The organism is Thermoanaerobacter ethanolicus JW 200 (genome assembly GCF_003722315.1).
Classification (GTDB): domain Bacteria; phylum Bacillota; class Thermoanaerobacteria; order Thermoanaerobacterales; family Thermoanaerobacteraceae; genus Thermoanaerobacter; species Thermoanaerobacter ethanolicus.
This window is the reverse complement of the sequence record NZ_CP033580.1, coordinates 2,358,529-2,416,199: the sequence shown is the minus strand read 5'-3', so window position 1 is coordinate 2,416,199 and position 57,671 is coordinate 2,358,529. Positions and strand designations below refer to the sequence as shown.

Here is a 57,671-nt window from a genome sequence, read left to right as displayed (position 1 = left end):
GTTATAGCTTTAGGTGAGTTGCTGATTGATTTTACTCCTGCAGGGTTTTCTGATAATGGAAATACACTATTTGAAATGAATCCTGGGGGAGCACCTGCAAATGTGTTAACTGCTGTTACAAAATTAGGAGGAAAAGGTGCTTTTATAGGTAAAGTAGGTGATGACCAATTTGGATATTTTTTAAAAAAAGTGCTTGAAAATAATCAAATTAACACAGATGGTTTAAAATTTACTACAAAAGCAAATACAACTCTTGCTTTTGTACATCTTGATGACAAAGGAGACAGAAGCTTTACTTTTTATCGAAATCCGGGAGCTGACACAATGTTGGAAGAAGAGGATATTGAACTGGATTTAATAGAAAAAGGAAAAATATTTCATTTTGGGTCTTTATCTATGACAGATGAACCTTCGAGAAGTGCCACATTAAAAGCTATTGAATATGCAAAACAAAATAAAAAAATTATTTCATATGACCCAAATTGGAGACCACCTTTATGGGAAAATGAAACTGTTGCGAAAAAAGAAATGGTTTTGGGATTACAATATGCAGATATAGTGAAATTATCTGAAGACGAACTACAATTTCTGACGGGAGAATCAAACTTGGAATATGGCAGTAAAACATTATTTGATATGGGGATAAAACTAGTTTTAGTAACTTTAGGAGCAAAAGGTTGCTATTATAGACATACATCGGGCACAGGACATATACCTGCATATCGTGTAAATGTGGTAGATACAACAGGAGCTGGAGATGCTTTTTTAGGAGGAGTTCTTTATAATATATCAAAAATAGATTATCCCCTAGATAAATTAAAAACTCAAGAACTCGAAAAAATTATTGACTTTGCTAATGCTACCGGTGGACTATGCACAACTAAAAGAGGAGCAATTCCTGCAATGCCAACATTAGAAGAGGTAAAATATTTACTAGTACATGGTGTAAAATCGTTGTAAAATATGCCATTATGAAGACTTTAATTGTAATTACGATAAAGGTATAATAGAAGAGGAGACAAAAAGTAGTAATAGAAGGTGATAGACATGCCAACTATAAAAGACGTAGCGAAAAAAGCAGGAGTTACAGTTACGACTGTATCGAGGGTTTTAAATAACAGAGGCTATATAAGCGAGGTAACGAGAAAAAAAGTTTATGAGGCGATGAAAGAGTTAAATTACCAGCCTAACGAGTTAGCAAGGTCCTTATACAGAAAAAAATCCTATTTAATAGGTTTATTAATTCCCAATGTAGCGCACCCTTTTTTTGCAGAATTGACCGGTTATATAGAATATTATGCTTATCAAGAAGGTTATAAAATTTTGTTGTGCAATTCTGGGCAAGATAGTAGCAAGGAAAAAGAGTATATAGATATGCTGAAAAGGCATCAAGTTGATGGTATAATTATTGGCAGTCATACCTTAGAAGCAGAGCAATATTTAAATGTGAAACTTCCTATTGTGGCAATTGATAGATATTATTCCAATATACCTTATGTAGCTTCAGACAATTATAAAGGTGGAATTTTGGCTACAAAACTTTTAATACAAAAGGGATGTAAAAAAATTGCTCACATAAGCGGCCCATTGATTTTGAATACACCGGCAAATAATCGTTATAAAGCGTTCAAAGAGGTAGCAACACAAGAGAATGTTGAGTATTTTGTTGTAGAAACAAAGTTAAACAGGTTTGAGATAGAAGAATATAAAAAAATAGTAAGAGGCCTTTTTAAAGAACATCCAGACATTGACGGTATATTTGCCAGTGGCGATTTAATCGCTGCTTCTGTAATAAGTGTGGCTAAAGAGTTAAATAAAAAAATACCTCAAGATTTGAAAATTGTAGGTTATGATGATATAAATGTCGCTAATTTGGTAGTTCCATCTTTAACAACCGTAAGACAACCAATTAAAGAAATAGCAAGAAAAGCTATTGAACTGATATTACGCCAAATAGATGGTGAAAAGGTGGAAAAAGAAAATATTTTGCCTATAACTCTGATAGAGAGGGAGACTACGTAATTTTGACCTCTCTTGACTTTTTTATTCAATTAAATGTATAATTTTATGTGCTGGCCTAAATATTGGCTTAAATGGAATATACCCCTGTATGGTATTTTGAAGGTGTAAAAAGCTTGTAGAAATACTATTATGGGGGTGAGAAGATGGAAAGTCTACAAGATATAGCGCACCAAATCTACCAAAAAACAGGGGTTATGACTTCCTCTAAGGATGTGGAAAAAATATTGTCAGCTGCTGCAGCAACTCCGCATTTTTGGGAGATTATAACTCTTTCACAAAAACCTTTTTCAGTTGTAGCAGAAATAATTGAGTTACTACGTCAAAAAAATTTGTTGAAAGTTGAGAAAAATGGAGATATAAAATTTAATTCTAAAGGTTTAGAATATCTTGTGAGTCTTAAAATAGCTCCAAAAAGAACATATACTTGTCACGCGTGTGAAGGACGAGGGATAAACTTTTCTAAATTAGAAGACTTGATCAAAAAATTTGACCAAGTGACAGTAAATCGCCCAAAAGCTATTAGCGATTATGACCAAGGTTTTGTTACGACACAAACAGTGGTGGGCAGAATAGCTCTCCTGGCTGAAAGAGGAGATTTAGAGGGGAAAAAGCTTTTAGTTTTAGGTGATGATGACCTTGTAAGTATAGCAGCAGGACTTTCAGGTATGCCAACGGAAATTGTTGTGATGGAAATAGACGATAGACTAGTGGAATACATCAATGAGGTGGCAAATAAATATAATCTGCCTATAAAAGCCATGAAATACGATTTTAGAGACAAACTACCAGAGGAATATGTAGGGTATTTTGATACTTTTATTACTGACCCGCCAGAGACTATAGAAGCTTTGGAAATTTGCATAGGAAGAGGGATTTCTGCTCTTTCCAAAGAAGGGTGTGCGGGGTATTTTGGACTGACGTCGATAGAGGCCTCATTGGAAAAGTGGAATGTTTTCCAGCAAATTTTAGCAAGTAAATTTAAAGTGGTAGTGACAGATATTATCCATAACTTTAATCATTATGTAAATTGGGACTATCTTTTAAATACAGTAGGTAAACAATATGAATTTGTGCAAGTAGAGCCAAAACTTAATTGGTACCGGTCTTCTATGTATCGTATAGAGACCTTAAAAGATTCAAAAGGAATTGAAAATGAATATAAACCTTGTGAATTATACGTAGACGAAGAAGCTTTAATATACAGAGGAGACAAAGCATAGGCTTCCATACTAATGTGGAGGCCTATATTTATTATTCAGTACAAGCACAAGACAAACTATAAAATCATATGTAAAAATGAGTATATAAAATTTTATGAAAAGAGTGATCGCTATGAAAGAAGAAAAAGAAGGATTAAATGCTTATTTGCTTGTAATTGTACTTTCGTTGATTCTCTATTTCGGTTTGGGTTATGCAAAACCTGAAGAGCCAGCGATAATAATTTTTCCACTGCCAATAAGATGACATAAAAGTTATAGGGGGAGAAAATACATGTTTTCATCGGATAATTTAGAATCCCAATTGAAAGATTTGCTATTAAAGCTAGGATTAAGGGAAAATAGCGAAGAGAATGGTCAAAAAGAAAATAAGGAGGAGGATAAAGATGAAGAAGGTGGAGAACATCCTGATGTAGATGGAGGGAATGGTGATAAAGGGAATGGGGAAAATGGTGAAAAAGATAATACAGGTGGAAAAGGAGGAGATGAAAAAAAGAAGGGAGTCTTAACCCCTTCACAGATAATGGTTATTTTAGGTATACTTAGCGGAGCTTTGGAACCTATCTCAATAATTGTGGATAGAAATCAAAATGTGCAAATTGTTTTATCAGGTACATTGATAGAAAAAATAGAATCAAAAGAGGATACGCAACCCAAAGAAGGGGATTTTTTAGACAACGTAATAAAAGCTTTGTTTTAAAAAGTGTAGTTCAAATATCATTTTTTAGCGCTTATTACTATGAAGGAGCCTTTGCCAAAGCCATATCTTACAGGTTCTTTTTCTTTTATTTCATCAAGTTTTTTAAAAATGGTCTGTGAGAAATTGAAATTTTTAAATCCTGCTTCGTAAAGCAATTCAACTATTTCACTTGTAGAATAAAACGTTGCTTCTTTGTAAAATAGACTTTTTTCTTTATTTGCTTGATATATTTTGCCAATTGTGCTCTCTCTATCTACAAAGCCTATTAAAATTGTACCGCTATTTTTAAGTACTCTAAAACATTCTTTGAAGGATTTTAGCACATCGTCTACAAAACATACAGTCGTCACCATTAAAACAAGGTCAAAAGAGTTGTCTTCAAACGGAAGATTTTCTGCTACTCCATCTACCACATTAAGACCCCGTTCTAAAGCTATTTTTCTCATTTGATAAGAAGGTTCTACTCCGCTTTTTATACCTAGAGGTACTGCAAACTTTCCAGTTCCGATTCCTACTTCCAACCCTTTTTCAAATTTCGGCATAAGCAATTTTACAGCATCTAATTCCGATTGATAGGCGTATTCATTTTTTTCAAACCATTCTTCATATCTGTCAAAATGTTTTTCAAAAGCAGATATTTTAGGCATAATTTCTCATCCTTTCTAAAACTTAAATTTTTATCCACTTTTCTATGCTTATTCTTTGAAAGTCACAGTTTAATAAACCTCCCCTTGCTTTCATTATATCATATAACAAAAAATATAATGCACGCATATCTTTAGCTTTTACTATCTTGCAAAGTTTTTACATTTTGGGTATAATGATATTGACAATTGTATAAAAAGTGATGGAACTCACTTCAACCGCCGAAAGGCTGATAGTTCCTACTTGGTGTAAAAGCCAGTAGGAACTATTTTGCTTTTTAGGGGGTGATAGTAAAGTAAAAATGTCACTCCATATCTGAATTTCGATTATACTGTGGCTAGGAGGTGAGATTATGAAGAAACAATATGACCAGATTAAAAAAAGTTTAGATGTGATATTTGAAAAAATAGAAAGAATATCAAAAGATATCAATATTAAAGCAGTAGGAGAAGCTGTTTCAGAAGTTAAAAATAAATTTTGCAATAATATTTTTTATCTTGTGATATTAGGACAATTTAAAAGAGGAAAATCAACATTTACTAATTATATGTTAGGAGCTGATATACTTCCAACAGGTGTTGTTCCTTTAACATCTGTTATAACAAAAATCCAATATAGCCCTGATATATGGGCAAAAGTTCTATATGATGATGGCAGAAGTGAAAATATTGACATTAAAGAATTGGATTTGTATTGCACAGAAAAAAACAACCCTAAAAACATAAAAGGAGTCAAGGAAATACATATAGGATATCCTTTTGAGTTTATAAGTAATGACGTAGTAATCATAGATACACCGGGAATTGGTTCAGTCTATAAACATAATACAGATGTTGCATATAGTTATATAAATAAAGCTGATGCTGTGATTTTTTTGCTTTCAGTAGACCCTCCTATAAGTGAACTGGAAAGGGAGTTTTTGTCTAAAATATCTGAAAATGTTAATAAAATATTTTTTGTTTTAAATAAAATTGACTATGTAAATGAAATGGAGCTAAAGGAAATAATCAATTTTAATGAAAATATTGTAAGAGAAATTACAAAGAATAATAACATTTCTATTTATCCAATTTCTGCTAAATTGGCATTAGAAGGCAAAATATCAAAAGATAATAAAGCAATTGAAAAGAGTGGAACTCAAAAGCTGGAAAATGATTTGCAGAATTTTTTAATAAAAGAAAAAGAAAAAGTGTTGCTTGAAAGCTATGCCAAAAATATTGAAAGAATTATTTCGATGTGCCAAACTTTTTTTGAAAGCAGTATAAAATTGAAACAAATTCCATTAGAGCGTCTTGAATCTAATATAAAATCTTTTGAGAACTTTATTAAAGAAGTTGAAAAAAGCAAAAAAGAAATATCCTTATTGTTTCAAGGTGATATGAAAAATATTTTACAGAATTTTGATAAAAAGATGGAAGAATATAAACAGTTTATCAGTATAAGAGTATCAGAAAAGATAAAAGGATATTACCACGGTATTCGTGACTTTAGTCGAATTAATCAGAAAAAAGAGCTTGAAAAGTACCTCGAAAGAGCTATTATAGAAGAATTTGAAAAATTAAAAGGTCATATTGAAAGGGATATTGAAGAACAATATAGTAAAGCTTTGTCTATTTATCTTTTAAGGCTCAATGCAGTCATTGATGAAGTAAAAACAGTAGCAAACGAATTGTTCGGCATAAATCTGGAATATTTTAAAAGCGTAGGTGGTATTACGGCAGAGAGTAAATTTACATACAAGATAGGATATGATGTTGGTGCATTGGAAATAGACCCTGTGTATTTTACCTATTTTTTGCCTAAAAAATTTGCTGGAAAAATTATTTTAAAAAGGATTTTAGATAGAGTAGACATTGATGTTGACAGAAACATAGGTCGCATTCGTTATGATTTATTAACAAGGATTGAAGAAAGTTTTAGTGAATTTGAAAAAGATATGAATTTTAAATTACAAACGATGTATGATACTGTAAAAGAACTACTTGCTAAGTCAATAAAGGATTATAAATTTGATAGAGATAGCTTCGAAAGAGAAAAAGCTTGTTATCAGACATTGCTAAAAGATATTGAAAAAATACGTGAAGAATTAGAGCATGTTTTAAATATGTTGAAATAATATAGTGAAGTATATAAGTGAAAGAATTTAAAAATTCAACAATAAAAAATATTTTTTTGGGTAAAATATTATTGACATAAGTCCATAACAGTGATATTATATAACTAGGTAATGGTCATATGACCAAAATAAAAGAGGAGGGATTGATATGCCAAGAGGAGATGGAACAGGTCCAATGGGTTTAGGCCCAAGAACAGGAAGAGGCTTAGGATATTGTTCAGGATATAATGTACCTGGTTATTTAAATCCTGTAGGAGCATACTGGGGATTTGGCAGAGGCTTCGGTTGGTTCGGCAGAGGAAGAGGATTTAGACATATGTACTATTTAACAGGACTTCCTGGTTGGGCAAGAGGATGGTATGGTTATGGGTATCCTCAATATCCTGGCTACAATATAAATGAAAAAGATGTTTTAAGTGCTGAAGCAAAATATTTGGAAGACCAATTAAAATATATAAAAGAAAGATTGGACCAATTAGAGAAAAAAGACGATAAAAAAGAGGAATAATTAGTTTTAAAAGTCGCAGTCACGCAAGTGGCTGCTTATTTTTATGCTTTAATTTGATATAATTTGGCTAAAGTGTTATAGTAAAACAGATTAAGTGCGCTTTTTGTTTAATAAATTTATTGACATATGACAAAAATAATAATATATTAATAAATGTAAGTAACATATGTCAATAATGAAATGGAGGATGCAATATGAAAATAGCTATTTCCTCAGAAGGAAAAACTCTTGAAGCTAAGGTGGATTCAAGATTTGGACGAGCTCAATATTTTATTATAGTTGATAGTGAGACGATGGATTATAAAGTTATTGACAACGCTGCAGTAGCCCAAAGCAGTGGTGCGGGCACTAAAGCGGCACAGACTCTTATAGATGAAGGCGTACAAGTTCTCATCTCAAGCAGTGTAGGACCAAACGCTATGGAAGTATTTAAAGCAGCAGAAATTCCAGTTTATAAAGCAATAGAAGGAGATGTAAAAACAAACATAGAGCTTTTTAAAAATGGAAGCCTTGAAAAGATAACAGAAGCGACAAATCAAGGACATCACCATCATTAAAAGGAGCATTGAAGATGAGAAGAGTCAAGATTTCTGTATTGAGTGGTAAAGGTGGGACAGGAAAAACAACTGTTTCTGTTAACCTTGCCAAAACTTTTAATAATAGCCTGTATGTTGATTGCGATGTAGAAGAGCCTAATGGCTATTTATTTTTAAATCCTCAAATAGAAGATGAAAAAACGGTTGAAGTCATAATACCTGAAATAAACTCCGACAAATGCACATTATGTGGTGAGTGTGTAAAAGCGTGTAGATTTGGAGCTTTAACAAAATTAATCAAAAAAATTCTCGTGTTTGACCACTTATGTCATTCCTGCGGAGCTTGTTTTGAGATGTGTCCTTATGATGCCATAGTAGAAAAATACAAACCTATTGGTACGATAAGGAAGGGCAAAGCCCAAAGCGTGGATTTTATAGACGGAAAATTAAATTATGGAGAAGCGACTGGAGTGCCTATTTTAAAAGAGATTAATAAATTGATTGAGAATGTAGATAAACCTGTAATAGTGGATAGCCCGCCAGGGACTTCTTGCCCAGTTATACATTCTATTGAAGGAAGTGATTTGTGCATTCTGGTTACAGAACCTACTCCTTATGGTTTGCACGACTTTGATTTAGCGGTACAGCTTGTAAAACAGATGGGCATTCCTATGGCCGCTGTCATTAATAAAGCTGGGGAAGGGGACAATATTATCGAGGAATACTGCGAAAAAGAAGGCATAAAAGTTTTAGCGAAGATTCCTTTTAAAAAAGAGTTTGCAGAGGCTTATTCAAAAGGGAAATTGTTGATTGAGGTTAATGAAGAGGTAAAAGGAATATTTGAGAAGTTGACGATTGATGCATTGGAGTTGATAAAAAAATGAAGCAGTTAGCAATTTTAAGCGGGAAAGGTGGTACAGGGAAGACAACAGTTGCCACTACTTTGAGCACCATTATTAAAAATAAGATTATGGCGGATTGTGACGTAGAAGCTCCTAACCTAAATATAGTTTTGCAAGGAGAAATAATAGAAAAGCAAGACTTTTACGGCAAAGAGACAGCAGTAATTGACAAAGACAAGTGTATTGAATGCGGACTTTGTGAAAGACTTTGCAGGTTTGATGCTATTTCAAATTTTGAGGTAAATCCTTATTATTGTGAAGGTTGTGGCCTTTGCATGTATAAATGCCCTGTTGAAGCGATTAAATTGGTAGAGGAAAAAACAGGCCATGTAGTATATGCCAAGACAAAGTCTGGAGAAAAAGTAGTATATGCAGAGCTTTTTCCTGGAGCAGATGGTTCAGGGAAATTGGTGACAGAGGTGAGAAAGAAGGCGAAGGAAGTAAGTGACGATAACGATGAGTATTTGATAATTGATGGCACTCCAGGAATAGGATGTCCTGTCCTTGCTTCTGCTACGGGTGCTGATTTGGTATTAATTGTTACAGAACCTACACTTTCTGGTTTTGCTGACATGAAGAGAGTGTTGTCAGCGATAGAAAGCTTTAAAGTTCCTTCCGTGGTGTGTGTCAATAAATGGGATTTAAATAAAGAAGTATCACAACAAATAGAAAAATATTGTGAGGAAAACAACATTGTGGTTGTTGGGAAAATAGATTTTGATGAAACAGTTGTAAAAGCTCTAAAAAATTTACAAAGCTTAAGTAGTTATCCTGACAGCACTGCTTACCAGCAAATTTATAAAATGTGGCTTAGGATTAAAGAAATTTTAGATGAAGGGGTGGAAAGTAAATGAAAATTGCTGTTGCTTCAGAAGGCGAAGAAGTTTCAATGCATTTTGGACATTGTGAAGGTTTTTGGATTTTTGATGTGGAGAATGGTAAAATAAAAGACTCTACTTTTTTACCTAATCCCGGTCATAGGCCAGGATTTCTCCCAGGGTTTTTAAAAGACAAAGGAGTTGATTGTATAATTTCTGGAGGTATGGGTACCAGTGCTATTGAGCTTTTTAATAGTTACGGAATAGATATAATAACTGGTGCTGAAGGAGATGCAAAAGAAGCAGTAGAGAAGTACATCAATGGTACTTTGACATCTTCTAACAGCCCTTGTGAAAAACACGAACATCATCACTAAAGAGGGGAGGAGAGAGTAATTGGAAATACAGGTGCTTATAGAAAATGTGGTGTTTAATAAAAATTTTGTAGCAGAACATGGATTATCAATTTTAGTAAAAAAAGATGATAAAGAAGTTTTGGTGGATACCGGCCAGAGTGAAAACTTTATGAAAAACTGTGGTTTAATGGGGATAGAAGTGGAAAGATTACAAAAAGTAGTGCTTACTCATGGACATTATGACCACATCGGAGGACTAAAAGGGTTACTTGAAAAGAATCCCAATGTAAAAATATATGCTCATAAGCGGATTTTAGATAAAAAATATGCATTGAGGGAAAATGGAAATATAGATGAGATAGGTTTTAACTTAGCAATTTACAATAAATACAAAAATAATTTTGTGCTAATAGAGGAAGATACAGAAGTAGAAAAAGATTTTTTTGTGATCACAAGCACTGACATAGTTTATGACAATGAATTCACTACTAAGAATTTTTTAATTGAAGAAAAAGGAGAAAAAATAAAGGATAATTTTTTAGATGAGGTTTTTGTGGTAGTAAAAGAGGAAGATGGAATTAATGTAATTACGGGATGTTCCCATGCAGGTATATTAAATATTTTGGGAACGGCAAAAAGGCGTTTTGAAGGAAGTTCTCTCAAGTCATTAATTGGAGGTTTTCATTTAAGAGGTATGCCAGAAGAAGAAATCATAGAAATAGCCAAAAAAATAGATAGCTATGGAATAGAGAAAATATATACAGGTCATTACACGGGAATAGACGAATATGGAATCCTAAAATCTGTTTTAAAAGACAAACTATCTTATTTGACTACCAGTTCATCAATTATTGTTTAACAGATGAGGAGGACTTTTTGTGATAAAAGTAGCAATAGGCTCTAACGACAAGATACATTTATCAGATAAGCATTTTGGCATGAGCAAGTATTTTATAATCTTTGAAGTAGATGAAAATAATAGCTACAAAAAAGTTGAAGGAAGGGAAAATCCCTATGGGGGAGATAAACATAAACATGCTGAGACAGATGAGATAATGGAAGTTTTAAAGGACTGTCAAGTTTTTATTGGCAAGGCAATGGGTAAAGAGAGCCAAAGGAGAATAAAAGAAGAATGGAATAAAACTCCTATAGTAGCGAAAGATGTAGACACTGTTGAGGAAGCTATAGAACTTTATTCTAAAAAATTTTTGTAAAGAAAGGAACGATTGTTATTTAATATTTTTTTACGATAGCCTTTATCTTTTCCAATTGTCCTATTTTGGGATAAAATAAGCTTTTTGATATTTTCAAGGCTATTTACAGCTTCAGAGGGATTGTCAGGTACTTTTCCAGGATAAAGTTTATATAAATTTTTATACTCATCTATACCTATATTTGGCATTATTACATTAGCTCCACACTTTAGTCCTTTAATATAACCTGCTTTGTCTTTAACAGCCAAAGCAGTAGTAGCAGGTATGTTAATGTCAGGCAATAGTAGTCTTGATAAAGCCAACATTTTTAATACAATTTCCACATTGCCGCCTTTTTCCCTTTCTAAAGGTGTGTTTTCGCAAGGTATAAAAGGACCTATTCCTAGCATATCTGCATCTATTTTTTTAAAGAATATGAGGTCTTGTGCCAGCATTTCTAACGTATAAAACAATTGTTAATAAAAAATCAATAAAATTGTTAAACTATTTTCTTAACAAATTTTTGATATTTTATTGACATAAGTTTATTATAATCCTATAATTTACGTAGAGGTACCCTACAGGGTAGGGGGTAGTTTCTAGCAAAATGCAAAATATAGGAGGTAATAGAAGTGATGGAAACTGATGTTTTGGTCATTGGAGGAAGCGCAGGTGGAATTTTAGCAGCTTTATCTGCTAAAAAAACTTACAAAGATAAGAAAGTTACTGTTGTAAGAATGGGAGAACGGGTAATGGTTCCTTGCGGTATTCCGTACATTTTTGGAACATTAAAAGACACATCTAAAAATGTTATACCCGATGCAATGCTTACCAATGCTGGTATTGATTTAATAATAGATGAAGTTCTTTCAATTGATAGGGAAAACAAAAAAGTTAATGCTAAAAAGAGTGGAGAAATTTCCTACAAAAAACTAATTTTAGCGACAGGTTCTTTGCCAATAGTTCCTACTTTTATACCAGGGCATGACTTAGAAAATGTATTTACAATAAAAAAAGACGAAGAATACTTAAAATTTGTTCAGCAAAAGATTAACGAGGCTCAGGATGTTGTAGTAATTGGCGGTGGATTTATTGGTGTTGAAATGGCAGAGCAGGTGCAACTTCTTGGCAAAAATGTAACAATAATTGAGGTTGCTGACAAGCTTTTGTGGCAAGCCTTTGACCCTGAATATAGTGATATGGCAGAAGCTACATTAAAAGAACATGGTATAACAATAAAAACAAATACAAAAGTTACAAAACTTATAGGGGATACAAAAGTAAAAGAAGTAGAACTGCATACAGGTGAAAGAATAAAAGCTGACGTTGTCATATTAGCTATGGGAGTGAAACCAAATACTAAGTTAGCTGAAGCTGCAGGTATAAAACTCAATGAAAGAGGAGCAATAACAGTTGATGAATACATGAGAACTAACGATCCAGATATATTTGCTGTTGGTGACTGTGCAGAAAAGAAGTGTTTCTTTACAAGAAAGAATGTTCCTATACTTCTTGCCTCTACTGCGGCTAATGAGGCAAAAATTGCAGGTGTAAATGTATTTCAATTAAGATTGGTTAGGGAAAATAAAGGTACAATAAGTGCTTTTTCTACAAAGATATACAATACTGCTTTTGCTGCTGCAGGTCTTACAGAAACGCAAGCAAAAGCTGAAGGCTTTGATATAGTAATCGGAGAATTTAGCACAATGGACAAACATCCTGGAACTTTGCCTAATGCAAAGAGTGTGAAGATAAAATTGATTTTCTCAAGATATTCTGGAGTCATGTTAGGAGCTCAAATAGCAGGAGGAGAAAATGTTGGTGAAATGATTAATATTTTAAGTCTTGCAATACAAAAAGGAACAACAGCGTCAGAATTAAATACCTTCCAAGTGGCGACACATCCACTACTCACATCTTCTCCTGTGTCATACCCAATAAATTCAGCTGCTTTAGATGCTATGTCAAAGATATGAGAATTTTAAGAATTAAAAAAACAGGCCAAATTTGGTCTGTTTTTTTAATGCCTATTGTTTTCGCTATTTTTTCGTGTTATAATTTTTAAAAAAGTAACACCGTATTATACTACTCGTATACATTATACATGGACCGATAATAGTAAAAATTTATTAATGGAGCATTCCTGTAATGAATAAAAAATAAGGAAGAATGAACTTTGAAAAAATAAGTACCTCCTGATAAAATACAGAGTGTAAGTTCTAGAACTTACCTCGAATTATCAAAATAAACAGGAGGTACCTAAAATGAAGTATACACAAAATGAAAAGATTTTGCAAGTAACAGAAGACACATTAATTGCGGGAGTAGACATAGCAAAAGAAAGCCATTATGCCAGAGCATTTGACTACAGAGGAGTAGAATATGGGAAATACCTAAGATTTGAAAACAATAGAGAAGGTATGACAAAATTTTTTAGATGGGCAAAAGAGTTGATGGAGAGACATAAGAAAAACAAACTAATAGTAGGGATAGAACCGACAGGGCAATATTGGCTATGTTTTGCCCAATACCTTAAAGACAATAACATAAAGGTAGTATTGGTTAATCCATTTCATGTAAAGAGGAGCAAAGAATTAGATGACAATTCTCCCACAAAAAGCGATAAAAAAGACCCAAAAACAATAGCAATGCTAGTAAAAGATGGGAGATATGTAGAGCCGACAATACCTGAAGGAGTATATGCAGAATTAAGGGTAGCGATGGACATAAAAGACAGGTTGAACAAACAAATAGGGATGACAAAAAATCAAATAACAAGATGGATGGACATATACTTTCCGGAGTTTAACACCGTATTTTCAGACTGGGAAGGGAAAGCAGCACTTATCACATTAAGAGAATTTCCAACGCCTGAGAAGATAGCAAAAAAGAGTGCTGAAGAAATAATATCGATATGGAAGAAAGAAGTACAAAGAGGGGTAGGAGAAAAAAGGGCTATAAAGCTGATAGAAACTGCTAAGGAGAGCATAGGGAAGAAGCAGGGCATAAAGATGGCGGAATACGAGATAAAGACTCTCATTGAACAATACGAATTTCTCAAAAAACAAATTGAAGAAATAGAGAAGAAGATAGAAGAATTAATAGTTGAGATACCAGGGGTTAAAGAACTACTAGAAATCAAAGGGATAGGAGTAAATACAGTAGCAGGTTTTATTGCAGAAGTAGGAGATATTGAGAAATATGAACATCCAAAACAGATACAAAAACTAGGAGGATTAAACCTAGTAGAGAATAGCTCTGGTAAACATAAAGGAGAAACGACAATAAGTAAAAGAGGGAGGAAGCGATTGAGGAGAGTACTATTTAATGCAGTAATGGCCTTGGTTGCAAAAAACGAAGAGTTTCGTGAACTACACAAATATTACACTACCAGAGCGCAAAACCCGCTAAAAAAGAAGCAATCACTAATAGTATTGTGCAACAAACTGATAAGGGTATTTTATGTCATATTAAAAAAAGGAGTAAAATATGACCCAATCAAGATGATGAAGGACATAAAGAGGCCAGCCTTACAGGAAGCTGCATAAAAAGTGCTAACATACTATCAAATCAATTAAGGGTTAATCATCTTCTCTTCAGCTTTAAATTACTCACATCTAAAAAGCTGACCCTTAAGAAGAATTAATTTTTAGGGAAAACGAAAGTGTGAACGACGTGACATAAAAGGTAAAGTAAGGAATAAAACAAAAACAACTAGTCAAGATGGTATATTGACAACAAGAGCGGGAATTGTCATACAAGAATAATCACCATACGGGCAAAGACCCTGCAATGGAGCAGAAATGACATCCACCTCATGGCAGGTAGAACGAAGGAATTAAGGACTAAGATCCAGTGAGACATGGGAGGGTAAACCCCATGAGATAAGTGGAGCTATCCCGCCATAATATGGAAATAGGATATGAGGTTTATTAAACTTACCTATTTAATGGTTAGATAAGTAAGAAATGATAATATAAGCCATGAGATGCTCTTGTTGTGATGAGAAAATTAAAGAAAAACTAAGATATTAAGAGAAAATAAAAGATAATAGAGGGAGGGGTAATTAGTGTCAAAACAATTAAAAAAATTTAATGGAATAGTTGTTATTTTGTTAGTGATTGTCATTTCTTTGACAGCTTGTAGTAAAGCTTCACAAAATCAATCTCAAACTTCTCAAACTTCCAAGGAAACAGTTCAAACAGTTACAGATTTAGTTGGAAGACAGGTAGAGATAAAGACCCCAGTACATAAAGTTGTAGGGATAGGTCCAGGAGCTTTAAGACTTATAACCTATATAGATGGGATTGATAGAGTCGCAGGAGTAGAAAATATAGACAAAAAACTTGTAGATGGTAGAACCTACAATATGATTTTTCAAGAGAAATTAGCTCAACTTCCTACTATTGGACAAGGTGGTCCTGATTCTACAGCAGATGCAGAGAAATTAGTTGAAGTAAATCCTGACGTTATTTTTGTGATATCTTTGCTCGACAAAGCCAAAGCTGATGACTTGCAGGCCAAAACAGGAATTCCTGTGGTAGTTTTAAGCTATGGCAAACTCGGTACTTTTGAAGAGGATGTATATACCTAATTAGAGATTATAGGAAAGATTATGGGAAAAGAGGATAGAGCTAAAGAAGTAGTTGACTACATCAAAGGAATTCAAAAAGATTTACAGGACAGGACAAAGGATATATCAGAGGATAAAAAGCCAACTGTTTATATAGGTGCACTAGGATTTAAAGGTGCACACGGTATAGAGAGTACACAAGGGAATTATCCGCCTTTTATGGCTGTAAATGCAAAAAATGTAGCTGATACTTTAGGACAAAAAGGAAGTATCATGATAGAAAGAGAAAAATTATTAGATTGGAATCCTGATATAATATTCATTGATGAAGGGAACTTTGATTTAGTTAAACAAGATTATCAAAAAAATACTGATTTTTATAAAAGTTTGAAGGCTGTTAAAAATGACAATGTATATGGAATTTTACCTTACAACAATTACACTACAAATATTGACACAGCTTTGGTAGATTCCTATTGGGTTGGAAAAGTTCTTTATCCAGAAGCATTTAAAGATATCGATCCTGTAGAAAAGGCAAAAGAAATTTATAGTTTGTTTTTTGGAGATTACGGAAAAAATGTGTATGACAAAATGGAAGAAGTGTATGGGGGTTTTGAAAAAATTAAGTTTTAGAGTATAACATAATTCCTCCGCTTTTCGAGTGGGGGAATTACAAAGATAAGGGGATGAAGCTTTGAGACAGTCATTTATATATACTGTACCGGATAGCTATAATAAATATATCAAAAGAAAAATATTGATTATATTTTTAACAGCTTTGGCTACATTTGTACTTGCAGTATATGCTATAAATGCAGGTTCGGCTGGCATTAGTACCTATGATGTCATAAAAACGTTGTTAGGTAAGGGAGAAGAGAGATTTCGTATCATAGTTTGGAACATTAGGATGCCAAGGGTTTTAACAGCAATTGTAGCAGGAATTGGTCTTTCAGTTGCAGGATGTGTAACCCAAAGCATTTTAAGAAATCCCTTAGCCTCTCCTTTCACTTTAGGTATTTCTCAAGGAGCAGCTTTTGGAGCAGCAGTAGCTATAATTGTGTTTGGTGCAGGTAGTACTGCAAATTCTGATTCTGTGATTATAAACAATCCTTATTTGGTAGTTTTTTTTGCTTTTTTGGGTTCAATGGGTTCGACAATAGTCGTATTGATGTTGGCAAAAAGCTTTAGAGTAACTCCTGAAGCGATGGTTTTGGCAGGAGTAGCTTTAGGGTCTTTGTTTTCAGCTGTTACTATGATTTTGCAGTATTTTGCTGATGATGTAAAAGTGGCTTATGTAGTTTTTTGGACATTTGGAGATATAGGAAGGGCATCATGGAAGGATTTGGGCATAATGTCTGTAGTTGTAGGTATTTCTCTGATACATTTTATGTTTAACAGATGGAACTATAATGCTTTAGACAGTGGAGAAGAAACGGCAAAAGGTCTTGGAGTTGACGTGGAAAGAGTAAGATTATTAGGCATGTTTGTCTCTTCTTTAATTGCTGCCGTTATTACCTCTTTTGTAGGAATTATAGGCTTTATTGGACTTGTTGGACCTCACATAATGAGGAGATTAATTGGAGGAGACCATAGATTTTTGATTCCTGCTTCTTCTGTAATGGGAGGTTTAATACTTTTAGCATCAGACACTTTAGGCAGAACTATTATTTCACCGGTAGTATTACCTGTGGGCGCTATAACCTCCTTTTTGGGAGCACCGGTTTTCCTCTATGTGCTTTCAAGGGGGTATAAGAGATGATTTTAGATATAGATGGTATTGAATTCAGTTATACCAGTGTACCCGTTTTAAAAGATGTTAAATTTACTCTTCAAAGAGGAGAGTTACTTTCTATTTTAGGAAACAATGGGGCGGGGAAATCTACTCTTTTGAAGTGTATAAATAAAATTCTAAAACCTCACAAAGGAGCAATATATATCGAAAAAGATGAAATTTCAAAATTAAGTAGAATAGAGGTAGCTAAAAGAATAGGATATGTGGCGCAAAGGAATGAGAATGGTCGATTTACTGTATTTGATGCGGTACTTTTAGGAAGAAAACCTCATATAAAGTGGGATGTGACTGAAAGGGATATAAAGATTGTAAATGAGGTGTTAAAAAAATTTGATTTAGAAAAATTATCACTGTGCTATTTAAATGAGTTAAGTGGAGGAGAATTGCAAAAGGTAGTCATAGCGAGGGCTTTAGCACAGCAACCTATTGTAATGCTTTTGGATGAGCCGACGAATAATTTGGATTTGAAAAACCAAATCGAGGTTTTAAGAATTGTGAAAGAGACAGTGAAAGAGCAAAATATAGCAGCAATTGTTATAAGCCACGATTTAAATTTGGCACTTAGATTTTCTGATAAATTTTTACTTTTAAAAGATAATACCATTTTTGCTTATGGTGGAATGGAAGTCATGACTGAGGAAAATATAGAAGCTGTTTATGGTATACCTGTTGCAGTAGAAAAATGCCGTAATATACCAATAGTTATACCACTCTAAATTGTAGAAAGGGGTAGTTTAGCTTGAATTTAATACCAATAGGAATTATTCACAGTCCTTATACAGACAAGGGGGACGGTTCCTTCCGTCTGAGTTTTCGGACATGGGGAACCGTCCCTTCCGTCTGAACTTTCATTCCACTTTAACGGAAAGGAAGGGATAATTGCCGTGGAATTGATACATATAGGTGTGATACACAGTCCCTATAAAAAGAGAGGGGAAGCGCCTCATCAAGGAAGGGTGAGCGATAAGGAAGCAGTGTTGGAAATATATCCTGAGTTTCAAGAAGGGCTTCAGGATATAGAGAGTAAAAAGCACATAATAGTTCTTTACTGGTGCCATTTAGGGAAAAGAGATGTCATAAAAACTGCCACTCCATGGGGGCCAGAGATAAAAGGAGTATTTGCCACTCGTTCTCCTTCAAGGCCAAACCCTATAGCTTTTTGTGTGGCTGACCTTGTAAAAATTGAAGGAAATAAACTTTATGTAAAAGGTGTGGATGCCTTAGATGGAAGTCCTATACTGGATATAAAGCCTTATGTTTATGAACTTGACAGCATAAAAGGTCCAGAGGATACATTGTAATATACCCTTCAATACAGTTAAAATATGTGGCAATACGCTGCGGAGAATGAGATAAGATTTAAAGGCGGGAAAAAGGTCTGTATAGATTGCTTTGAAGAATAATCCCCTTGCACAGGGGAGAGGGATATGCTATAATTTTTTTAGCGAATATTGTATACAGTATACAAGAGGTGAATAAAATGAAGTCAATTTATACCTGTGGAGTATGTCCAAAAAAGCCTTGTGCTAAAGGGGAGGGGAATTTTCCTAAAAATTGTCCTACTATTGAAAAAAGAGATATTGTAGAACAGTCAGTTGCGATATACAAACAAGATGAAATGGTTCATAAGATAATGAACTTCGCCAATACTCTTCCTAAGAAGGAAAATGGAGAATTGAGAAGTAGGGCAGAAGAAATAATAGAGTTTATTAAGCAGATGGGATTTAAAACTATTGGCGTTGCATTTTGTTATTCTACGAGTAAAGAAGCGAAACAATTTGTAAAATTATTAGAACAATATGATTTAAAAATTGTTCCTGTTTGCTGTAAAGTCGGTTCTATTGATATAGAAGATATAGACATTCAAAATAGGGATGTGCAAAATTAATTAAAATAATCATAATCAAAAACCAAAATATGTATTACATACAATATATAGTAATCAACACTGACAATCAAACATAAAGGAAGTGGTAAGGGAAAAGAAAAGACAAAAAGAGGAGCTAAAAAAGGGCATAAATATCCTGTAGAAGTCAAATGTTAAAAAATGGCATGAAATAGATTCAATAAAAATTAGGCCGATTGCATCAAAGCAACAAGAGATCTAAACTCATCAAATTTACCCAGTTTAATAGCTACAATAGCGACAGTAAGCAAAGTAATATGGCCAAAAGTATTAAGGTTGCTGACAGAATTAATATTTCTAACATAAGCTTTTTCAAAATCTAGAGCTTTAAAGCGGGAATTATATCTTTCTGATTCAATCCTCAATTTATAGACAGCCTTAAAATATAGGGAGTCTCTATTAATAGAGGACCTATAATCAGAAGATATAATAGCATACTTAGTACAGCCTCTATGCTTTTTGCCATTAAAATATTTAGGATGCTGAATAGGGCAGGCAGAGTCATCTTTAGAATTACAGAACTTGCAAACAAATTTTTGCTTAATAAAACCATCAAAATATTGCTTGCCATCTTTGAGCATTTTAATACCTGCTTCACAAACCATATAACCATCATCAGTCAGTGGGGGATTTTTAGAATTACGCTTGTTAAGAGGAATAAAACAATGACCATGGAGAGTATCTCTAACAAAATTATAAACTCTCTTAACATCATACCCCTTATCGGCAATAAAATTAACATACTTAAGGTTAAACCACTTATTAGTCTTCTCAAGCAAAGATAAAGCGGCTTCAAAATCAGGGGCATCAGCGGGGGTAGTAGTTTCAGCGATGGGTAAACCAGAGATAGCATCAACAATAATGTGATTTTTATAGCCCCAATAAAACTTATAGCGTTTATTAGAAGAATCGTTAGAAGCAGAATAAACGCCTAATTTACAATCCTTATCTGACTTAGGCTGATTATCTTTAGAGAATTTATTTTTAGAAAAAGACTTAGGGTTATTTAACTTAGTGTTAGCTTTAATAGGGGTAGAATCCATGGAAATAAACTCACCGGAGATAATACCCATATTTTTGAGGATATTGACCTGATTTTGAAAAATAGAGGTCAAATAATCATGAGAGAAGTCATTAATAAAACGGCGAAAAGTCCAATAAGAAGGAAGAGGTTTAGAAATGTCGAAGCCACAAAGATGAGCAATGATAAGATTATTGCGGAGATAATCTAAAAGGTCAGAAATTGTGCCGAATCTTTCAGCTTTCATGACAATAAAAGCTCTAAAAAGTGCATGGTGAGAATAACCCTTACGGCCAGGACTAGAGGAAGGGAATTCAGGTATTGAAGACAGGTCAAGATTTTCAAACATAGAAGAATAGAAATCAATTTTAGACTGAGAGGTAAAGAGTTCAGGTATATTTAAAAGCAATTGAAGCTGGTACATGTAGAATTTCCTCCTTCTTAAAAAATTTTTTATAGTGTATATATAATAATTCGACAAATGGGAGGGGAAATCCTACATAAAAGATAAAAAATTCAAGAGTGATAGGAAAAAAGTATGTCTGTAGAATGGCTTAAATTAAGGCTTCTGAATTTTGCACAAGTCTACATTCAAAAAGATAAAGAGGGATTTGTTGCTACTTGCAATCCTATAACACAGGCAGAGATAATGAACCAAGAAAATACAGAACTCAATGTAGTAATAGGTCTTTGCGTAGGCCATGACATACTTTTTAATAAATATTCTAAAGGGTTAGTCACAACACTGGTGGCAAAGGACAGAAAATACGCTCACTGTCCTGTAAAAGGATTAGAACTTGTTAATGTGTAATTTAGTATAAAGAGGCATTATACTTTTTGTATGAAGCCTCTTTTTTTATTAACATATGAATTAGAAAAAATAAAAAATAGGTAATTTTCAATAAAGGAATGCAATTTAACTCGGTATTGGTGGATGAGATAAACAATGCCTTGTGGAATAAATGGGAAAAAATGTACTAATAATTATTGACATATGTCAATAAAATGTGTATATTTAAATTGAACATATGTTAAAAATATGGTGGTCTATGATGTATAAAAACAAAAACGATTTGATGTCATTAATAATAAAAACATTGAAAGCAAATGGCTTAAAGATAACTGAGAAACGCCAAATTTTAATAGAGGTATTTTTGAAGAGCCCTAATATTCACTTTGATTTTGATACACTCCTTGAGGAAGTTAGGAAAGAATGGTCCCATTATGGTGTAGCAACTCTTTATAGGAATTTAGGAATTTTTGTAGATAAGGGAATATTATCAGAAAATATAATAGGAAACAAAAAATACTATGAACTTAAAATGTTTAACAAAAAAAGATTCACGCTCATTTAATTTGCAAATATTGTGGTAGTATAGACGAATATTACAGCCCAAATTTGGTAAAGTATATAAAAATGATAGATAAAAAATATGACTTTGATGTGTATTATGGAGAATTGAATTTTTATGGAATATGCAGTAATTGTAAAAGGGCTATAAAAAATGATTTAAAATAGGCAAAAATAATGGCCTATTTTAAATCATTTTTTGTATTGACAATGAAAGAAAGCAGTGGTATACTACATGTTGGGGATATTAATAAATAATATACTAGATTTTGTGCAAAAGAGAATATACACAGATACAGGTGCCCAATTTCAAAGGGGAATTGGGTTAAAAGGGAAGCAGGTGAGAATCCTGCACGGTCCCGCCACTGTGATGGTGAGCTCTTTACAAAAAGCCACTGTCTGTTCAAACAAAAGGAACCGTCCCCGATGTTTGAAAGGTGGGAAGGCGTAAAGAGCGATGAACCTAAGTCAGGAGACCTGCCTGTATTTGGATTACACTTGCTCTACGGTCGATAGAGGAGGTGAGGTACTTTGCACACCTCTTAACTTGCCGTAGAAGTTAAGGGGTTTAATTATTTTTACAAAAGAATGGAGGTTTAAAATCATGAGAATTGCTATGAAGGTTATAAAAAGAGATGGAAGGGAAGTTGAGTTTGATAAGATAAAGATTGCAAATGCTATATACAAAGCTTTTAAGGCAGTGGAAGAAGGGGAATACAAAGATGCCCTTGAAATAGCAGATGAAGTGACAGAGTACGTAGAAAATAATTTAGAAGGAATAGCCAGTGTAGAGCAGATTCAAGATATTGTAGAGCAATACTTAATAAAGCATGGTCATGCTAAAGCGGCAAAGGCCTATATTTTGTACAGAAAACAGCATCAAGAGATAAGAGAATTTAAAAAAATGTTTATGGACATTGAAAAAATGGTGGATGAATACATAGGGAAACAAGATTGGAGAGTAAATGAAAATAGCAATATGAGTTATTCACTTCAAGGTTTAAATAATCATATCTCCAGTACGATAACAGCTCATTACTGGTTAAACAAAATATATCCTCCAGAAGTTAGAGATGCCCATGTAAATGGAGATTTGCACATTCATGACTTAGGCCTTTTATCTGTGTATTGCTGTGGATGGGATTTAAGGGATTTACTGCTTTCTGGATTTACAGGGGTAGAGGGGAAAGTTCAAAGCAAACCTCCAAAGCACTTTAGGTCCGCTCTTGGACAGATTGTCAATTTTTTCTATACACTTCAAGGGGAAGCAGCCGGTGCACAAGCTTTTTCTAATTTTGATACCTATTTGGCACCTTTTATATATTACGATAATCTTTCTTACAAAGAGGTTAAGCAAGCTTTACAGGAGTTTATATTTAACATAAATGTTCCAACTAGAGTGGGATTTCAAACTCCTTTTACAAACATAACTATGGATCTTGTGGTACCGGAGATTATGGCAGATGAACCTGTTATAATTGGTGGTCAATTGATGGATAAAACATATAAAGAATTTCAAAAAGAAATGGACATGTTAAATATAGCATTTGCAGAAGTTATGATGGAAGGAGATGCCAGCGGGAGGATATTTACTTTTCCAATACCTACTTATAATATAACTAAAAATTTTGACTGGAATAGTCCTGTCATAAATAAAATAATGGAAATGACTGCGAAGTATGGTTTACCCTATTTTAGCAATTTTGTAAATAGTGATTTAGATCCCAATGATGTGCGTAGTATGTGCTGTCGGCTAAGGTTGGACAACAGAGAATTAAGAAAGCGTGGAGGAGGGCTTTTTGGAGCGAATCCTCTTACAGGTTCAATAGGAGTTGTAACAATAAATATTCCAAGAATTGGATATTTATCTAAATCAAAAGAAGAGTTTTTCCAAAGGTTAGAAAGGCTTATGGATATTGCAAAAACAAGCCTTGAAATAAAGAGAGAAGTTTTAGAGAAAATGACTGAAATGGGATTGTATCCTTATTCAAAATTTTACTTAAGAGATATAAAAAAGAGATTTGGATTTTACTGGAAAAATCATTTTAACACGATAGGACTCATTGGAATGAATGAAGCACTATTAAATTTCATGGGAGTAAGCATAGCCAGTGAAGAGGGAAGGAAATTTGCACTTGAAGTATTAGATTTTATGAGGCATAAATTAGAACAATATCAATTAGAATCTAATTTCATGTACAATTTAGAAGCCTCCCCTGCAGAAGGAGCTTCCTATAGATTGGCTAAAAAAGATAAAGAATTATTCCCCGACATAATAACTGCAGGTAGCGATGTGCCTTACTATACTAATTCAACACAGCTTCCTGTAGACTTTACGGAAGATATATTTACTGCTTTAGACTTACAAGAAGAGTTACAAACAAAATACACAGGAGGTACAGTATTTCACGGATTTATTGGAGAGAGTATAAACGATGTGAACACCTGCAAAGCTCTAGTCAAAAAAATAGCTTATAATTATAGAATTCCTTATTACACTATAACTCCAACTTTTTCAATCTGTGAAGACCATGGGTATATTTCTGGGGAACATTTTGAATGTCCTTACTGTGGGAAAGAATGTGAGGTTTACAGCCGCGTAGTTGGATATTATAGGCCAGTAAAGAATTGGAATGAAGGGAAGAAAAAAGAGTTTAAGGACAGAAAGGAATTTGTTGTATGATGTACGATTTTATGCCTGTTTCTTTTGCTGATTTCCCAGGAAAAATTGCAGCCACTGTTTTTGTAAGTGGCTGCAATTTTAAGTGTCCTTACTGCCATAACTCTTATTTAATTCAAATAAGGGAAGGTATACGGAGTGAAAAGGAGTTTTTTGATTACCTTAAAAAGAGAGCAAATTTAATAGAAGGAGTGTGTATTACAGGCGGAGAACCTACTCTTTGGAAAGGATTACAAGATTTTATAAAAAATATAAAGGATTTAAATTTTAGTGTTAAGCTTGACACTAATGGATCAAGGCCACAAGTGTTAGAAGATCTATTAGATGAAGGATTGCTCGATTATATAGCTATGGATATAAAAGCGCCAATAGAAAAATATGGCATATTTTTAAAAAACAAAAAAGATATAGATAATATTCAAAAAAGTGTAGAGATAGTTAAAAATTCTAATATAGATTACGAATTTAGAACTACTGTAAATGACAAACTACTTACTTTAGAAGATTTTGAGGCTTTAGCTGATTGGATTTCTCCTGCAAAAAGGTATGTTTTACAAAGGTACAAGTATGCTGAAGGAGTATTAGATAAGGAGAAAAGTGAAATTCAAGATTATGATATTAGCTTTTTAAAAAAAATAAAAGAAAAACTGAATGGAAATTTTGGCGAAATATTAATAAGAGAATGAGAGAGGCACCTCTCTCTTTTTATTTTTCGGAAAAATGAACTTGATAATGGACATAAATTAAAAATGGATTTATAATGTATTTAGAAACATTTGTTTTTCTAGGGAGAGAGGGAATAGGATGGCTAGCAATATACATATTTCAATAAATTACCAGATATTAATTTTGTTGATTTTAGCAATATTTTATTTATTAGTGCATAATGCAGGAAAGGAAAAATATATTCTATTTTGGGGAAGTGCATGGGGACTTGATTTAATAAGATACGCCATGGAATATGCAATAGAATATGGGGATATGCCTAATACATTTTTGATACAGGTGATAGTATATGGTTTGCTTGTAATAAGTTCTATATTGTTTACTTATGGTTTTCAATCTTTTTTTGAAGTAAATTTTTTGCAAAAGGGTTTATGGATTATTTCACTAAGTTTAGGGTGGTATGCAGTAAATAAAATTTTAGAAAGTAGTAATTATATAGCTGTGATTCCAATGTATATTTTTTTAGGGGTTATGAGTATATTTTCTGGTACATTGATATTTAAAAATTTCAAATCCTCAAAAGTGATTTCTAGTTTAGTCATAGGAATATTACTTATTTTAATGGGCATTCGTGAGATTACATTTCCCGTTATAAAACACTTTAATTTGATAAATTATTTAGTTGATTTTGACCTTTTGTATTCCTTAAAAGTTATATTAGCGATTGCTTTACTGATGCATTTCTATGAAATTGCAAGCAATATATTAGCTATTATTTTTCACAAACAAGAAGAACTTATGAAATCTTTGAATAAAGAAAAAGAATGGCTTCGTGTTACATTAAAGAGCATTGGAGACGGAGTTATTGCTACGGATGCAAACGGCAATATAGAGTTTATGAATCCTACTGCAGAAAAGCTTACAGGGTATAAAGAAGGAGAGGTATTAGGAAAGAGAATTGATGAGGTTTTTAATATAATCAATGAAGATACAAAAGAGAAGGTAGAAATTCCAATAGAAAAAGTTTTAAAAACTGGTGAAATTACAGGGCTTGCAAATCATACTGCTTTGATATCAAAAGATGCTCGTGTGATATCCATTGCCGATTCTGCTGCTCCCATAAAAGACTCAGAGGGAAATGTAATTGGGACAGTTATGGTTTTTAGAGACATAAGCGATAAAAGAGAGTATGAAAAGCTATTGAAACAGTATGAATTTATTGTAGAATCTTCTAATGAAGGAATTGGGAGTTTTGACCTTGAAGGCATTATTCAAACTTGGAATAAAGGATGTGAAAAAATATACGGCTATAAAGCTGATGAAATGATAGGCAAGAGCATATACACTTTGATGCCAGATTTTGAAAAAGAAAAAGTCAAAAATATTTTACAAAGATTGTTAAAAGGAGAAGAAATAAAAAGTTATGAAGGAATGCGGATTACAAAAGAGGGAAAAACTATACATGTGCTTGTTTCACTTGCTGGTTTAAAAGATGAGTTAGGTAGATATATTGGTATATCTTTTATTTCCCGTGATATTACAAAAAACAAAAAAACCGAACAAATTTTAAGAAGATATAAACTGCTTTTTGACAATATAAATGACATAATTTTATTTGCAAGATATGAAGATGGCAAGATTATAGAGGTGAATAAAGCTGCAATAAAGGCTTATGGCTATGAAATGGAAGAACTTTTAAAGATGGATATTTTTGAGCTTTGTAATTGTGAGAAAGAGGAGTTGACTCAATTGTTAGATGTTGAAGCTGAAAGGGGTGTTTTGCTGAACTTACAACATAAGAGAAAAGACGGTAGCGAGTTTTATGTGGAGGCCAATGTAGTAAGTGTTGATTTTGAAAATGAAAAGCTTATTATGACGATAATAAGAGATATAACAGAAAGGAAGTTAGCGCAAGAGAAGCTTGAGCACTTGGGCACCCATGATATACTTACTGGCCTTTACAATAGAAACTTCTTTGAAGAAAAATTAGCTTTTGTTGATAAACAGAATATAGTGCCGACTGGTTTGATAATTTGTGATGTAGACGGATTAAAACTTATCAATGATACAATAGTACATAAGGCAGGAGACATGCTTTTAAAAACAGCGGCGGATGTGCTGAGAAAATGTTTTAGAGGACAGGACATTATCGCCCGAATAGGAGGAGATGAATTTGCTGTAATACTGCCTAACGCTAGCATTGAGATTGTAGAAGAAGCGGTTGATAGAATAAGAAAAATGGTTGAAAATAGTAAATTTACTTTTGAAAAAGAAAACATACCTTTAAGTATGTCAATAGGCTATGCAGTGAAGAATAATAGTTTTAAAAAAATTGAGGAAGTTTTTAAAGAAGCAGATAATAACATGTATAGAGAGAAGCTATTTCATAAAAGAAGCAGTTATAGAAAAGTATTAGATTCTATCTTAAAGATGTTTGAAATACGACAGCCTAAGCTACAAAAGCATCTAAATGCAGTCAAAGAAATTTTAGCAAACTTTGCCGAATATTTAAAACTTTCTCAAGTGCGGATAAAAAATTTAGAGCTTCTGGCTGAGTTTCATGATATTGGAATGATAGGAATTTCAGATAAAATACTAGATAAGGTAGATAACTTAAATGAAGAAGAAAAATTGGAATTTCAAAAACATTGTGAAATAGGTTATAGAATCGCCATGTCTTCCCCTGATTTAGCTCACCTTGCGGATATGATTTTAATGCATCATGAATGGTGGAATGGACAAGGTTATCCACTTGCTGTAAAAGGAGAGGATATTCCTTACGAATGTAGAATTTTGGCTATAGTAGATGCTTATGTGCAGATGATAGATGAAGAAGGGAAGGGGCTTTCTAAAGAGCAAGCGCTAAAAGAGATTAGAAAGATGGCGGGGATACAATTTGACCCTATTCTTGTTGAAAAATTTTTAGCCTTTATGAAGGATTGATATTTTTCTTTAAAAAGTATAAAATATTAAAGTAATCGTCATTTATTAAACAATAGGGTGTGATAAAATGCCAAGACCTCCAAAATGCAGATGGGTTAGAAGTGAACCAAATGTAACTCATTTTAAACCAGTAGGTGTGCCTATGTCTATGTTAGATGAAGTTATACTAACAGTAGAGGAATTAGAGGCTATAAGGCTTAAGGATTTGGAAGGTTTAGAGCAAGAAGAATGTGCTGATATGATGAAGGTGTCGAGACCCACCTTTTTTAGAATAATCAATTCAGCTAGACAAAAAGTAGCGGATGCTTTAGTTAATGGTAAAGCGATAAGAGTGGAAGGTGGAAATTACAGAGTTTATGAAGAAGAACAAAGAGGTCATAGAGGTATGCGCCATAGGCATGGCCACTGGGGTGGAGAAGATTAAAATTCTATTAAATTTTCATATATTTTTACAAAACCTTTCATATATATAGTATAATTAATGCTGTGAATTAGAATTACTATATATATGAAAGGATGGAGTAAATGGACCTTATAAAAAACTTCATTGATATTGTATTGCATCTTGATAAGTATTTAGGCAGTGTTATTCAAACTTATGGCACATATACTTACAGCATTTTGTTTTTTATTATTTTCCTTGAGACTGGCTTTGTGGTGACGCCTTTTTTGCCTGGAGATTCTCTTCTCTTTGCAGCAGGGACTTTTGCAGCAATTGGCAGTTTAAATATATTTTATGTCGTTATACTTTTGGCCTTTGCTGCCATATTAGGAGATACAATAAACTATCATATAGGGAAATTTGTGGGGGGAAAAATTTATGAAAGAGAAAACCTACGGTTAATAAAAAGAGAGCATTTGCTGGAAGCTCGTGACTTTTATGAAAAGTATGGTTCTATTACTATTGTTGTAGGAAGATTTATACCAATTATTAGAACTTTTGTCCCTTTTGTAGCGGGTATTGGACAAATGAGATATTTTAAGTTTTTATTTTACAATGCATTAGGAGGAACGCTGTGGGTTTTACTTTTTACTTTAGGTGGGTACTATTTTGGGAATTTGCAAATAGTGAGAGACCATTTTGGATTGGTGACAATTGCGATAATTGTCATATCGTTAATACCCGCAATTATAAGCTTTTTAAAAAGGAAAAAACGTTGATGCAGGAAGTTTTTGATAAAATGTGTGCTGCTTCGATATAATATTTATTTAATATATTTTAAATTTTATGAAAGGGGAAGATGGATTATGGGCCTGTTTGGAACTAAAGGTGAGACTATCGTTATAAATGTTAAAGGAATGTCATGCAATCATTGCAAAATGTCTGTCGAAACTGCACTAAAGAAATTAAATGGGGTATCGAAAGCTATTGTTGACCTTGACAAAGGTAATGTTACGGTAACATATGATCCTGCTAAAGTTTCTGTAGATGATATGAAAAAAGCAATTATTGATACCGGATATGAAGTATAATACCTATTAAAAAATTTAAATGAAAGAAAAGCATTGAATGAAATATCAATGCTTCAGTTTGTTGACAAAGTCAAAAAATTTTAAAATAGGATATTTTGCATCGTCACTCCGATGTTCCAAAGCGACAAAACTAAACTCGACCTTCGGGTTCCGGCAGGGTACCGGGCACATTCGACATCCCTGTCTTAGTGCCCGCCTCCGCCATCCGTGGCTACGGCCCTGCCTCCACCCTCGGTCTTGTTAAGTTTTGTTGACGCTTTGTCACAAGTCGCACCGATTGCAAAATATCCTATTTTCGAAAGTTTGTCTACAGTCTGAAGCATTGAATGAAATATCAATGCTTTTCTTTGCGTTATCTTGGTTTAAATGTTGTGCATTCTGTTTCTGCACTAGTTTTTGCAGACATTACTTTTGAATTTATTTCAATCGATGGAGCATGACATTTCATATCTTTCCAGTAACTACAAGTATTTACTGAACATTTAACTACATTTTCTGCTGACATGTGACACACCTCGCTTTTTATTATCAAAAATAGTATTTGCATATATTATTTTATTATACCTTTCTGAAAACAAAATAACAGGGTGTTTTGCGCAGCTTAATGGCAATTCTTAAGAAAGAAAAAACATTAAAAATTAATGGTAATATTTATAAGAGTATTAAAACAAAAATAGCAAAAAGTTTATAAGCTTTTAAAAAATACATGAAAGTGCATAAAAAGACCCCGCATCAAATGGGGTCTTTATAAATATTAGAAATAATGATAATGCTAAACTAATTTTAAAAGGTTTGTTTAGCAGTATCAATGGTTATTTCTAGAATAGTTCTAAACCATGGAAATTTCTCTTTCCTCATGTCAAATGGGAACGTTCTTTTATGAATTTTGTAGTTCCAGTGTTCAAAAAACTTATTCCTTTGTATATTTTTCGCTGAACTATTCGATTCCAAATTGTCGATTTAACCCGATTGCTCATTTCTATCTTTTTTTCCGCCTTGTTCATTTACCGACAGGAATTAACGCCCAAGTGTAACATTGACATAGCTATTCCATGCATTAACAACATGAGGTTCATCTTCGCATTGGGTTACGATAAAATATCTATCTGGCCTTTCTAAATTACTCATGGAAGACTTTTGTATTAAAATGTTTTAGCAACTTCCTGAGCTCGTTTGGTTGCCTCTGACACTATTTTTTCTACATCTTCTCCTATTATATCCAGTCTTTCTGCTACTATAGTTTCTACTACTTCAATTCCCATAAAGGTAAGTATTGCCTTTATATATCTGTTTGCCATTTCAAATCCTGAAAAAGGTCCATGAGTGTATTCCCCGCCAGTGGCCATGATGTGGACAGCTTTTTTGCCCTTCATCAGCCCCACGGCCCCTTGCTCTGTATATTTGAATGTTATACCTGATACTGTTATATAGTCGATGTAGGCTTTTAAAATGGAGGGAATACCTAAGTTCCACATAGGAGCAGCTATGACGTACTTGTCAGCTTCTGCAAATTGATAAGCATATTTTAATATTGGATGATCCTTTGAGCTATCAGTTTTGGGTCCAAAAATGCTGTTGATGTCATCCAGTGTCAAAAAATGTATTTTTTCTTTGTATAGATCCAAAGTGATTATCTCATCTTGAGGATTATATTCTTTATAGGTCTTTATAAATTGTTCAGATATCCTGAAAGTCCTTGATGCATCATCATTTTTGGGATTTGCTTTAATATACAATAATTTGCTCATATTTAGTCTCCTTTCGTGCGAAAAATTTTTGGTTAAAAAATTGACTTTTGAGCACTTGAATATGTATGCTGAATAAAAATCTTTTGCTATGCTCTATATAAAATACCTCAGAAAATGAATTGTCTACTGATTTATAATTATGTCGCTGGGCGTCTTTGAAATTATGCATGGAGTTTTATACATTTTTAGTATTGAATGTTCACAAACAAAATATGTCTCCTTGTTCAGATGGAAGCTACTGTGGCTTTATCCAGTGCTTTCTATTAAGAAATTAAATATGTTTCTTATATTCCACCTCCAGGCATTGATGTTTTTTTGACGTTCGGGTAAAATAATATCAAATAAAATTACTTTTCGCAAGTACAACAATTTTTCATACGTAGTATAAAAAAACGTACTAAAGGGGTGTAAAGATGGAATTAAGAAAAGGATTGTTAAATGTAAAATGTCCTATAGCTGTTACTCAATACGTGGTAGCTGGCAAATGGAAGCTGGTCATAATATGGCAGCTACGAGAAGGGCCTAAGCGTTTTAATGAGCTGAAAAGGCTTTTGCCTGATATAAGGCAGGGATACTTGACGCAGCAGCTAAGGGAATTAGAGAGGGATGGCCTTGTACACAGAGAAGTGTATAATGTGGTACCACCCAAAGTGGAATATTCACTGACTGAAATAGGTATTAAATTTCTAGAAGTCATGGATAAAATGCATGAATGGGGTAGTGAATACATTAAATTTTTAGAAGGGAAGATCGACTCGCAGCAAAATGCTACAGAATAACAGCATAACGTGAATATATCCATTGACATTAATTTAAGATTGTGATACCTTAAAAAGAGAAAATTTATAATTCTTATCGTAATACTCGGAATTAAAAGGAGGCAAAAAGTTATGCCTAAAAGACAAAACGAAATTTATGAGGATATAACCCAGCTTATAGGCAATACACCTATGATTAGGTTAAATAAAATTGTTCCTGAAAATACAGCGGAGGTCATAGTAAAATTAGAGTCTTTTAACCCAGGTGGAAGTGTTAAGGACAGAATTGCATTAAATATGATAAAAAGAGCTGAGGAAGAAGGAAGATTAAAACCTGGTGGGACAATTGTTGAACCTACCAGTGGAAATACAGGTATTGGTCTTGCGATGGTTAGTGCTGTAAAAGGGTATAAGTTGATTCTTGTAATGCCTGATACGATGAGTATAGAACGACGAAATTTACTTTTGTCATATGGAGCAGAGCTTGTTTTAACACCCGGTGCAGAGGGCATGAAAGGAGCCATAAAAAAGGCACAAGAAATTTTGGAATTAAATCCTGATTATATAATGTTAGATCAGTTTAAAAATCCTGCGAATCCAGAAATACATGAACTTACAACGGCAAAAGAAATATTAAAAGATACAAATGGAGAAATAGATGCATTTGTAGCAGGTGTAGGTACAGGTGGAACAATATCCGGGGTAGGAAAAGTTTTAAAGCAATATAACAAAAATATAAAGATTTTTGCAGTTGAACCGGAAGAATCTCCTGTATTGTCAGGCGGCAAACCTGGACCTCATAAGATACAAGGAATAGGAGCTGGATTTATTCCTGACACATTAAATCTTGACATTATCGATGGAATTATAAAGGTAAAAGAGAGAGATGCTTTTGAGATGTCAATGATACTTGCAAAACAAGAAGGGATTCTTTGTGGTATTTCTTCAGGCGCAAATGTTTTTGCGGCAATTGAAGTTGCAAATCGCCTCGGGAAAGGAAAACGGGTTGTAACTGTGTTGCCTGATACTGGGGAAAGATATTTAAGTATGCACAAAGTTTTTGAATAAAAAAAGCAGAATATGAACAGATACTAAGAAATAGAAAATAATAGAGAGAGGCGATTTTTGTGGATAGAATTTATTTAGACAATGCAGCGACTACTCCAGTTGATAAAAGGGTATTAGAGGCGATGTTACCATATTATAGTGATGTTTTTGGTAATCCATCTTCCACGTATTCATATGGTCAAGAAGCGAAAAAAGCTATGGAAGAAGCGAGGGAAAAAGTGGCAAAAGCGCTGGGTGCAGATGCAGACGAAATATATTTTACCAGTGGTGGGTCTGAGTCTGATAATTGGGCATTAAAAGGTGTAGCATATGCGTTAAAAGATAAGGGAAATCACATTATTACAACGGAAATTGAACATCATGCAGTACTTAATACTTGTCGATATCTTGAAAAAGAAGGATTCAAAGTAACATATCTTCCAGTTGACGAATATGGACTTGTAAAACCTGAAGATTTAAAAAAGGCAATTACAGATAAAACAATCCTTGTTTCTATAATGTTTGCCAATAATGAGATAGGTACGATAGAGCCAGTTGATGAGCTTGTCAAAATAGCTCATGAGAAAAATGTATATTTTCATACTGATGCTGTGCAAGCAGTTGGTAATATACCAATAGATGTAAAAAAATTAGATGTTGATTTGTTATCTCTATCTGCCCATAAAATATATGGACCTAAAGGCGTGGGAGCATTATATATAAAAAAGGGTGTAAAGATTCATTCGCTTATACAAGGTGGAACACAGGAAAGGAATAGAAGAGCGGGCACAGAAAATGTTGCAGGAATAGTAGGACTGGGGGAAGCGATAGAGCTTATCACGAAAAATTTGGATTCTCATATAAATAAACTTACATTTTTAAGAGATAAACTTATAAATGGAATATTAGAAAAAATACCATATGCGAGGTTAAACGGGCATCCAACAAAAAGGCTTCCAGGCAATGTTAATGTATCATTTGAATTTGTAGATGGCGAATCCCTTATTTTAAACTTAGATATGGCAGGAATATGTGCTTCAAGTGGTTCAGCATGCACTTCTGGTTCACTTGAGCCATCTCATGTGCTTCTGGCAATTGGGCTCTCAAAAGAATTAGCTCGAGGGTCTTTGAGACTTACAATAGGTAAAGATAACACAGAAGAAGATATAGATAAGGTTTTAGAAGTACTTCCACAAATTGTTAAAAGATTAAGGTCAATATCACAGATTGTATGAGAGAATCTACAAGGAGGTTAAAAAATTTTTTTATGAAAAAGAATAACAGAGTAGTTGTGGGAATGAGCGGAGGTGTTGATAGCTCTGTTTCAGCGTATCTTTTAAAAGAGCAGGGATTTGATGTTATAGGTGTTACGATGCAAATATGGCAGGACAAAGATGAGGAAGCCGTAAGAGTTGAAGGCGGCTGTTGTTCATTAAGTGCTGTTAATGACGCCAGAAGAGTAGCAAATAAGATTGGTATTAAATATTATGTAATGAATTTTAAGGATGTTTTTAAAGAAAAAGTAATAGATTATTTTGTAGATGAATATTTAAAAGGTAGGACTCCCAATCCCTGTATTGCTTGCAATAAATATATAAAATTTGAAGAACTTTTAAAAAGAGCCTGGATGATAGATGCATATTATGTAGCAACAGGCCATTATGCGATTAAAGAGTACGATGAAGAAAGAAGAAGGTATTTATTAAAGAAATCTGTAGATACTTCCAAAGACCAGACTTATGTACTATATAATCTTACTCAAACTCAGCTTGAGCATATTTTGTTTCCACTGGGTAAATATAAAAAAGATGAGGTCAGAGAGTTAGCTAAAAATTTAGGCCTGCCTGTTGCATCAAAGCCAGACAGTCAAGAAATTTGTTTTGTAACTGATAATGATTATGGAAAATTTATTAGAGAAAATGCCAAAGAAGAGATAAAACCAGGAGAATTCCGCGATACGAGAGGTAGATTTTTAGGTTATCATAAAGGGATTATACATTATACAATAGGACAACGGAAAGGTTTAGGAATTTCTGTTGGCAAACCCCTCTATGTTGTCGATATTGATGCAGAAAATAATGTGGTAGTATTAGGATACGGTGACGAAGTATTTGGGGATGAACTCATTTCCTATAATAACAACTTTATTTCAATTGACAAACTTGAAGGAGAGATGAGAGTAAAAGCAAAGATACGGTACACTGCAAAAGAGCAGGATGCAGTAATACGACCACTTGAAGATGGGAGGGTTTTTGTGAAATTTGACAATCCACAAAGGGCTATTACACCAGGGCAGTCAGTAGTTTTTTATGATGGAGATATTGTTGTAGGAGGGGGAACAATAGAAAGAAAAGTTAGATAAAATTTCTGAATCTCCTTTTATGTGGAAGAATTTCCTATAAGAATACTGAGAGATGAAGAGGAGATGAAAATATGGCCGAAAAAGCTAATTTAAAAATAACAGGGATGTCTTGTGCAGCCTGTGCAACAAAAATAGAAAAAGGGCTTAAAAGCTTAGATGGAGTTTTAGATGCAAATGTAAATCTTGCGATTGAAAAAGCAACGGTTATATATGATCCAGATAAAATTAACATATGCGATATTGAGAAAAAAATAGAAGATATAGGATATGGTGTAATAAAAGATAAAGCAGAGCTTGCACTTGTGGGTATGTCCTGCGCATCATGCGCTGCCAAAATCGAAAAAACCTTAAAAAACCTGCCTGGTGTAAGCAATGCATCAGTTAATTTTGCGACTGAGACAGCAATTGTCGAATATGATTCAAATGAAGTTGATACAGAAAAAATGATTAAAGCGATAAAAGATATAGGATATGATGCAAAGGAAAAAACTGGAGTAGGTATTGATACAGGAAAAGAGATAAAGGAGAGAGAAATAAATACATTAAGGAAACTTGTAATATATTCAGCGATTTTAACTGTGCCGTTAGTAATATCAATGGTTTTTAGAATGTTTAAAATTTCAGGAGGAATACTTGATAATCCGTGGTTACAGGTATTTTTATCTTCACCTGTTCAGTTTATCGTAGGTTTTAGATATTATAAGGGTGCGTGGAACAATTTAAAAAATATGACGGCAAATATGGATACTTTGGTAGCTATGGGAACATCTGCAGCGTATTTTTATAGTTTGTACAATGTATTTACCAAACCCTCTCATGAGATACACAATTACTTGTATTTTGAGGCATCAGCAGTTATTATAACGCTTGTAACATTAGGTAAGCTGCTTGAAGCTACAGCCAAGGGAAAAACATCTGAAGCAATAAAAAACCTCATGGGACTACAAGCAAAGACCGCAAGAGTGATAAGGGATGGGCAAGAATTAGATATACCTATTGAAGAAGTCAAAGTCGGGGATATCGTTGTTGTAAGGCCGGGCGAAAAAATACCAGTTGACGGTAAAATAGTTGAGGGTAGTTCCACAATAGATGAATCTATGATAACTGGTGAATCTATTCCTGTAGAAAAAGGCGTTGGTGATGAAGTAATTGGCGCTACGATAAATAAAACAGGAACGTTTAAATTTGAAGCGACAAAAGTGGGTAAAGATACGGTACTATCGCAAATTATTAAAATGGTAGAAGATGCCCAAGGATCAAAAGCGCCAATTCAACAAATTGCTGATAAAATCTCTGGTATTTTTGTACCCACAGTTATAGCCATAGCTGCTACCACATTTTTAATTTGGTATTTTGGGTATGGAGATTTTAATGCGGGCATAATAAATGCAGTATCAGTACTTGTAATTGCCTGCCCGTGTGCGCTTGGACTTGCAGTTCCCACTTCTGTGATGGTAGGGACAGGAAAAGGAGCAGAAAATGGTATACTCATAAAGGGAGGAGAACATCTGCAGAGGGCAGGGAAAATAACGGCAATAGTATTTGATAAGACTGGGACGATAACAAAAGGAGAACCGGAAGTTACAGACATAGTAGCTCTTGGAGATTTCACCGAAGATGAGATTTTGAAAATTGCGGGAATTGCGGAAAAAAATTCTGAGCATCCATTGGGACAAGCAATTGTCAATAAAGCAAAAGAAAAATTCAAAATATTGGAAGACCCTGAGAAATTTGAGGCTATACCAGGCTACGGTATATGCATTACGATAAATGAAAAAGAGTTTTATATTGGCAATAGAAGGCTCATGGACAGACAAAATATTGATATAACGTCAATTGAAGATAAGGTCACAGAACTAGAATCACAAGGTAAAACAGCAATGATATTGGCATCTCACGACAGAGTTTATGGCATTATAGCTGTTGCAGATACCGTAAAGAGTGACTCGGCAAAAGCTATTAAAGAGTTACAAGCTATGGGTATCGAAGTATACATGATTACGGGAGATAATAAAAGGACTGCTGAGGCAATAGCAAAACAAGTTGGTATAAAAAATGTGGTGGCAGAAGTATTGCCAGAACATAAAGCTGAAGAGGTTATGAAGCTTCAAAAAATGGGAAAAGTAGTTGCAATGGTGGGAGATGGTATTAATGATGCTCCTGCTTTAGCTACTGCGGATGTTGGCATAGCGATAGGTACAGGTACAGATGTGGCGATAGAAACCTCAGATATAACGTTGATAAGTGGAAATCTTATGGGTATTGTGACCGCCATAAAATTAAGCAAAGCTACCATGAGAAATATATATCAAAATTTATTCTGGGCTTTTGTATACAATACAATCGGCATACCATTTGCCGCAATGGGCCTTTTAACTCCAGCTATAGCAGGAGGGGCAATGGCATTTAGCTCAGTATCAGTTGTATCAAATGCCTTGAGATTGAGAAGATTTAGGGAATGAGTTTGGAATTGTCCAAACTCATTTTTTCGCTTATTTCTGTTGCTACTTCAGTCATATGACTGATTGGGTTTAATGCTTTGTTTGAGATGATTATTCCTCCTAAAATTGCAATTGCAATTAAAATTGGAAGCATAATAGTTTAATGGATCATCCGGTTATGAGTTATGAGATTATAAATAAGATGAAGGTTATGGAAAATATCGCAAAGATAATACGTCATCATCACGAAAAATATGATGGCAAAGGATATCCTGATGGATTAAAAGGTGAGAAGATACCTTTAGGTTCACGAATAATAGCCGTGGCTGATGCTTTTGATGCCATGACTTCTAAAAGGCCTTACAGAGATTCATTTACAATGGCTCAAGCTATTGAAGAATTGAAGAAAAATGCGGGAACACAGTTTGATCCTAAAATTGTTGATGCGTTTATATCTGTAATAGAAAATTTGGGAATTGATTATTAAAATTTTTTAATTTCTTTTTAATGAAAATCTAATTTTCCTTTAAGACTTCACCTCTATAATATTTTGTGAGGTGAAGAAACATGAATTTGACACTTTTTCACATGATAAATGGCTTAGCAGGCCATAATATTTTTTTGGACAAGATTATGACTTTTATTGCTGTGTATTCTCCAATTTTGTATGGGATGCTTATGTTGGTTCAGTGGTTTATGGGCGGTGATAAGGGTAAAAAGGCTTCTATGAACGCCTTTTTTGCAGCTATTATTGCACTAGGGTTAAATTTAATAATTTCAACTATTTATTTTGAGCCAAGACCTTTTGTACACCATAAGGTTAATCTTTTGGTAAAACATCCTGCAGATGCTTCTTTTCCGAGTGACCATGCGTCAGGAGGCTCGGCTTTATCTTTTACAGAGCTTATGTATGATAAAATTATTGGCAGTATAATGATGGTTTTAACTCTATTACTTTTATTTGCAAGAATATATGTGGGAGTACATTATCCACTGGATGTCATAGCCGGCTTTATAATAGGATTTATAAGCAGTAAAATTTTAAGAGATCTTGAAGGAATACTTAGTTCTGTTGAAGAGTATATTATAAAAATATGGCATAAAATATTTGCATAAACACAGGAAAAGTCCTGTGTTTTTTATGCTATAATAATAACAACTACTTATGAGGAGGGCGGGAATGTGAAAGCAATAAATGGTGGAATAGATGAAAAACTTTTTGAAGAGCTTTTAAAAATAAATAGGAGTACTAATTTTCATCAATTAATAGGGGTGCATGTAGCAGAATTAGGGAAGGGTTATGCTGTTACAAAAATGGAAATTGAAGAAAAACACTTAAATCCTTTTGGCATTGCTCACGGAGGCGTGCTTTTTTCTTTGATGGATATTACAATGGGTATGGCAGCTCGCACAGTTGGAAAGCAAGTGGTGACTCTTGAAATGAATATAAATTATGTTTCACCTGCAAATTTGGTCGACAAAGTAAAGGCGATTGGAAAAATAGTACATGCTGGCAATAAAACTACTGTTGCAGTTTGTGAGGCTTACACAGAAGAGGGGAGACTTTTGGCTGTAGCTAGAGAAACTTTTTTCAATATGTAATACATTATGTTTAAGAATTGTTTTTATGGTATAATTTTGGTAAGAATAAACATATAAAGGGGTGTTTTTTATGAATTTTGACAGTTTTTTGTATAACACAAGGCCATTTTTAAATTACCTTTTTGATTTTTATAGCAACCTGGAAGAAAAAAGTTTAAGCAGTGTGATATACAATGCTGGTGGAGAGGATAAGGTTTCAGTTTTGGTTGTGAATATGCTAAACGGTTTTTGTAAAAGCGGTCCATTAGCTAGTCCAAGAGTGGCAGGCATAATAGAACCTATAAAGAATTTATTAAAGGCCTGCTACAGAATGGGGATAAAAAATGTGTTCTTTTTAAATGACGCTCATCCTTCAGATGCAGTTGAATTTGGAGAATTTCCACCTCACTGTGTAAAAGCCACCTATGAGGGTGAAATTGTTGACGAACTGAAGGAAGTAATTGAAGGGGAACCTGTGATTGTGGAGAAAAATTCGTTGAATGTGTTTTTTGGAGGGGAATTAGAAGGCTGGAATGAGTTTTTGAAGAAAGTTGTTGAAATGATAAAGGAAGGAAAATCTACTTTTATTGTAGTGGGAGATTGCACTGACTTATGCGTTTACCAGACGGCTATGTCTATAAAAATGATTGCAAATGCCAATAATCTTAAAGTAAATGTAATTGTACCGGAAAATTGCGTTGAAACCTATGATACATCTGTAAAAACTGCCGAGTCCCTCAAGATAATGCCTCATGATGGCAATTTGATACATACCATGTTTTTGTATCACATGAAATTAAACGGTATAGAAGTTGTAAAAGAGCTTCTTGAGGAGTGACAAAATGCAGTACTTGGTAAGGGCATATTTACCACCTAAATTATTCTTTACGAGAGAATAAAAGCCCCATAAGGTCTAAAAAAATTCCAAGTGTCTTGCTGTTTTTGAGCCCTTGTAATAAACTTTTATTTTACAACGCTTCGCGTGAGTCATTAAAAAGTACTCATCATTTACGTGCGCCCGGCATGGGCGATAGCTAGGCGGTGAAAGTCCGCTGTGGGCTTGGTAGTGGGAACCACTAGCCAAGAGCAAGGGTGTCCATCGTGAGGTGGAATCTGAAGGAAGCTTAAGGCAAAATCTCGGTCTGATGAACAAGAACCAGATAAGAGGCTGAATTGGGGTGGATGAGTTTGCGTAACAAAACGAAGTCCAACACTACCCGAATCCCATACAGTAAATCTGGCAGATATATGAGATGAAAGTTATCGTTCTTACCCGGGGAGGTCTCAAGGATAAGTCATGGAAGTAAAATCTGAAGTGACAACCCATGCAGTGATGTATGGCTGAACCTTGAGAAGTCAGCAGAGGTCATAGTACTTATCTAGACATGAATAGATAAGGAAGGACCGAACGTTAGGAGGTTTTGAAAATCTTATGGACTCGAAAGATATGCAGAGACTGCAGACAACTCAACAAAGAGGCTATCCGTTGAATAGAGAAATGGAATTTCAAAAGACAACGGAAGTGCATAGTATATCATCGGCGTCGGAAGATGGAAGAAACGAGGTACAAAGATATACCGGCAAGATGCTTGAAATGATAGTAGAACGAGGGAACATGGAAGCAGCATACAAGCGCGTTGTTGCAAATAAAGGAAGCCATGGAGTCGATGGGATGGAAGTAGATGAACTTCTACCGTATCTCAAAGAAAACTGGCCAACCATAAAACAACAACTGCTGGAGGGGAAATACAAACCACAACCAGTGCGAAGAGTAGAAATTCCCAAACCAGATGGAGGAGTAAGACTCCTAGGAATACCTACAGTACTAGACAGACTAATACAACAAGCAATAGCCCAAATACTAAATAGAGTCTACAACCATACATTTTCTGATAGCAGTTATGGATTCAGACCAGGACGCAGTGCAAAAGACGCAATAAAAGCCGCAGAAGCATACATAAATGAAGGATACACATGGGTTGTAGATATGGACTTAGAAAAGTTCTTTGACAGAGTAAACCACGACATAATAATGTCCAAACTAGAAAAGCGGATAGGAGATAAAAGGGTACTAAAGTTAATACGAAGATACCTAGAATCAGGAGTAATGATAAACGGAATCAAAATATCAACAGAAGAAGGGACACCCCAAGGAGGGCCATTAAGTCCCCTATTAGCAAACATAATGTTGGACGAACTAGACAAAGAACTTGAGAAACGAGGGCATAAATTCTGCCGATATGCAGATGACTGCAACATATATGTAAAAAGCAGGTCTGCAGGAAACAGAGTAATGAAGAGCATAAAGAAATTCATAGAAAGCAAATTAAAACTAAAAGTCAACGAAGCAAAAAGTGCTGTAGATAGACCATGGAGAAGAAAATTTCTTGGATTTTCATTCTATACAAAAGAAAACGAAGTAAGAATAAGAATCCATGAAAAATCCATCAAAAGGTTTAAGGAAAAAGTAAGAGAAATAACCAATCGGAACAAGGGAATAAGCATGGAAAACAGAATAAAAAGACTAAATCAAATAACAACAGGATGGGTCAACTATTTTGGATTAGCAGACGCGAAAAGCATAATGAAAACCCTTGACGAATGGATAAGGCGAAGACTAAGGGCATGTATATGGAAACAATGGAAGAAGATAAAAACGAAGCATGATAACTTAGTAAAACTAGGAGTAGAAGAACAAAAAGCCTGGGAATACGCCAATACAAGGAAAGGCTACTGGAGAATATCCAATAGCCCAATCCTAAATAAGACTCTTACAAATAAATACTTTGAAAGCATAGGTTATAAGAGTTTATCCCAAAGATATCTAATTGTACACAATTCCTAATGAACCGCCGTATACCGAACGGTACGTACGGTGGTGTGAGAGGACGCTGAATAAAATAATTATTCAGCTCCTACTCGATTCTATGTGAATTTTCAATTACTTCCGTAAGATACTCGATTTTAGGGGAATAGGAGAGAATTACCTCAAAGTGAGATAACGTGTGGTTTAAATATGTTTATATCCCTTCGGGAAATTTTTATTTATAAAATCTTGACACTGTTCCTTTATTTGTAATATAATTGGAATTGAGCAAATAAATTTTCTAAAATATTTCAAAGATGTATGTGTGACGTAATATGAAAGTTTGTGACTAAAATTTAATAAATAGTTACTAAATTTAAAAATTAGGGGAGAGATGAGTAATGATGAAGAATAAGAGAATTAAAAAATTTATTGGTTTAGTCTTATTAGCTTGCTTATTGTCTGCTTCAGTGGTTTTTGCTGAAGGTAAGAATGATTTGCAAATCAATGAGCAATACGTTAAGCCCAGTGCCGAAATGGATAAGAAGGCTATTGAAAAATTAAATATGTTTAAAGAAAGACTAAGAATGGCAGAAAATACGAAAACAAATAATGATAATTTAATTATACAGAGTTATCCTGATATTCCTTCATCTAAACAGCTAAGTACTAATGGTTATGTAGGTCAACCTAATAAATATACATGTGGTCCTACATCTGCACACAATTTATTACTTACTTTGGGGAAGAATGTTTCAATAGATACATTAAGTAATGAATTGGGAACAACTCAGGATGGTACACCTTTTGATACAAACAGATGGTCAAATGTATTAAATGGACATATAGGAAGAAGTTGGTACGTAGGAATGTGGAGTCCTAATATTGATAGTTTATGGACAGCGTTTGTAGGGGATATAATAGATGGATATCCATTGATTTTAGATACACATATTTCTTCAAGTACGGCTATATTACCTGGTTATGAAGGAGATCCTAATATCAATGTATGGCATTATGTTACTGGTGTAGGCTATAGTGGTTATTATAATGCTATGCATTACGTTACATATTTTGATCCTAATGTATTTCGTCAGGGTGCTTATGGATTGCATACAGTTGAAGTGAGTGTTATGCAAGCAGCGGTTAGAGACAGAGGGATTATTTATTAATAATTCTGCATTTTTTGATGATTTAGTAGTATAAATAAGAAAGAGATGTTGTGCATCTCTTTTATTTTTTGAAATACAAAATTTTTAAATTATTGTTTAAAATTATCTTACAATCGTATTGTACGAAATTGTCGTCTTATTTTAGCCTTTGTTCATGAATGACATTAAAATGGGATGAATTCAGCGAGAAAGTGGGATTTAAAAACTTAATTAACTTAATTATAATTGTAAGATATTTGAGGAGGAAGTGAGTTTTATGAAGAAAATTACAATAATTTCATTAATTTTATTTTCAATTTTATTATCTTCCTGCTATGTAAAGACTAGTGAATTAGCGTCCAATAGTCTTGATATTAAAAAGGCTGTCTCTCTCCCACAAAACACAGTCCCCGTGGGATTTGATAAATATGAAAAGAGAGTGTTGCTGATGATAGAAGATAAAAATCAAAAAATAGAACTGGGTTTTTATGACCTTAAAAACGGCAAAATTGAAGCTCTGGTAAAGCCTGTTGATTCTAATAAAAACATACATAATGCCGTTACAGACGGAAAGTACGTCGCATGGGTAGAGGCATCGGATAATTTAATAAGAAATGATTGGTCAATATATGTAAAGGATTTAGCAAGTAGTTCTGTTACGAAAATTGATTATGGGAAATTGGATACTGAAATAAGTTCAAAAATACCTTTCAGTCAGGAGCCCAAGCTATCGCTAAATGAATCAAAACTTGTGTGGTCTACTTATGAATTGGAAAATGATAAAATTCTATGTTCCCTGATTCTGTATGATTTGAAAAAAAACAAAAAAGACACGATAAGAAGCATAGACGGATTGGGGAAAAGCTATATTGGGCATCCAAAAGTTTTTGGCGATTTTATAGTATGGCATGAAGGAAAAATTGAAGGGCAATCTGAGGTCGGAGAAGTCTATCTTTATAATATTGCGAACGGCCAGATTGTAAAAATAAGCGATAATGGAGTTACTCCAAATATTTACGGAGAAAATATAGTGTGGGTATCGGATAAATCCCGTATAATGCTCTACAATATAAAAAAGAAAAATATTGTAGAGATTACAAGGGGAGGTGGTATTGAAGAGAGATGGTTACCGTCGCTGAATGATGAGTATGTTACATGGTATGATAGTATGGGCAAAGTGGAGTTATATAACATTAAGTTGGCTAAAATTCAAATCCTTCCTGTCAAAACTAATAATGCATCTAGGATATTTGATAATATACTAACATGGATTAAATGGGAAAATGATAAAACTACACCGCAATTTCTTGTACTCCCTACTTAATGTCTTGCACTTTTGAACTCAATTTTATGTCGCTAAGATGTCTATTTCCCCAAAAGGGGCTTTTTTTATTTCTATGATTATGCCTATTTGTGAGAGTAATAAAATTCCATATTGACTTTAGGAAATTTTAGTATATAATATTAGTAGAGATATTAGGACGGATGTCCGAATTAATTTTGAAAGGGGTTATATATATGACAAGTTTGCTTGAAAAATCTATCAATTTTGGTTTGGGATTATTTGCATTATCGCGAGAGAAAATAGAAAAAATAGTAGAAGAACTTGTAGATAGAGGAGAAGTTGCAAGAGAAGATGCACAAAAAATGGTAAAAGACTTGGTAAAAAAAGGTGAAGAACAGAAGGAAGAATTGAGAAAAATGATTAAAGACGCAGTTGCTGAAACGTTAGATTACATGAACATCGCCAAAAAGGAGGACATTGTTAGTAAAGAAGATATAAGAAATATTGTTCGTGAAGAAATTAAAAAAGTGCTGGAGGAAATGCAAAACACAAAGAAATAAGTAACTATAAAATTTTGATGACAGGTGTGAAATAATGCAACATTTAAGAAGATACAGAGAAATAGTGTTTGTATTTATCAAATATGGGTTTGGTGCTATAATTGACAATATTGGAATTTTAAAACATATAAATGTAAGAAGAAAAATCTTGAAGCAAACAAATGATGAAAATATTGCGAAACTTTCCCGTGGAGAAAGATTAAAACTTGCTCTTGAAGAATTAGGACCTACTTTTATAAAAATGGGGCAGATTTTAAGCACAAGGTCTGACATTTTGCCAAAGGATGTTATAAAAGAATTGGAAAAATTACAGGACAAAGTTCCTGCTTTTTCTTTTGATGAGGTGAAATCAGTTATACAAAATGAATTTGGCGAAAGTTTGGAGGAAGCCTATGCTGAATTTGAGCCTACTCCTTTAGCGGCTGCTTCTATAGCACAAGTTCACAAAGCTTTGTTGTGGTCAGGCAAAACTGTTGTTGTCAAAGTTCAAAGGCCAGGGATAGAAAAAATCATAGCCCAAGATATGAAGATATTAGAAGATATTGCCAAATTTGTTGATAATCATACAAAATATGGCAAACTATATAATTTTACAAAAATGGTAGAAGACTTCAAAAAGAGATTGGAAGAGGAATTAGATTTTAGAATAGAGGGGGAAAACGCAGAAAAGTTCAAAAAGAATTTTTTAAAAGACAAAAAAGTCAAAATTCCTTCTATAATCTGGACCCATACGACAAGACGTGTATTGACGATGGAATACATTGATGGCATTCCGTTAAATGATTTTAATGCAATTGATGAGGCTGGATTAGACCGCGGTGCAATTGCAAGAAACCTTGCAAAATCTGTATTGAATCAGATTTTAAGGGATGGTTTTTTTCATGGAGACCCTCATCCGGGAAATATTATGGTGCTAGGGGATGGGACAATAGCATTTTTAGATTTTGGAATGGTAGGTAGCTTAAGCCCAGAAAGAAAAAGGCAGTTTTCTAAAATGTTGTTGGGGATTGTTTACAAAAATAGCAGGATGATTACTGAAAGCATTATAGATTTAAATGCTGTGACTCTAAATGTTAATATGAAAAAGCTAGAAAAAGACATAAATAATTTGCGAGATAGATATGTTGAAATACCATTAGAAAAGCTCAAAGTTGGGGAAGTCCTCAATGGGATATTTGACCTTGTATTTTCGTATAATATTGTAATTCCCAATGAATTTAATATGCTGGCTAAAAGCCTTATAACGTTAGAGGGAATAGTAGAAAAGTTAGATCCTAAAATTAGCGTTTTAGAAGTGGCAAAACCAATTGCAAAGCAGTTGATACCTAAAATGTTTTCTACTCAACATATGAAAGAAGAGATAATAAATGCCACAATGGATTATAGCAGATTGATAAAAGAGTTGCCATCATTTTTATTGAATTTTTTAAGGAAAACAGAAGAAGAAAATTATGCTGTAGAATTGAAAATAAGAGACTTTGAAAATTTAGAGAAACGGGTTGATAAGGTATTTAATCGACTTTCCACCAGTATTATACTTTTGGCTTTAAGTATTGTTATTGCAGGGATTTTAATAGGGTCAGGAATGAGTGCTAATGCTGGTGCAGAAATGTATAAGCTTAATGTGATAATTTTAAAGATTGGTTTAGCAATAGCTTTTGTCATAGTTTTAGGTTTAGCAATTTCTATTTTCCGATCTGGGCGGCTTTGATAAATAAACTTCAAAAGGGGAAATCCAAGATGGAAGAAAGAAACCAATCGCAAAGAATATTAAATGCTGCATATAAGTGTATTTCAACTAGAGGATATGCTAATGTTTCCTTAAGAGACATTGCAGAGGAAGCTGGTGTTGTATTAAGCCAATTGCATTATTATTTTGGCAGTAAGGAAGGACTTTTTACGGAGGTAATAAAGATGATGATAGATAAATATTTAAAAGAAATAAATGAAGCTTTGAGTGTTGGAGAAACTGCAAAGGATAAGATGCTATCCTTAGTGAAATTTTTTAAAGACCTGCTTAAAAATAATCCGGGACTTTTTAAACTGTTGTACGACTTTACAGGTTTAGCCATGTGGTCCTCTTCTTTTAACAGTTTATTAAAGGATTTGTTTAGTGATTTGTCTAAAATGATTGAGGAAAAAATTTTAAGTAACAGTGCTTTAGGAGAGAATTTTAAAAATTATTCTCCACGAGCAGTGGCGAGAATGATACTTGGTGCAATGTTTGGTACGGGAATTCAAGTGATTTTAGATTCTAATGAAAATGAAATTTTGGATGCGTTAAATGCCATACAAATTATCTTTGAGTAGAAATGGTGATGAAAAATGAGACCAAAAGTAGGACTTATACTGGGCGGTGGAGCAGCAAGAGGATATGCGCACTTAGGTATACTAAAAAGATTTGAAGAAGAAAATATTCCTATTGATTTTATAATAGGCATAAGTATGGGAGCAATAATAGGAGCAATCTATGCTTCAGGACATAATGTAGACAAACTTATAAATGATGCAAAAAAGATTAATATGTTAAAATTTTTAAGTTTATTGGATTTTAAAGCCTCACAAACCGGCTTAGTAAAGGGTGAAAAAATAGAGAAATACTTGCGGGGTTATGTGAAAGAAAGTTTTGAGGAACTTAATATTCCTCTATATATTGTGGCTACTGATATTCAAACAGGAAAAGAAATAGTATTTTCAGAGGGAGACTTGATAAAAGCTATAAGGGCAAGCATTTCTATCCCCGTCTTTTTTGAACCCGTGGAGTACAATGGAACCAAATTAGTTGATGGGTCAATTGTTGATTCTGAGGCAATAGAATTAGCAGCTAAATTGGGTGCAGATATAATTATAGAATGTGATGTGAGCTCTAGCATAGATATGGGAGTTTTTGAAAAAACCTTTTATTCTTTAGCTAATAGTGATAGGTTGCTGCCTCTAAAAAAATATTTCAATTTAAAAAGAACATTGCCCGAAATCATATCTATTACAGCTACAACTATGAAGTTATTAAAAGACAGCTCTAACAAAAATTCTGAAAAAACAGAGAGGGGTAAAAGAGTCTATACAATAAAACCTAATGTTAATAATATTCGCTGGTATAGGTTTGACCAGGCGGGAAAATGCATAAATATGGGATTTGAAGCTGCCGATTCTATTGTTTGGAGAATAAAGAGAGAACTGGAAGTATAGAATAAACAACCCCCATTGATGTGAAAAAAGGAACGGAAAATACTTTTATAGCTTTAAAAATCATATTGAACATCTCATATAATTATGCTCTAAGTTTTAGCAAAAAACATAGAAAAACGGATATTTTTTTTGATAAAGGGAGAAATATTGAATAAATATAAGGAAAAATTCAAAATATTAGAAGATATAAGGGAATTTCAAGCTATATCCGATTTCTTTCCTTGTGGTATAATAAAAATTGGAATAGAAAAAATCTTGACGGGTACATAAAATATTCAAAATTTTGAGATTATTTAATGCACAAATCAAAAGCTGCTTAGACTGGAATAAAACTAATTACAGGAGGTGTAATGTTTCCTTTTGATAGTTTTAGAGTGTAAGCAGCTAATGAAGAGGTGATTGCCGTGGAATGCCCAAATTGCAAAAGTACGAATGTGGGCAAAATAGGGAATAACCTGTATTTTTGCAGGGATTGCAATTGCGAGATAAAGATAAAAAAGTGTACAGCTGTTGTGAGCATGTATGATTCGGAGGGTTGCATAAGCAAGAGATTTAAAGTTTGTTACAATGCATAAAGGAGGGGTAGTCCCCTCTATTTATTTTGTGAAAAAAAAGTGATATTATAAAATTGCATATAAAGTTTCATTTTGGAATGAAAACAATATATTATTGATAGACTATAGATGGAATAATTAATTAACTTTAAATTTTAAGGAGTGGTACAGTGATTGAGATAGTTGACAAATTGAAGGATATCCTTAGAGAAGGGAAATTGTATTTAAACGAGCCCATGAAAAGACACACTTCTTTTAAAATAGGTGGACCTGCAGATGTGTTAGTTGTGCCAAATAATCGAAAAGAATTATTGGAAGCCATATCTTTGTTGAAACGAGAAAACATACCTTTTTTTATACTAGGAAATGGCACTAATCTATTAGTAAGTGAAAAAGGCATAAGAGGAGTTGTAATAAAATTATCCTCTTTGAGAAATGTAATTGTAGAGGGTAATAGGATAATCGCTGAAGCAGGAGCGCCTCTTTCCTATATTGCCAATGTGGCACTTGTACATGAACTTGCGGGATTTGAATTTGCTAGCGGGATTCCTGGCACTTTAGGTGGAGCAATAGTGATGAACGCAGGAGCTTATGGGCCTGAAATGAAGGACGTGGTAGAAAAAGTAGAGGTTTTAGATGGAGAAGGCAATATATTGATTTTATCAAATGAAGAAATGAATTTTTCCTATAGACATAGCATTATTCAAGAAAAGGATTGGATTGTTTTAAGAGCGTGGCTTAGTTTAACAAAAGGGAAATACGAAGAGATAAAAAGCAAAATGGAAGAACTAAATGCAAAAAGGAAGGAAAAACAACCTTTAGAGTATCCCAGTGCCGGAAGTACTTTTAAAAGGCCACCTGGATATTATGCTGGAAAATTGATTGAGGAAGCAGGACTTAAAGGCTATTCAATTGGAGGAGCTAAAGTTTCTGAAAAGCATTCGGGATTTATTATAAATACTGGCAATGCAACTTTTTACGATGTTTTAAATTTGATTGAGCATATACAAAAAGTAGTAAAAGAAAAGTTTGGAGTGGAACTTGTACCAGAAATAAGAATAATAGGAGAGAAATAGGTGATTTGACAAATGAAAATTTTTGCTGATTATCACACCCATACGGTATACAGTCATGGGAAGGGCACAATAGAAGATAATGTAAAAAGGGCGATAGAAATTGGGCTTGAGGAGATTGCAATCACTGACCATGGACCAGCTCATGTATTTTATGGCTTAAGAAAAGGGGATTTCAAAAAAATGAGAGAAGAAATAGATAAGATTAATGAAAAATATCCCCAAATTAAAGTGCTGATGGGAGTAGAAGCTAATTTAATCAGCTTAGAAGGGGATATTGATATTCCAGATGAACTTATGAAATATTTAGATATTTTGCTTATGGGATATCATGAAGGAGTTATGCCTAAAGACTTTAGAAGTGCTTTACAGCTTTTTGGCAAGAACATAGCAAGTAAATATTTTATTTCCTTGCGGGAAGAGATGAGAGAAAAAAATACTCAAGCGATGATTAATGCTATAAAAAAGTACAAAATTGACATAATAACACACCCAGGGGCTAAAGTAGACATTGATACACAAAAGCTTGCAAAGGCAGCAAAAGAGAAAGGAACGGCTCTTGAAATTAATTCTAGTCACGGTTATATGACAGTTGAATATGTAAAGATAGCTAAAAAAGAGAGGTGCAAATTTGTAATAAACAGCGATGCCCATACGCCTCATAAAGTAGGAGACTTTGAAAGAGGAATAGAAATTGCAAAAGAGGCGGGACTAACAGAAGAAGATATAATAAACGCAAAGGGGTGATATTTTTATGAGGTTTGTAATAATAACAGGGCTTTCTGGTGCTGGAAAAACACAGGCATTGAAGGCTATGGAGGATATGGGCTTTTTTTGTATAGACAATTTTCCACCTGCTCTTCTTCCAAAACTTGCTGACCTTTTTTATCACTCAAAAAATGTTGATAAGGTAGCCCTTGGCATGGATTTAAGAGGTGGCCAGTTTTTTGAGGACATCTATTCTAGCCTTGAGTTTTTGAAAAAAAACAACTACGATTACGAAATAGTTTTTTTGGAAGCTTCTGACGAGGTTTTGATAAAGAGGTTTAAAGAAACCAGAAGAAAACATCCTCTCTCTGAGGAAGGTAGAATAGTTGATGGAATAAATGAGGAAAGAAAGAGACTTGCAGAAATAAGGAAAATTGCCAATAGCATAATAGATACTTCTAATTTAACTTCTTCTCAGTTAAAAGAGGAATTGTCTAATATCTTTTTAAAAGGGAAAAAGTTTAAAGGAATCATAATAGATATTATGTCTTTTGGATATAAATATGGAATACCTCTTGATGCTGACCTTGTATTTGATGTGAGGTTTTTGCCCAATCCTTTTTATATTGAAGAATTAAGACCTTTAACAGGAAATGATGATAAGGTAAAAGAGTACGTGATGAAGTGGGAGGAAGCAAAGGAGTTTTTAAAGAAATTAGGGGACATGATTAAATTTTTAATCCCGTATTATATAAGAGAAGGTAAATCTCAACTTGTTATAGCTATTGGATGCACAGGAGGAAAGCATAGGTCTGTTACTATTGCAAATGCCCTTTATGAGTTTCTAAAAAAAGAAGATTATTCTGTTATTTTGCACCATAGAGATATAGGAGAGGAGTAATATGATTATGAAAAATAATTCTAAAGGGGGACTTCATATTGTTGCTATTGGTGGAGGTACAGGGCTTTCTACTATGCTAAGAGGATTAAAACTTTATACAACCAATATTACTGCGGTAGTTACAGTAGCAGATGATGGCGGCGGCTCGGGAATCCTAAGACAGGATTTAGGGATACTGCCGCCTGGAGATATAAGAAATTGTATACTGGCTTTAGCAAATACAGAGCCTACAATGGAACAACTTTTGCAGTACAGGTTTACTGAGGGAATGTTAAAAGGCCAAAATTTTGGGAATTTGTTTTTGGCAGCCATGATAGGTATTTCTAAAAATTTTGAAGAAGCTGTAAAAAAGATGAGTGATGTGCTTGCTGTATCAGGAAAAGTTATTCCTGTAACTCTTGATGATGTAAGGCTTGTAGCAGAGCTTGAAAACGGAACTATCATTAAAGGGGAATCGCAAATTCCTGTTGTACAGCAAAAAGAAAACAGTAAGATAAAGAGAATATATATTGAACCTTCTCATGCAGAGCCTTTTGAAGAAGTGTTAGTGGATATATTAAATGCTGATGCCATTGTATTAGGTCCTGGAAGTTTATATACGAGTGTAATTCCTAATCTTTTGGTAGATGGAGTGTGTGACGCCATTGAAGCTTCCAAAGCGGTTAAAGTTTATGTTTGCAATATCATGACACAGCCAGGAGAGACTTTGGGCTATACTGCTTGTGACCATGTGAAGGCTCTTTTTGAACATGGGCTTAAATCTCTAGATTACATTATTGTCAACAATGGCGAAATTCCCCATGATTATATGAAGCGCTATATAAAAGACATGTCACAACCTGTTGAATACGATAAAAATCAGTTAGAAAGTATGGGAATTAAAGTGGTAGAGGAAAATTTAGTAGCTTTAAAAAAGGAATTTATAAGGCACGATGAGCAAAAGCTTGCAGAAGTAATTGTAAGCCTGCTTAAGTAAACGAGGAATTTTAGTCTATGTTGTACAAAAAAACATATTGACATTTGTTAAATTAAGATATACAATAATATTAAAAGCAAGCGCAAGCGATTGCAACACTGTTGCAATTGGGCGCTTTTAAAAAATACATTTCAAGAAAGCGATTGCTGTAATATATTGGCAATCACTTGTAAGGGGGAAAGTGATGGGAAAGAATGTAAAGCTATTTGCGGCAATAATTTTAGTCTTTTCTTTATTGCTGACCAGTTGTGGTATTAAAGAGACTAGTTCTAATAATTCCGCTGAATCGGATGTAATATATCAGGTTATGATAGATAGGTTTTACAATGGGGATAAGTCCAACGATGACCCGGAAGTAAGTAAAGGTATGTTTGATCCAACCTATACCAATTGGAGGATGTATTGGGGTGGAGATTTAAAAGGTTTGACAGAAAAAATTCCTTATATAAAAGGGATGGGAGTAACAGCTATTTGGATTTCTCCTGTTGTAGACAACATCAACAAACCGGCAATATATAATGGCGAAATAAATGCACCTTATCACGGATATTGGGCAAGGGACTTTAAAAGAGTAGAAGAACATTTTGGTACATGGGAGGACTTTGACAATTTTGTAAAGACTGCTCATGCTAATGGGATAAAAGTTATACTAGATTTTGCTCCAAATCATACGAGTCCTGCAGATGAAAACAATCCTGACTTTGCTGAAAACGGTGCACTTTATGGCGATGGGAAATTATTGGGAACTTATAGCAATGATGTCAATAAACTTTTTCATCATAATGGTGGAATTACCAACTGGAATAATTTAAAGGACTTGCAGGATAAAAATTTGTTTGACCTTGCGGACCTTGATCAAAGTAATCCTATTGTTGACAAGTATTTAAAGGATTCTATCAAGTTATGGTTTAGTCATGGAATTGATGGGGTAAGGCTAGATGCAGTAAAGCATATGCCTATGGAATGGGTAAAAAGTTTTGCTGATACCATATACGGCGTTAAAAAAGATGCTATTCTTTTTGGCGAGTGGATGTTAAACGGTCCCACTGATCCTTTGTACGGTTATAATATTCAATTTGCCAATATGAGTGGTTTTTCTGTATTGGATTTTATGCTCAACAATGCGATAAAGGATGTTTTTGAAAAAGGTTATGGCTTTGACAGATTGAATGATACTATTGAAGAGACAAATAAAGATTATGATAATCCTTATAAGTTGGTTACTTTTGTGGACAATCACGATATGCCGAGGTTTTTATCAGTCAATGATGATAAGAACAAATTGCATGAAGCTATTGCGTTTATAATGACATCTCGTGGGATTCCGGCTATATATTATGGGACAGAACAGTATTTGCATAATGACACAAATGGCGGAAATGACCCTTACAATAGGCCAATGATGGAAAAGTTTGATGGGAATACTAAGGCTTATGTTTTAATTAGAGAATTGTCAAACTTGCGCAAGGCTACACAGGCGTTACAGTATGGGAAGACTGTAGCAAGGTATGTTAGTAATGATGTTTATATCTATGAGAGGCAATATGGGAAAGACATAGTTGTAGTTGCAATAAATAAAGGAGAAGAGACTACTATAAAAAATATAGAGACTTCTCTTCGAAAAGGCAAATACAGTGATTATTTAAAGGGTTTATTAGAAGGAGTTAATTTAAAAGTTGAAAGAGGAAATAGTGAAAACAACATTTTAAGTATAACTTTACCTAAAGACAGTGTAAGCATATGGACAAATGTAAAAGTGAAATAAGATTTTGGGTTTTTCCCAAAATTATAATAAAATTAAAAATTAAGAGGAGGATTTGTATGAAGAAGTACACAAAAATAATTGCATTGCTGACTGTGATGGTATTCGTTTTGTCAGCTGCTTTAACAGGTTGTGGCGGCAGCAAGACAAGTGACAATACTTCATCACAAGGTCAGACAGAACAAAAGAAAGAGCCTGTAGAACTTGTAGTATGGTCACACTTAACAGATCCTGAAATAGCAAAGGTTCAAGAGATTGCAAATAAGTGGGCAGAGCAAACTGGCAACAAAGTAAAAGTTTTGGCAGACCAGAGTGACTTCCAAGCTTTCTCAACAGCTGCTCAAAGTGGTAAAGGCCCAGACATCATGTTTGGTTTACCACACGATAACTTGGGTACTTTCCAAAAGGCAGGACTTTTAGCTGAAGTACCAGACGGAGTTATAAACAAAGACGACTATGTTCCAATGAGCATAAGTGCTGTATCTTACGATGGAAAAATGTATGCTGTACCAATTTCAATGGAGACTTATGCACTTTTCTACAATACAGATAAAGTTCCAACACCACCAGCAACACTTGATGATTTAATTAAGCTGGGCAAAGAAGTAGGATTCCAATACGATGTAAATAACTTCTATTTTAGCTTTGCCTTTATATCTGCTTATGGCGGTTATGTGTTCAAGGATACAGGCGGTGGACTTGATCCAAACGATATAGGATTGAATAACGATGGTGCAAAGAAAGGCTTAGAACTTATAAAAGACTTTGTGACAAAGTATAAATTCATGCCTGCAGATATAAATGGAGATATGGCAAAAGGTAACTTCCAAAGTGGAAAGACTGGTTTGTATATAAGTGGTCCATGGGATGTGGATGGCTTCAAGAAAGCTAATGTTCCATTCAAAGTTGCTCCACTACCACAGGTTGATGGTAAACCAATGCCTTCCTTTGCAGGTGTGCAAGCTGCTTTTGTAAGTGCAAATTCAAAACATCAACAAGAAGCATGGGATTTAATGAAGTATCTTGCTGAAAATACAGGATTGCCATTATTTGAAACAGGTAACAGGATACCAGCTCTTAAATCCCTCTTAGACAATCCAGAAGTTAAGAATAATGAGATTTTGAATGCATTTGCTGAGCAAGCTACACATGCTATTCCAATGCCTAATATACCGCAAATGGCAGCAGTCTGGACTCCTGCAGGCAATGCATTACAGCTTATTACATCTGGAAAAGTTCCGGTTGACAAAGCTGCTGACGATATGGTGAATCAAATCAAGCAAGGCATTGCAACACAGCAATAACAAAAAGGGGCTTTTAGCCCCTTTTTTTAGAGAAGGAGGTTGCTAGATGAAAACAAACAAAACTATGCGGGATAAATTAAGACCTTATGCTTATTTGTCTCCTGCTATACTATCTATGACTGTATTAAGTTTTGCCCCTATTTTGTATACTATTTATATTGCTTTTACAAACTTTAATTTATATCATTTTAAAAATTATCAATTTGTAGGATTTAAAAATTTTGTTGATATACTTGCCGGCCCTTTCAAAGTAGTTTTTGCTCCTGTATTTGTGTGGACAGTTATTTTTGCTCTTTCAGCTACATTATTGAGTTATATTATCGGTCTTCTTTTAGCAGTTATTTTGAATAACAAAAATATGTGGGAAACAAATTTATATAGAGCAATATTGATTATTCCATGGGGACTTCCTGGCACAATTGCCGCACTTACCTGGACAGGACTTTTAAATCAGCAGTATGGGGGTATAAATCTGATACTGCAAAAGTTGCACCTTCCCATGATACCATGGCTTCTTGATCCTTTTTGGGCAAGAGTTGCGATTATAATTGTCAGTGTGTGGATGGGTTATCCTTTTATGATGAATGCCTCATTAGGAGCTTTGCAGGCTATTCCACCTGAACTTTATGAAGTTGCAGATATTGATGGTGCTACATGGTTTCAAAAGTTTAGAATGATAACAGTACCAATGTTGACATCTTCTACTTTGCCACTTATTATTTCATCTTTTGCTTATAATTTCAACAATTTTGGCGCAGCGTTTTTAATTACAGGAGGAGGACCTCCAAGGACAGATACTTCTTTTGCAGGTCATACTGATTTGCTTGTAAGTTCAGCTTATAAAATGACAATGCAGTTTAATAGGTATGACTTGGCGGCAGCTTTGTCTATAATTATATTCTTGATAATTGGCACATTGAGCCTTATCAATATGAAGATGACTCGTGCTTTCGAGGAGGTGGATTAAGGTGGAATATGCAAGTGTTAAAATTGGTGACAAAAAAACGACTAAAAAGATTTATTATAGGGAAAAATTAAAACCTCATGAAAAAGTATCTCTATGGATTAGCCGACTTATTATATGGGCTGTAATTGCAATAATGATGTTTCCTGTAGCTTGGGTAGTAGGAGCGTCTATGGCGCCTGGAGATGCCTTTTTCTCCGGTTCAATTTTTCCACAACATATGACATTTCAAAATTATAAGGATGTGCTTGTTAAGACTAATTTTTTACTTTGGGTAAAAAATAGTATGATTTTAAGCGTTGGTGTAGCAACTATTCAATTATTTTTGACTGCTACGTCAGCTTATGCTTTCAGTAGAATGAAGTTTGCTGGAAGAAAAAATGGCTTAAAGACTCTCTTAATACTTCAGATGTTTCCTACGTTTATGGCATTACCTGCTATATTTGGTATAATGGCAAAATTAAACCTTCTGGATAATCTCTATGCCCTTATGCTGGTCATGGCAGGTAGCAGCGCTTTTAGTATATGGCTTTTAAAAGGCTATATTGATAGTCTTCCAAAAGAGTTGGACGAAGCTGCTTTAGTTGATGGAGCTACTCATTGGCAAATTTTCACGAAAATAATTCTTCCTTTGGCGACTCCCATGCTTGTAGTTATATTCTTATTTAGCTTTATGGGAGTATACAGTGAATTTATTTTGTCCAGTGCGGTACTAAAGTCACCTGAAAATTACACAATAGCGTTAGGGCTTCAAAGGTTTATTCAAAACCAATTTTCGGCCCACTGGACTCAATTTGCGGCAGCCTCTGTTATGGCATCTTTGCCTCTTGTAATACTCTTTATGGTATTGCAGAGGTATTTGCAAGCTGGTCTTGCAGCAGGTGCAGTAAAAGGATAAAAAATTGTTACACATGGAACAATTTGTAAATACCGGATTATTTCCGGTATTTAAGACTGTAGACAAACTTTCGTAAAGGAGATATTTTGCATAAGGAGCGACTTGTTACAAAGCGACCCGGCACTTAAGTAAGTACGCTTGTTTTTTTTCTATTTTTGCTTTATAAACTTTCTTACTTGAGTGCC

Annotated in this window: 55 protein-coding genes, 5 pseudogenes and 2 riboswitches (1 of these 62 running past the window's edge); of the genes and pseudogenes, 54 read left to right on the top strand and 6 right to left on the bottom strand. The window is 34.0% G+C overall.

The window, feature by feature from the left end; genetic code table 11:
• The 5 genes from EB239_RS12150 to EB239_RS12135 all read left to right on the top strand — a co-directional run.
• Positions 1-960: the 3' portion of a carbohydrate kinase family protein gene (locus tag EB239_RS12150; protein WP_003870829.1), read on the top strand. It extends 9 nt beyond the left edge of the window; the window shows 960 of its 969 coding nt (coding positions 10-969); its start codon lies beyond the left edge, outside the window; the stop codon is at positions 958-960.
• Between the two features lie 87 nt (positions 961-1,047).
• Positions 1,048-2,022, top strand: coding sequence for a LacI family DNA-binding transcriptional regulator (locus EB239_RS12145; RefSeq protein WP_003870830.1), 975 nt, complete (start codon positions 1,048-1,050; stop codon positions 2,020-2,022).
• A 143-nt stretch (positions 2,023-2,165) separates the two neighbouring features.
• Positions 2,166-3,242, top strand: coding sequence for a bis-aminopropyl spermidine synthase family protein (locus tag EB239_RS12140; protein WP_003870831.1), 1,077 nt, complete (start codon positions 2,166-2,168; stop codon positions 3,240-3,242).
• Positions 3,243-3,336: 94 nt separating this feature from the next.
• A complete protein-coding gene (locus tag EB239_RS14660; RefSeq protein WP_156770930.1) occupies positions 3,337-3,486 on the top strand; it encodes a hypothetical protein in 150 nt (49 codons plus the stop codon).
• Positions 3,487-3,513: 27 nt separating this feature from the next.
• A complete protein-coding gene (locus tag EB239_RS12135) occupies positions 3,514-3,939 on the top strand; it encodes a hypothetical protein (protein WP_003868040.1) in 426 nt (141 codons plus the stop codon).
• A gap of 17 nt (positions 3,940-3,956) precedes the next feature.
• Here the strand turns inward: EB239_RS12135 and EB239_RS12130 are convergent, their stop codons facing one another.
• Positions 3,957-4,586, bottom strand: a complete 630-nt coding sequence (locus tag EB239_RS12130) for a class I SAM-dependent methyltransferase (RefSeq protein WP_003870832.1) — start codon at positions 4,584-4,586, stop codon at positions 3,957-3,959.
• A 187-nt stretch (positions 4,587-4,773) separates the two neighbouring features.
• Positions 4,774-4,833: riboswitch (Fluoride riboswitch) on the top strand.
• 103 nt (positions 4,834-4,936) lie between these two features.
• Here EB239_RS12130 and EB239_RS12125 point away from each other — a divergent pair.
• From EB239_RS12125 to EB239_RS12090, 8 genes are all read left to right on the top strand, one after another.
• Positions 4,937-6,700: a dynamin family protein gene (locus EB239_RS12125; protein WP_003870833.1), complete on the top strand. Its 1,764-nt coding sequence runs from the start codon at positions 4,937-4,939 to the stop codon at positions 6,698-6,700.
• A 148-nt stretch (positions 6,701-6,848) separates the two neighbouring features.
• Entirely contained in the window at positions 6,849-7,208 is a 360-nt protein-coding gene (locus EB239_RS12120; RefSeq protein ID WP_003870834.1) for a DUF5320 domain-containing protein, read from the top strand.
• A 194-nt stretch (positions 7,209-7,402) separates the two neighbouring features.
• Positions 7,403-7,765: a NifB/NifX family molybdenum-iron cluster-binding protein gene (locus EB239_RS12115; protein ID WP_003870835.1), complete on the top strand. Its 363-nt coding sequence runs from the start codon at positions 7,403-7,405 to the stop codon at positions 7,763-7,765.
• A 14-nt stretch (positions 7,766-7,779) separates the two neighbouring features.
• Positions 7,780-8,628 (top strand): ATP-binding protein, encoded by an 849-nt coding sequence (locus EB239_RS12110; RefSeq protein ID WP_003870836.1) that lies wholly within the window; start codon positions 7,780-7,782, stop codon positions 8,626-8,628.
• The gene (locus EB239_RS12105) at positions 8,625-9,500 is read left to right on the top strand and encodes an ATP-binding protein (RefSeq protein ID WP_003870837.1); all 876 of its coding nucleotides are present in this window, start codon (positions 8,625-8,627) and stop codon (positions 9,498-9,500) included. Before EB239_RS12110 ends, EB239_RS12105 begins: the two co-directional genes overlap by 4 nt.
• Complete coding sequence (locus EB239_RS12100) at positions 9,497-9,841, top strand: NifB/NifX family molybdenum-iron cluster-binding protein (protein WP_003870838.1); 345 nt, start codon at positions 9,497-9,499, stop codon at positions 9,839-9,841. Before EB239_RS12105 ends, EB239_RS12100 begins: the two co-directional genes overlap by 4 nt.
• A gap of 19 nt (positions 9,842-9,860) precedes the next feature.
• Positions 9,861-10,679 (top strand): MBL fold metallo-hydrolase, encoded by an 819-nt coding sequence (locus EB239_RS12095; RefSeq protein ID WP_003870839.1) that lies wholly within the window; start codon positions 9,861-9,863, stop codon positions 10,677-10,679.
• Between the two features lie 19 nt (positions 10,680-10,698).
• A complete protein-coding gene (locus EB239_RS12090) occupies positions 10,699-11,034 on the top strand; it encodes a NifB/NifX family molybdenum-iron cluster-binding protein (protein WP_003870840.1) in 336 nt (111 codons plus the stop codon).
• On the opposite strand, the pseudogene EB239_RS12085 reads toward EB239_RS12090, so the two are convergent.
• Positions 11,013-11,477 (bottom strand): annotated as a pseudogene (locus tag EB239_RS12085) ([FeFe] hydrogenase H-cluster radical SAM maturase HydE); the annotation flags it as partial. The gene EB239_RS12090 and the pseudogene EB239_RS12085 overlap by 22 nt on opposite strands.
• 171 nt (positions 11,478-11,648) lie before the next feature.
• On the opposite strand from EB239_RS12085, the gene EB239_RS12080 reads away from it, so the two are divergent.
• The 7 genes and pseudogenes from EB239_RS12080 to EB239_RS12050 form a co-directional block, all read left to right on the top strand.
• Positions 11,649-12,989 carry an FAD-dependent oxidoreductase gene (locus EB239_RS12080; protein ID WP_003870842.1) on the top strand — a complete coding sequence of 447 codons (1,341 nt, stop codon included), beginning with the start codon at positions 11,649-11,651 and terminating at the stop codon, positions 12,987-12,989.
• 288 nt (positions 12,990-13,277) lie between these two features.
• Positions 13,278-14,561: an IS110 family RNA-guided transposase gene (locus EB239_RS12075; RefSeq protein ID WP_003869362.1), complete on the top strand. Its 1,284-nt coding sequence runs from the start codon at positions 13,278-13,280 to the stop codon at positions 14,559-14,561.
• A gap of 521 nt (positions 14,562-15,082) precedes the next feature.
• Positions 15,083-16,219, top strand: a pseudogene (locus EB239_RS12070) (iron ABC transporter substrate-binding protein).
• 61 nt (positions 16,220-16,280) lie between these two features.
• Positions 16,281-17,345 (top strand): FecCD family ABC transporter permease, encoded by a 1,065-nt coding sequence (locus EB239_RS12065; RefSeq protein WP_003871145.1) that lies wholly within the window; start codon positions 16,281-16,283, stop codon positions 17,343-17,345.
• Positions 17,342-18,094: an ABC transporter ATP-binding protein gene (locus tag EB239_RS12060; RefSeq protein ID WP_003871146.1), complete on the top strand. Its 753-nt coding sequence runs from the start codon at positions 17,342-17,344 to the stop codon at positions 18,092-18,094. Before EB239_RS12065 ends, EB239_RS12060 begins: the two co-directional genes overlap by 4 nt.
• Before the next feature lie 168 nt (positions 18,095-18,262).
• The gene (tsaA, locus tag EB239_RS12055) at positions 18,263-18,679 is read left to right on the top strand and encodes a tRNA (N6-threonylcarbamoyladenosine(37)-N6)-methyltransferase TrmO (RefSeq protein ID WP_003871147.1); all 417 of its coding nucleotides are present in this window, start codon (positions 18,263-18,265) and stop codon (positions 18,677-18,679) included.
• A 179-nt stretch (positions 18,680-18,858) separates the two neighbouring features.
• Positions 18,859-19,245, top strand: a pseudogene (locus EB239_RS12050) (DUF1847 domain-containing protein); the annotation flags it as partial.
• Positions 19,246-19,451: 206 nt separating this feature from the next.
• Here EB239_RS12050 and EB239_RS12045 read toward each other — a convergent pair.
• Positions 19,452-20,729: a transposase gene (locus tag EB239_RS12045; RefSeq protein ID WP_003869920.1), complete on the bottom strand. Its 1,278-nt coding sequence runs from the start codon at positions 20,727-20,729 to the stop codon at positions 19,452-19,454.
• 162 nt (positions 20,730-20,891) lie between these two features.
• Between EB239_RS12045 and EB239_RS12040 the strand changes: the two are divergent.
• The 9 genes and pseudogenes from EB239_RS12040 to copZ form a co-directional block, all read left to right on the top strand.
• A pseudogene (locus EB239_RS12040) lies at positions 20,892-21,116 on the top strand (DUF1847 domain-containing protein); the annotation flags it as partial.
• Between the two features lie 241 nt (positions 21,117-21,357).
• Positions 21,358-21,660, top strand: coding sequence for a Fur family transcriptional regulator (locus tag EB239_RS15105; protein ID WP_003870557.1), 303 nt, complete (start codon positions 21,358-21,360; stop codon positions 21,658-21,660).
• Positions 21,645-21,716 (top strand): annotated as a pseudogene (locus tag EB239_RS15100) (Fur family transcriptional regulator); the annotation flags it as partial. The gene EB239_RS15105 and the pseudogene EB239_RS15100, both read left to right, overlap by 16 nt.
• Before the next feature lie 220 nt (positions 21,717-21,936).
• Positions 21,937-22,155, top strand: a riboswitch (cobalamin riboswitch).
• Positions 22,156-22,260: 105 nt separating this feature from the next.
• Positions 22,261-24,339: a ribonucleoside triphosphate reductase gene (locus EB239_RS12030; RefSeq protein WP_003870556.1), complete on the top strand. Its 2,079-nt coding sequence runs from the start codon at positions 22,261-22,263 to the stop codon at positions 24,337-24,339.
• Positions 24,336-25,022 (top strand): anaerobic ribonucleoside-triphosphate reductase activating protein, encoded by a 687-nt coding sequence (locus EB239_RS12025; RefSeq protein WP_003870555.1) that lies wholly within the window; start codon positions 24,336-24,338, stop codon positions 25,020-25,022. Before EB239_RS12030 ends, EB239_RS12025 begins: the two co-directional genes overlap by 4 nt.
• Before the next feature lie 118 nt (positions 25,023-25,140).
• Entirely contained in the window at positions 25,141-27,945 is a 2,805-nt protein-coding gene (locus EB239_RS12020; protein ID WP_003870554.1) for a PAS domain S-box protein, read from the top strand.
• Positions 27,946-28,012: 67 nt separating this feature from the next.
• Positions 28,013-28,369, top strand: coding sequence for a DUF134 domain-containing protein (locus tag EB239_RS12015; RefSeq protein WP_003868064.1), 357 nt, complete (start codon positions 28,013-28,015; stop codon positions 28,367-28,369).
• A gap of 101 nt (positions 28,370-28,470) precedes the next feature.
• Complete coding sequence (locus tag EB239_RS12010; protein WP_003870553.1) at positions 28,471-29,106, top strand: VTT domain-containing protein; 636 nt, start codon at positions 28,471-28,473, stop codon at positions 29,104-29,106.
• Positions 29,107-29,193: 87 nt separating this feature from the next.
• Positions 29,194-29,418 carry a copper chaperone CopZ gene (copZ, locus tag EB239_RS12005; RefSeq protein WP_003868066.1) on the top strand — a complete coding sequence of 75 codons (225 nt, stop codon included), beginning with the start codon at positions 29,194-29,196 and terminating at the stop codon, positions 29,416-29,418.
• 352 nt (positions 29,419-29,770) lie between these two features.
• Here the strand turns inward: copZ and EB239_RS12000 are convergent, their stop codons facing one another.
• Together EB239_RS12000 and EB239_RS11990 are read right to left on the bottom strand one after the other, a co-directional pair.
• The gene (locus EB239_RS12000) at positions 29,771-29,923 is read right to left on the bottom strand and encodes a DUF1540 domain-containing protein (protein WP_003870552.1); all 153 of its coding nucleotides are present in this window, start codon (positions 29,921-29,923) and stop codon (positions 29,771-29,773) included.
• Positions 29,924-30,560: 637 nt separating this feature from the next.
• Positions 30,561-31,166, bottom strand: coding sequence for an FMN-dependent NADH-azoreductase (locus EB239_RS11990; protein WP_003868068.1), 606 nt, complete (start codon positions 31,164-31,166; stop codon positions 30,561-30,563).
• A gap of 413 nt (positions 31,167-31,579) precedes the next feature.
• On the opposite strand from EB239_RS11990, the gene EB239_RS11985 reads away from it, so the two are divergent.
• The 5 genes from EB239_RS11985 (at position 31,580) to EB239_RS11965 (ending at position 37,795) form a co-directional block, all read left to right on the top strand.
• Positions 31,580-31,945, top strand: a complete 366-nt coding sequence (locus tag EB239_RS11985) for a winged helix-turn-helix transcriptional regulator (protein ID WP_003868069.1) — start codon at positions 31,580-31,582, stop codon at positions 31,943-31,945.
• A gap of 111 nt (positions 31,946-32,056) precedes the next feature.
• Positions 32,057-32,992 (top strand): cysteine synthase A, encoded by a 936-nt coding sequence (cysK, locus tag EB239_RS11980; RefSeq protein WP_003870551.1) that lies wholly within the window; start codon positions 32,057-32,059, stop codon positions 32,990-32,992.
• A 59-nt stretch (positions 32,993-33,051) separates the two neighbouring features.
• Positions 33,052-34,206 (top strand): cysteine desulfurase NifS, encoded by a 1,155-nt coding sequence (nifS, locus tag EB239_RS11975; RefSeq protein WP_003870550.1) that lies wholly within the window; start codon positions 33,052-33,054, stop codon positions 34,204-34,206.
• Positions 34,203-35,333 carry a tRNA 2-thiouridine(34) synthase MnmA gene (mnmA, locus tag EB239_RS11970; RefSeq protein ID WP_003870549.1) on the top strand — a complete coding sequence of 377 codons (1,131 nt, stop codon included), beginning with the start codon at positions 34,203-34,205 and terminating at the stop codon, positions 35,331-35,333. The genes nifS and mnmA overlap by 4 nt, the downstream gene beginning before the upstream one ends.
• Before the next feature lie 71 nt (positions 35,334-35,404).
• Entirely contained in the window at positions 35,405-37,795 is a 2,391-nt protein-coding gene (locus EB239_RS11965; protein WP_003870548.1) for a heavy metal translocating P-type ATPase, read from the top strand.
• Here EB239_RS11965 and EB239_RS14655 read toward each other — a convergent pair.
• Positions 37,785-37,928, bottom strand: coding sequence for a hypothetical protein (locus EB239_RS14655; RefSeq protein ID WP_164995798.1), 144 nt, complete (start codon positions 37,926-37,928; stop codon positions 37,785-37,787). The two genes, EB239_RS11965 and EB239_RS14655, sit on opposite strands and share 11 nt — an antisense overlap.
• Before the next feature lie 24 nt (positions 37,929-37,952).
• Here EB239_RS14655 and EB239_RS11960 point away from each other — a divergent pair, with 24 nt between their 5' ends.
• The 20 genes from EB239_RS11960 to EB239_RS11865 all read left to right on the top strand — a co-directional run bounded on the left by EB239_RS11960 (position 37,953) and on the right by EB239_RS11865 (position 57,486).
• Positions 37,953-38,261 (top strand): HD-GYP domain-containing protein, encoded by a 309-nt coding sequence (locus tag EB239_RS11960; protein ID WP_003870547.1) that lies wholly within the window; start codon positions 37,953-37,955, stop codon positions 38,259-38,261.
• 80 nt (positions 38,262-38,341) lie between these two features.
• A complete protein-coding gene (locus tag EB239_RS11955) occupies positions 38,342-38,890 on the top strand; it encodes an undecaprenyl-diphosphatase (RefSeq protein WP_003870546.1) in 549 nt (182 codons plus the stop codon).
• Between the two features lie 66 nt (positions 38,891-38,956).
• Positions 38,957-39,376: a PaaI family thioesterase gene (locus EB239_RS11950; RefSeq protein ID WP_003870545.1), complete on the top strand. Its 420-nt coding sequence runs from the start codon at positions 38,957-38,959 to the stop codon at positions 39,374-39,376.
• A gap of 70 nt (positions 39,377-39,446) precedes the next feature.
• A complete protein-coding gene (locus EB239_RS11945) occupies positions 39,447-40,193 on the top strand; it encodes a cysteine hydrolase family protein (protein ID WP_003870544.1) in 747 nt (248 codons plus the stop codon).
• Between the two features lie 594 nt (positions 40,194-40,787).
• Entirely contained in the window at positions 40,788-42,200 is a 1,413-nt protein-coding gene (gene ltrA / locus EB239_RS11935) for a group II intron reverse transcriptase/maturase (protein WP_129545104.1), read from the top strand.
• A gap of 362 nt (positions 42,201-42,562) precedes the next feature.
• Complete coding sequence (locus tag EB239_RS11930; protein ID WP_003870542.1) at positions 42,563-43,333, top strand: C39 family peptidase; 771 nt, start codon at positions 42,563-42,565, stop codon at positions 43,331-43,333.
• A gap of 256 nt (positions 43,334-43,589) precedes the next feature.
• On the top strand, positions 43,590-44,636 hold the full coding sequence (locus EB239_RS11925) for a TolB-like translocation protein (RefSeq protein ID WP_003870541.1): 1,047 nt from the start codon (positions 43,590-43,592) through the stop codon (positions 44,634-44,636).
• A 161-nt stretch (positions 44,637-44,797) separates the two neighbouring features.
• Positions 44,798-45,157 (top strand): phasin family protein, encoded by a 360-nt coding sequence (locus EB239_RS11920; protein WP_003870540.1) that lies wholly within the window; start codon positions 44,798-44,800, stop codon positions 45,155-45,157.
• Positions 45,158-45,191: 34 nt separating this feature from the next.
• A complete protein-coding gene (ubiB, locus tag EB239_RS11915) occupies positions 45,192-46,868 on the top strand; it encodes a 2-polyprenylphenol 6-hydroxylase (protein WP_003870539.1) in 1,677 nt (558 codons plus the stop codon).
• A 29-nt stretch (positions 46,869-46,897) separates the two neighbouring features.
• Entirely contained in the window at positions 46,898-47,467 is a 570-nt protein-coding gene (locus tag EB239_RS11910; RefSeq protein ID WP_003870538.1) for a TetR/AcrR family transcriptional regulator, read from the top strand.
• A 15-nt stretch (positions 47,468-47,482) separates the two neighbouring features.
• Positions 47,483-48,346: a patatin family protein gene (locus EB239_RS11905; protein WP_003870537.1), complete on the top strand. Its 864-nt coding sequence runs from the start codon at positions 47,483-47,485 to the stop codon at positions 48,344-48,346.
• A gap of 129 nt (positions 48,347-48,475) precedes the next feature.
• Positions 48,476-48,616, top strand: a complete 141-nt coding sequence (locus tag EB239_RS14760) for a hypothetical protein (protein ID WP_208638255.1) — start codon at positions 48,476-48,478, stop codon at positions 48,614-48,616.
• Positions 48,617-49,070: 454 nt separating this feature from the next.
• The gene (murB, locus tag EB239_RS11900) at positions 49,071-49,976 is read left to right on the top strand and encodes a UDP-N-acetylmuramate dehydrogenase (RefSeq protein WP_003870536.1); all 906 of its coding nucleotides are present in this window, start codon (positions 49,071-49,073) and stop codon (positions 49,974-49,976) included.
• 12 nt (positions 49,977-49,988) lie between these two features.
• Complete coding sequence (locus tag EB239_RS11895) at positions 49,989-50,720, top strand: PHP domain-containing protein (RefSeq protein ID WP_003870535.1); 732 nt, start codon at positions 49,989-49,991, stop codon at positions 50,718-50,720.
• Positions 50,721-50,727: 7 nt separating this feature from the next.
• On the top strand, positions 50,728-51,582 hold the full coding sequence (rapZ, locus tag EB239_RS11890) for an RNase adapter RapZ (protein WP_003870534.1): 855 nt from the start codon (positions 50,728-50,730) through the stop codon (positions 51,580-51,582).
• A 1-nt stretch (position 51,583) separates the two neighbouring features.
• Complete coding sequence (locus tag EB239_RS11885) at positions 51,584-52,558, top strand: gluconeogenesis factor YvcK family protein (RefSeq protein ID WP_004401595.1); 975 nt, start codon at positions 51,584-51,586, stop codon at positions 52,556-52,558.
• 184 nt (positions 52,559-52,742) lie between these two features.
• A complete protein-coding gene (locus EB239_RS11880) occupies positions 52,743-54,323 on the top strand; it encodes an alpha-amylase family glycosyl hydrolase (protein ID WP_003870532.1) in 1,581 nt (526 codons plus the stop codon).
• 56 nt (positions 54,324-54,379) lie between these two features.
• A complete protein-coding gene (locus EB239_RS11875; RefSeq protein WP_003870531.1) occupies positions 54,380-55,624 on the top strand; it encodes a sugar ABC transporter substrate-binding protein in 1,245 nt (414 codons plus the stop codon).
• A gap of 46 nt (positions 55,625-55,670) precedes the next feature.
• Positions 55,671-56,591, top strand: a complete 921-nt coding sequence (locus tag EB239_RS11870) for a carbohydrate ABC transporter permease (RefSeq protein ID WP_003868311.1) — start codon at positions 55,671-55,673, stop codon at positions 56,589-56,591.
• 1 nt (position 56,592) lies between these two features.
• A complete protein-coding gene (locus EB239_RS11865) occupies positions 56,593-57,486 on the top strand; it encodes a sugar ABC transporter permease (protein ID WP_003868312.1) in 894 nt (297 codons plus the stop codon).
• The last annotated feature ends 185 nt before the right edge of the window (positions 57,487-57,671 follow it).

Excerpts from the sequence above, each read along its gene's own strand:
- EB239_RS11875 (WP_003870531.1), top strand. The coding sequence starts at position 54,380 with ATGAAGAAGTACACAAAAATAATTGCATTGCTGACTGTGATGGTATTC.
- EB239_RS11920 (WP_003870540.1), top strand. The coding sequence starts at position 44,798 with ATGTCCGAATTAATTTTGAAAGGGGTTATATATATGACAAGTTTGCTT.
- EB239_RS12105 (WP_003870837.1), top strand. The coding sequence starts at position 8,625 with ATGAAGCAGTTAGCAATTTTAAGCGGGAAAGGTGGTACAGGGAAGACA.
- ubiB (WP_003870539.1), top strand. The coding sequence starts at position 45,192 with ATGCAACATTTAAGAAGATACAGAGAAATAGTGTTTGTATTTATCAAA.
- EB239_RS11960 (WP_003870547.1), top strand. The coding sequence starts at position 37,953 with ATGAGTTATGAGATTATAAATAAGATGAAGGTTATGGAAAATATCGCA.
- copZ (WP_003868066.1), top strand. The coding sequence starts at position 29,194 with ATGGGCCTGTTTGGAACTAAAGGTGAGACTATCGTTATAAATGTTAAA.
- EB239_RS12140 (WP_003870831.1), top strand. The coding sequence starts at position 2,166 with ATGGAAAGTCTACAAGATATAGCGCACCAAATCTACCAAAAAACAGGG.
- EB239_RS12125 (WP_003870833.1), top strand. The coding sequence starts at position 4,937 with ATGAAGAAACAATATGACCAGATTAAAAAAAGTTTAGATGTGATATTT.
- EB239_RS12030 (WP_003870556.1), top strand. The coding sequence starts at position 22,261 with ATGAGAATTGCTATGAAGGTTATAAAAAGAGATGGAAGGGAAGTTGAG.
- EB239_RS12000 (WP_003870552.1), bottom strand. The coding sequence starts at position 29,923 with ATGTCAGCAGAAAATGTAGTTAAATGTTCAGTAAATACTTGTAGTTAC.
- EB239_RS12080 (WP_003870842.1), top strand. The coding sequence starts at position 11,649 with ATGGAAACTGATGTTTTGGTCATTGGAGGAAGCGCAGGTGGAATTTTA.
- EB239_RS11930 (WP_003870542.1), top strand. The coding sequence starts at position 42,563 with ATGATGAAGAATAAGAGAATTAAAAAATTTATTGGTTTAGTCTTATTA.
- rapZ (WP_003870534.1), top strand. The coding sequence starts at position 50,728 with ATGAGGTTTGTAATAATAACAGGGCTTTCTGGTGCTGGAAAAACACAG.
- EB239_RS12060 (WP_003871146.1), top strand. The coding sequence starts at position 17,342 with ATGATTTTAGATATAGATGGTATTGAATTCAGTTATACCAGTGTACCC.
- EB239_RS12115 (WP_003870835.1), top strand. The coding sequence starts at position 7,403 with ATGAAAATAGCTATTTCCTCAGAAGGAAAAACTCTTGAAGCTAAGGTG.
- EB239_RS11985 (WP_003868069.1), top strand. The coding sequence starts at position 31,580 with ATGGAATTAAGAAAAGGATTGTTAAATGTAAAATGTCCTATAGCTGTT.
- EB239_RS11990 (WP_003868068.1), bottom strand. The coding sequence starts at position 31,166 with ATGAGCAAATTATTGTATATTAAAGCAAATCCCAAAAATGATGATGCA.
- EB239_RS12075 (WP_003869362.1), top strand. The coding sequence starts at position 13,278 with ATGAAGTATACACAAAATGAAAAGATTTTGCAAGTAACAGAAGACACA.
- EB239_RS12130 (WP_003870832.1), bottom strand. The coding sequence starts at position 4,586 with ATGCCTAAAATATCTGCTTTTGAAAAACATTTTGACAGATATGAAGAA.
- cysK (WP_003870551.1), top strand. The coding sequence starts at position 32,057 with ATGCCTAAAAGACAAAACGAAATTTATGAGGATATAACCCAGCTTATA.
- EB239_RS12020 (WP_003870554.1), top strand. The coding sequence starts at position 25,141 with ATGGCTAGCAATATACATATTTCAATAAATTACCAGATATTAATTTTG.
- EB239_RS11910 (WP_003870538.1), top strand. The coding sequence starts at position 46,898 with ATGGAAGAAAGAAACCAATCGCAAAGAATATTAAATGCTGCATATAAG.
- EB239_RS12015 (WP_003868064.1), top strand. The coding sequence starts at position 28,013 with ATGCCAAGACCTCCAAAATGCAGATGGGTTAGAAGTGAACCAAATGTA.
- EB239_RS14655 (WP_164995798.1), bottom strand. The coding sequence starts at position 37,928 with ATGCTTCCAATTTTAATTGCAATTGCAATTTTAGGAGGAATAATCATC.
- EB239_RS11955 (WP_003870546.1), top strand. The coding sequence starts at position 38,342 with ATGAATTTGACACTTTTTCACATGATAAATGGCTTAGCAGGCCATAAT.
- EB239_RS12045 (WP_003869920.1), bottom strand. The coding sequence starts at position 20,729 with ATGTACCAGCTTCAATTGCTTTTAAATATACCTGAACTCTTTACCTCT.
- EB239_RS11925 (WP_003870541.1), top strand. The coding sequence starts at position 43,590 with ATGAAGAAAATTACAATAATTTCATTAATTTTATTTTCAATTTTATTA.
- ltrA (WP_129545104.1), top strand. The coding sequence starts at position 40,788 with ATGGACTCGAAAGATATGCAGAGACTGCAGACAACTCAACAAAGAGGC.
- EB239_RS11945 (WP_003870544.1), top strand. The coding sequence starts at position 39,447 with ATGAATTTTGACAGTTTTTTGTATAACACAAGGCCATTTTTAAATTAC.
- EB239_RS11895 (WP_003870535.1), top strand. The coding sequence starts at position 49,989 with ATGAAAATTTTTGCTGATTATCACACCCATACGGTATACAGTCATGGG.
- EB239_RS14660 (WP_156770930.1), top strand. The coding sequence starts at position 3,337 with ATGAAAAGAGTGATCGCTATGAAAGAAGAAAAAGAAGGATTAAATGCT.
- EB239_RS12025 (WP_003870555.1), top strand. The coding sequence starts at position 24,336 with ATGATGTACGATTTTATGCCTGTTTCTTTTGCTGATTTCCCAGGAAAA.
- EB239_RS12145 (WP_003870830.1), top strand. The coding sequence starts at position 1,048 with ATGCCAACTATAAAAGACGTAGCGAAAAAAGCAGGAGTTACAGTTACG.
- EB239_RS12100 (WP_003870838.1), top strand. The coding sequence starts at position 9,497 with ATGAAAATTGCTGTTGCTTCAGAAGGCGAAGAAGTTTCAATGCATTTT.
- EB239_RS11905 (WP_003870537.1), top strand. The coding sequence starts at position 47,483 with ATGAGACCAAAAGTAGGACTTATACTGGGCGGTGGAGCAGCAAGAGGA.
- EB239_RS12135 (WP_003868040.1), top strand. The coding sequence starts at position 3,514 with ATGTTTTCATCGGATAATTTAGAATCCCAATTGAAAGATTTGCTATTA.
- EB239_RS11885 (WP_004401595.1), top strand. The coding sequence starts at position 51,584 with ATGATTATGAAAAATAATTCTAAAGGGGGACTTCATATTGTTGCTATT.
- mnmA (WP_003870549.1), top strand. The coding sequence starts at position 34,203 with ATGAGAGAATCTACAAGGAGGTTAAAAAATTTTTTTATGAAAAAGAAT.
- EB239_RS12120 (WP_003870834.1), top strand. The coding sequence starts at position 6,849 with ATGCCAAGAGGAGATGGAACAGGTCCAATGGGTTTAGGCCCAAGAACA.
- EB239_RS12010 (WP_003870553.1), top strand. The coding sequence starts at position 28,471 with ATGGACCTTATAAAAAACTTCATTGATATTGTATTGCATCTTGATAAG.
- EB239_RS15105 (WP_003870557.1), top strand. The coding sequence starts at position 21,358 with ATGTATAAAAACAAAAACGATTTGATGTCATTAATAATAAAAACATTG.
- EB239_RS11870 (WP_003868311.1), top strand. The coding sequence starts at position 55,671 with ATGAAAACAAACAAAACTATGCGGGATAAATTAAGACCTTATGCTTAT.
- EB239_RS11880 (WP_003870532.1), top strand. The coding sequence starts at position 52,743 with ATGGGAAAGAATGTAAAGCTATTTGCGGCAATAATTTTAGTCTTTTCT.
- EB239_RS11965 (WP_003870548.1), top strand. The coding sequence starts at position 35,405 with ATGGCCGAAAAAGCTAATTTAAAAATAACAGGGATGTCTTGTGCAGCC.
- EB239_RS12110 (WP_003870836.1), top strand. The coding sequence starts at position 7,780 with ATGAGAAGAGTCAAGATTTCTGTATTGAGTGGTAAAGGTGGGACAGGA.